Here is a 57,671-nt window from a genome sequence, read left to right as displayed (position 1 = left end):
AACCCCTATATTTCCGCGCAGGTTGACACATTGACGGCGGCGCTCAATGCACATGGGCTCCAATGCATGCTGCTCAATCTGGCCGGTGCTGGCGATGATGTCGATGGCGCGCTGTCCGGCCTGCTGGAATACCGGGTTCGAACCGTCGTGCTGCTGTCCGGCGCGGTTCCCGATGGGCTGATGCGTCTTGCCGCTGTCAATGGCACAAGGCTGGTGCTGATCAACCGCCCGGCGCCTGGCAATATCGGCCTGGTCGACCAGATCGAGGCGGATTCGGCGGCGGGCGGCAGCCTTGCGGCAAAGCGGCTGATTGTAGCCGGATGCCGGCAGGTCGCCGTCGTCCTCTCCGCCTCGCGCACCTCTGCCAAGCTTGCCCGCGCCCGCGCCTTTGTCGAGACCATGAAGACTGCGGATATTCCCGTCACAGCCTGGAGCAGGGGCGGCAACAGCTATGAAACCGGGATTGCCGCCGCGCGCGGCCTGTTGTCAAAACCGGGCATTGACGGGATTTTCGGCGTGACCGATGAGATTGCGCTCGGCGTGATGAATACAGCCCGCCACGAGCTCGGCCTGTCGGTTCCCGGCGATCTGTCCGTAATCGGTTTTGACGATGCGCCGATCTCGGCCTGGTCATCCCACCGACTGACGACCATCAGCCAGTCTCTCACGGCATTGACCGAAGCAACGCTTTCGGCCATTTCCGGACCGGCCAGTGCAGCGGCAACCCACCGCTTCATCCCGGTCGATCTGATTGAGCGCGGCTCGGTGGCGTAAGGGACCGGGCGATCCGGTCATTTCCCGCGCTGGTTAAGAAAATAAGAGCGGTGAAATCCTGGAAGCTGGTTGATCCCGTATCGCTTCGAAAGCGCTCTCAGGCGCTCTTGACTATTTTGTATTGCTCGACGGACTGCTTCTGTCGCCATGGCGTTGCCGTGTAATATCCGGCCCATAGTGCTTGCCTCCATTCCAACGAGAAAATTGCGCCATCAAAGCCTGGGATCAAACATATAGACGGGCCAAATCATCAGAGCCATTTCAGATCCGGCCGCTTATGATCGCCTCAAGTTCAGCGATTTCGGCTTCAAAGCTGCTATCCTCATCCGGCTCGACGATCGCCATTTCGAAGGTGCCGGTAGCGCCGGCAGCCGATGGGGCGGGCCGTTCCTGCCGACGTGAGGGGCTGCTTTTTTTCATGTCACAGACTTCCTGAAGCTCAATATGCAGATCGCTGTTTTCGTCGAATTTGTCGGAAAGCCTGTCGGTGATCCTGCCGTTTGCATCGATAAAGCCGTGCTGCTGCAGCTTGTCCTCGTTGCGCGGATCAAGGAGAATTGCAAGGCAGGTGCCGGGCTCACGCGTCATCTTCAGCATATTCAAATCCTGACTGCGGGTTCCATCGTCATGTTCGAAACCCCGTCGCCGCAAGGATCCGGAAAATTGCTCGCTCAGCACAAGATGCAGAAAGAGACTCGTGCGGGGCTTCCGATAGAACTTCGCCTGCCATGCGTCGATACTGTCCTGCGGTCCGACCATCCTCATCGCGCGCAGACGCTGTTCGTTCTTCGGATCCAGAAGCTGTTTCAGGATGACGCGGCTTCCAGCCTTTCCTGCGATCATAAGTCCTGCCTCGGTCAGCCTGCCGTCCTGCAGGAGGCCGAGGGTTGTGAGGCGCTGAGTGTTGTCTTTGTCCATCAGCATGGTCAGAACCTGATTGGCACCCTCATTGTCGGCGATGCGGAGCAGGTCCGGCGCGGCGCGGCCGTGCTGATCGAGCAGGCCGAGTACGGTGAGACGCTGATCATTCCTTTCAGCCAGAAGCGTGGTCAGAAGCTGATTGCCGCCATGGTTGCCAGCGATGCGGATCAGATCAGGCGCGGCGCGGCCGCGCTGATCGAGCAGGCCGAGTGCGGCGAGGCGCTGGCCATTCTCCGCGGCCAGAAACGTGATCAGAACCTGATTGGCACCATCATTGCTGGCGATGCGGATCAGGTCTGGCACAGCCTTGCCCCCTTCATCCAGCAAGCCAAGATCAATCAGAGGCCGTCCGTTCTTTGGCTCCAGAAGCGTGGTCAGAAGCTGATTGCCGCCATGGTTGTCGGCGATGCGGATCAGATCCGGCGCGGCGCGGCCGCGCTGATCGAGCAGGCCAAGCGCGGCAAGCGGCTGTCCGTTCTTTGGGTCCAGGAGTGTGGTCATAAGCTGGTTGGCGCCACGGTTGCCGGCAATGCGGATCAGGTCCGTCCCGGCGCGGCCTTGCTCATTCAGCAGACCGAGCGCTGTGAGACGCTGATCATTCTTTGGGTTCAAAAGCGTGGTCAGAAGCTGATTGGCGCCAATATTGCCGGCGATGCGGATCAGATCCGGCGCGGCCTTGCCCTTTTCATCCAGCAGGCCAAGTGCTGCGAGACGATGCCTGTTTTCCGGGTCCAGAAGTGTGCTCAGAAGTTGATTGGCGCCGTCATTGCTGGCGATGCGGATCAGCTCCGGCACAGCCTTGCCCCCTTCATCCAGCAGGCCCAGCGTGGCAAGCGGCTGTCCGTTTTTTGGGTCCAGCAGTGTGGTCATAAGCTGGTTGGCGCCATGGCTGCTGGCAATGCGGACCAACGCCGGCGCGGCCTTACCGTCCTCATCCAGCAGGCCAAGATCGGTGAGGCGCCGGTCATTCTTCGGGTCCAGAAGCGTGGCCAGAACCTGCTTGGCGCCACCGCTGGCAATACTGAGCAGATCCGACACGGTTCTGCCGTGCTGATCCAGCAGGCCGAGTGCGGTGAGACGATGATCGTTCTTGGGGTCCAGAAGCGTGGTCAGAAGCTGATTGGCACCACCGGTGCTGGCAATACCGATCAGCACGGGCGTGGCCCTGCCGTGCTGATCCAGCAGGCCAAGCGCTTTGAGGCGCGGCCCATTCTTCTGGTCTAGAAGTGTCTTCAGAACCTGATTGGCACCATCGGTGCTGGCGATACGGATAAGCGCTGGCCCGGTCCAGCCGTGCTGATCGAGCAGGCCGAGCGCTGCGAGGCGCCGATCATTCTTCGGGTCCAGAAGCGTGGTCAGAAGCTGGTTAGCGCCCATATTGCTGGCGATGCGGATCAGATCCGGCGCAGCGCGGCCCGCCTCATCCAGCAGGCCAAGATCCGTGAGACGTTGCCCGTTCTCCGGGTCCAGAAGTGTGGTCAGAAGCTGATTGACGCCACTGGCGCTGGCAATGCGGATCAGCGCCGGCGCAGCCTTGCCGTGCTGATCCAGCAGGCCAAGTGCTGCGAGACGCTGATCGTTCCTGGGGTTCAAAAGCGTGGTCAAAAGCTGATTGGCGCCTTCATTGCTGGCGAGACGGACCAATGCCGGCGCGGCACGGCCCTTTTCATCCAGCAGGCCAAGCGTGGTGAGGCGGGCATCGTTCTTGGGGTCGATGAGTGTGGTCAGAAGCTGATTGGCACCATCGCTGCTGGCGAGACGGACCAATGCCGGCGCGGCACGGCCCTTTTCATCCAGCAGGCCAAGTGCTGCGAGACGTGCATCGTTCTTGGGGTCCAGAAGCGTCGTCAGAAGCTTTCTGGCGCCATGGTTGCAGGCGATGCGGATCAGATCCGGCGTGGCATGGCCGTCCTGTCCGGTGAGGCCCAGACGGACAAGCCGGGCATCCATCGCCGCGATTGCGTTTTTTTCCATTCCCCGGCCTGCAAGCATCTGCAGCGTCAGGCGGGCTCCTGACTTTTTGCAGATGGCGCTCATGGCCATGGTCAGGCCCAGTGAGCCATCCTCCAGCGGCCGCAACAGACCGAGAGAGACGAGACGCGGCGCGCCAGCTCCGGGCTCCAGCGCCCCGGCAAGTCTCTTGAGCTGATTGCGGATGAGATCCCTGCTTTTTGCTGTCTGTCTGTCAAAAAAATCGGCAGGCACGCTAAAGGGCAGGTCCGCAAGGCGCTTCATCGCCATCGCCGGATCATCTGCCATCTGCCAGGCCATCCGTGCCCGCTTGGCCGCCCGCGCGTCTCCGTCGCTTTCGGGCAGGCGGGCGTCCGGCAGCGGCGTCAGGCCAATGGCGCTGAAGCCGGCATCATGATCCACATCGCGTGGCGGCCCCGCTTCAACGGCCACCCAGTCTGGATCGGCGGCAAACCCGTCATCATATCCGCCCGCAGCCGGCCAGTCGCCATTCTCTGTCCCGTCGGGAAGCCCGGTGATGGCCCGGCCCAGCGCCTCGGCGAGATTACCGCTGCGATCCGGCGGGGTCAGCACATGCTTAACATCCATCTTAACATCCATGGCCTCATCGCCGGTTTCGCCGCCGAAGCGCTGCCAACCGGTATCAAAGCCGCCTGCGGGACGCGGTCCGGCAAGGGAGGGAGCCGGGGCGGCAAGCGCATGCGGCCGGGCGCGCTTTTGCGCCCCTGCAGCCGATGGTCCGGGGGCAAAGATCAGTGCGGGCGGCGGCATGATCGCGGCCGTCTCGCGGGTGACAACCGGGGTATTCAGCGAGCGCGACGATGCCCGCGAGGCCATGCTTGCCCGGCCATCGTCATCATGTCCGGCAAACAGTGATGAGACGGAAGCGGCTTTCGACACGACAGAGGCTGTCCGCGACGCTGACCGCGTCACCCGCCGTGGAACATCGTCCCGGCTGAGCGTATCAGAGGCTGGCGAGGCCGCGTGACGGGGCGCGGATGACTGTGGCAGGCGTGGCATGGCAGGATCCCCCAATGGACGAAATGATAGCCACTTGTTTCACTTACATGTCTTATAAGCTTATCACTTTTACAGATACCGGCCGGGGCAGCCGGTGGAGCGATCTCGCCACCTTATCGGATCTTTGCTGCAGACAGGCTCTGACGTTTCGGACGACGCCGTCATTTCGGCAGCATGAAAGATCTTCTCTCAGCGTGGTCTTTATGCTTTCGGGCACTCATCGCATCGCGATGCAGGATTAGAATCCGCCCCCCATGATGAAAAAGCGGTTCAGAATATATATTTCGTAATCAATACTTATCATTGTAAGCATTACATAAAGTAAAATATTGAAAACGCTTATGAAAGTCGTATGCGTCATTCTGACGCTGTCAATTATAATGGCTATATAATCAAAAATGTTTTTACAGATCATAAGTATATTTTACAACCATAAGCATCATGGAGTTGCATGTATGGATGTCATTTTGAATAAAAGAACAAATAATGGAATAGATAAGAGGTATTACGCGATAAAAAACGGTGGACGTCTAAAAGATAGAATAAACAGGCATAAATTCACGGTTTCTGCCGCATCGCTTATTATAGGTCTTGCGGCGCAGACGTCACTGTCGCAGGCCTCTGACGTCTCTGATGCGGGTGCAGCACTTGCTTCAGCCATCAGCACTTACGCCATGGATCCCACAGCTGCAAATGCGGCATCCCGGGACGCGGCATTTGCAGCCTATAATGCTGCTGTCGGCGCCGATGCAACAACCGTCTACAGCGCGCCCACAACGTCAATTACCAGCCCCGAGACGATTTCGGGCGAAGATGTCCGCTATGTCGATGACGGCGCGTCACTGGGAATTTCCGGACCTTCGGTCACAACCCCCACGGCAATGCAGGAAGTCACGGCCGGAAATGCGCTTTACTACGGAAGCGCCGGTGCAAGTCTCGATGATGCAGGATCAACATCCGCTGTCGTCTTCGACAACACGACAGCTGGAGCGATGGGATCGTTCATTCGCGTGGACGGGGGCACCGCAGCCGTCATTGATGCCAGCTTCGACAGCGGAGGATCGGTATCCAGCTACGCCGCTATCGACAATTACAGCGGCTCCGTACTGGTCGCCGACAGCATGTTTACCAACAATAACGGCGGTAGTCTGGGCGGGGCCATTCATTCAGCGGATGGCGCATCGCTGGCGATCACGAACAGCCAGTTTACCGGCAACGCATCGACCTATAGCGCTGGTGCGGTGTATAATGCAGGTGCCACGGCCGCAATTGTTGACAGTGTCTTTACCGGCAACACTGCCAGCCAGTATGGCGGTGCGATTCGAAATGGATACAGTGACTATCTGATCACAGATAGCAGCCAATACAGTGATTTGACGATTACTGACAGCCGCTTCATTGAGAACACAGCCGGAACCGCAGGCGGTGCGATTGCGGCCCCTGCCGGGGTGCTGACCTTGAATACATCATCCGGCGGGCTCTCTCTGTTTTCGGGTAATACAGCAGCGGGAGAGGCCAATTCGATCGCATTTGCGACATCAGCTGCGGATCTGACAAGCACGCTCAACGTCAATGTACTTGATGGCGGATTGCTCGACATGCGAGACCCGATCGCGGTTTATTCCAATACGGGAACCATTGCCGTCTCCAAGGGGGGAGACGGTGTCTGGGCTCTGGGCGGTGAAAATGATTTCACCCGGATTGACGATGGCAAGACGACATTCGATCTCAATGAGGGGACACTTTATCTGTACCGTGACGGTGAGGTTGCCAATGCAACGGCGGCAGACCCGGATGCAACGGTTGCAGCCGGATCGCTCAATCTGGACGGAGCAGGCTCCACCTTCACGCTCGGCAGTTCCGCAACCCTGGTCGCAGCCGGTGACAATATGATCACCACGGATGGGACAATCACGCTGAACGATGGAGCGACCATTCGCGGCGGAACGGCGGCCGATGCGAACGGAAATGCCAACCGCGCGGCCCCTTTGACAACGCTCGGCGGCGCCACTTCGCTGACGCTTTCATCAGCGCTCGGCGCCGTGCGGCTCAACGGCACGTTAAATCTTTCGGCACCTGCAAGCGCCGATACGTTCACGCTTGACGCCACACTTGCCGATGGTGGCGCGAATGGCAGCGTCAATGTTGAAGGGGAAGGACGGACGGTTCTGACCGGAAACAACGTTTTCACCGGTGCAACCACGATCACGGATCATGCCACGCTGGCGCTTTCAGGTGGGGGAAGCATAGAGAAATCGAGCGGCGTCGATGTTGGCAGCAATGCTGCTTTCGACATCGCTGCCACCGATGCCGGTGCCTCAATCACCACCCTGACCGGATCTGGCGAGACGGTTCTGGGCAGCCAGACGCTGACACAAACCGCTGCAAGTGGCACCTATTCCGGCGTAATTTCCGGCGAGGGCGGCATGACGGTGGCGTCGGGCGGCACCTACACGCTTCTGGGTGACAATCGCTATACCGGCGACACGAAAATTCTGTCCGGCACGCTGCAACTTGGCAATGGTGGCGCCAGCGGCGCGATTGCCGGCAATGCGGCCATTGGCGACGGTGCGATACTTGCCATCAACCGCAGTGATGAATGGGCGTTCGGCCACGCCATCACGGGGATCGGCGCGCTGGTTCAGCAAGGCTCGGGCCGCACCATCCTGACCGGTGACAGCGCGGCATTTGCCGGAACCACGACAGTTGCGAACGGCGTGCTTGAGGTCGACGGCGCGCTCGGCGGCAGCCTGGCGGTACAGGACGGTGCCATGCTGACCGGGATCGGTACTGTCGGTACAAGCATGATTTCGTCCGGCGGCATCATGTCGCCCGGCACAGCGACCGGCGGCGGCATTTTGATGGTGAACGGAAATCTCTCCAATAATGGCCTGATCGCCATGCAGAACGGAAGCGTCGGCGATAGCGTGGTTGTGACGGGCAATTACAGCGGTGGCGGTGCCATCGCCATCGATACGAACTTTGCCAGCGACACATCCGATGTGCTGACCGTCAATGGCGACATAACCGGCGGCACGACGCTGATTGCGGTGAACAACGTCACATCCGGGGTTGCAACCGGGAACGACGTGCTGGTCGTTGCTGTCGGCGGCACCAGTTCTGACGGTGATTTTGCGCTTGCCAATGGCCCTGTCGGCAGCGGTGCATATCTCTATGACATCCTCCGCAAGTCTGATGACTTCTATCTGGCGACAGACGGCACCTACCAGCCGGCGGTTCCCGTCTATGAATCCTATTCGCAGCTGCTTATGGCTCTTGGTCGCCTTCCGACCTTGCGCCAGCGTGTTGGTCGGCGTGAAATCTATGATGACAAGACCGGACGTTCTTCCGAAGATGGCAGCCAGGCACAAATTGACGCCCTGTGGACCCGGATTGACGGTACATATGATCACTTCGGGCCAGACACTTCGGCAACCGGCTACAACACTGACTTCAACCACTGGGCTGTGAATACAGGCGTGGACGGGCTGCTTTACGATGGCGGCAACGGTCAGCTGATCGGCGGCGTTTATGCCAAATATGCCAACGGCTTCGGCGAAACCACCTCGAACTATGGCGATGGCAAGACCGGCATTGATGGTTACGGCGTCGGGGCAACCATGACATGGTATGACGAGAACGGGTTTTATGCCGACGGTCAGGCCCAGTTCCTGTGGTATGACAGCGACCTGAGCAGCAAGACACTCGGCACGCTCGTTGACGGCAATAATGGCACAGGTTTTTCGACCTCGATCGAAGTTGGCCGAAGCTTTCCCGTGGATGACAGCATTTCGATCACCCCCCAGGCGCAGCTGAGTTACAGCCTGGCCTCGTTTGATGACTTCAGCGGTTATTACGGCGAGAAGGTTTCGATGGGCAATGATGACAGCCTGCGCCTGCGCCTTGGTCTTTCGACCGAGAACAAGACGATATGGCAGGATGAAGCAGGTCAGGCCCGTTCGGCCGGTGTCTATGCCATCGCCAATGTCCATCGTGAGTTTCTTGATGGAACCGGTGTCAACGTCAGTGGCCTGACACTGACCAGCGACATGCAGGGCTGGTACGGTGAGGTTGGTTTCGGGGGGACCTATTCCTGGGCCGATGGCAAATATGCCGCCTATGGTGAACTTTCCGGTCTCACCGGCTTCAGTGATACGCGCGGCAATTACAGCGTCGCGGGCAAAGCCGGGCTTATGGTGCGCTGGTGATCAGCGGGAGGCCGCCCTTTTGTTAAGGAGGCCTTGTGGCGGGACGCGTTTATCGACAGAGACCGGCGCCCCGCCAATGCCGCTCAGCGCAAGCGCCGCCGCGGCCCTGCGGTCCGCATGCAGCATACCGGCCCCGCCCGGGGCCTGACTGCCGAAAACCCGGGCCAGCACTTGGCCCGGGGCCTGAGGTCCGCCTTTGAGAAGCGTGATCCGGACGGACTGGCCGGTTCCGTCATCGGAATTGATGGACTGGAACATAATGCAACGGACGCGCTGCTGGGCTATGAGCCGAGCCCCGTCCGGACAAGTCTGCCACCTGAGTCCGGAAGTCCGTTGCGATCAGGGCGCGGGCCCTGTGCTATGGCGATCGATCAGCTCGACACCGAGTGTCATTCGCCGCGCCGAGGCAAAACCGCCCGATGCCTGGCCAACCAGAAGCTCGATCGCGACACGTGCCATGTCGCGACGATCCATCTGCATCGTGGTCAGAGGCGGGTTTGCATGTGCGCCGAGCGACAGGCCATCAAATCCGATGATCGACAGGTCTCTCGGCACGTCCAGCCCCAGCATGGCCGCCGCCTTGAGGACGCCCAGCGCCACCATATCATTGGTGCAGAATACCGCCGTGGGGCGTGGTGTGCGGCTCTTGAGCCACCGGGCGACGGTGTCGCTGCAGGAAAGCGTCAACATGTCGGGTGAGCCGACATCAAGCACATGCTGTTCCGGCGAATAGGCAATTCCGGCCTCTTCCAGTGCGTCGCGGAAGCCGAGAAGACGACGCTTCAGCGATTCACGGTAGATGTGGGTGGCATGAACAATTTCGCGATGGCCAAGGTCAAGCAGATGCCGCGTTGCCGCCCAGCCACCGAAGTTATAATCCGGCGAGACGCTGGAAAGCTGCATCTTGCGATCCATGCCGTTGACGAGCACGGCCGGCCGTCCGGCCTGGCGAATGGCTTCGATGACCGGCTCCTCATCCAGCCCGACCAGAATGGTCGCATCGCCTTCCATCTCTCTCAATGCGTCAAAATCAGCGCTGGCCGGGTCATTGGAGGTGACGATGGCCAGACGGATGGCAATACCTTCGTCGCGGGCACTGGCAAAGAGGCCGTCGAGAATCTCGCCATAGAAAACATCCTTGGTGACATATTTGTCGAGCGTCACCAGAACGGCCGATTCGATCCGGCGAATGGCGGGAAGACGGCCGCTGCGGCCCTTGTAACCCAGTTCGCGGGCAATGCGGGTCACCAGTTCACGCTTGCCGTTGCTCACGCCCTCGCGATTGTTCAGGACCTTGGAAACGGCGGCAACCGAAAGCCCGGATGCTTCGGCAATGTCTTTCAACGTGGGTTCTGGCAGCGTGGATTCCGCTTCCTGACTGGCTGACATGTCCACGCCTTCCCGAAACACTGGAAGCGCCGCGGCCCCTGTTCAGTCCGGCAAGGCAGGCGGCGCTCTAGATGACAAATGCGCCGATCTGACTGGTTCGGCGGTGACTGGCCCACGTTATACGAAATTTCGCGAAACTTTCCTACTGCTTTTTCGGCTTACCAGAAAAACGCCGTATGGCCGAGGGCGCGCATCAGCGCTTCCATGAAGTAATAGTCGCCATAAGGCAGCATCGCGTCGCAACGCCCGGCGGGCACATGGGCCGCGCCATGGGCGAGAAAGCCCTGAGCGCCAACCGTGGAGGTCAGATCACATGTCTCCAGCAAGCCATCCAGCAGCCGACCGGCAAAGGCGCGCCAATGCTGCCGATCGGCCGGCGCCGTGCACTGGTCGGCCAGCAGATAGAGGCCTGCGGCCATGACCGCACCGGCAGAGCTATCGATATGGCCGGGCTTTTCCGGATCTTCGGAAAAATCCCAGACGGGCACGGCGGCCGAGCCGATCAGGACTTCTGCCCTGGCGGCAAGCCGGCGCGCAACATCCAGAAAAGCAGGATCACCGGTATAGGCGTGACATTGGGCAAAGCCGTGAACGAGCCAGGCCTGGCCGCGCGCCCAGCAGGAATTATCGGCGTAACCCTGGTGGGTTTCGCCACGGATCGGCGTTCCATCCGCCGGGTCGAACACATAGGTGTGGAAGCTTGTATCATCATCGCGGACCAGCAGGCGTTCTGCCGTTTTAGCATGAAGATCAGCGACTTCACGAAAATCCGCGATGCCGGTTTGCTGATTGGCCCAGTAGAGCAGTGCAAGATTTTGCATCGTGTCGGCGATCATCCGGCCATTGGCAAAGCGAGCCTGGGCGCGATCTTCAGGCCCACGGGGCGTCCAGGCCTGGATATAGCCGCCTTCGGGGCGGAACCGTGCGAGAAGCGCGTCGGCTGCGGCAAGTCCCATGCGCCGCGCCTGCCGGTCACCTGTCATCTGCCATTCTGCGACGGAAGAAAGTGAAAACTGAAAACCCAGATCATGATCGCGATACTTTCGCTCTTCGAGAACCCTGCGGAAGCCGGGGCGCCTTGCGGTCGCGGCGGCAGCGAATTCGTGCCTGCCGGTCAGCTGATAGGCCAGCCAGAGCGATCCTGAAAAAAAGCCCATGACCCAGTCTGGACCATCGCAATAGATCCAGCGGTTTCCCGCCATGCCGATTTTCGGATTGCGCAGGCCGATCACCGGCAATTGCCCGGCAAGCCTGGCGATGCAGCGTTCCAGTGCATCCTGATAGGATGTTGAAAGCGGCGTTGATTGTTCCTGAGCGAAATAGCTGTTTGCGACCCTGTTCATGCTTGCCTCCCGGAGTGATGGCTTCTTTTCAGTTATTTTCGTATTTTCGTCAATAGAGAAACTTTATGTTGACTTTCGTATTCGCCGGGCGCATGACACTGACATCCACCTGTGCCGCATCGCCCGCCTTTGATGCGGCAGCGTCACGGGTCAGGACAGCGGCTGGCGAGGCACTGCTATCAGCGTTGCGTTCAGCACCATGGCGGCCGGTCATGAGACCTGGCCGGAGGAGAGAAATTCCTAGGGAGGAATCGATGAAGTTTTCAGCAAGATTTTTCGGCGTTGCCTGCGTTCTGGCCCTGGCTGCAACGGGCGCCGAGGCCAAAACATACAAGATCGCCACCAATGTTCAGCCGGACAGCACTGCCGGCGAGATGATTGCCGAATTTGCCGATACGGTTGCCGAAAAGACCGACGGCCGTGTCAAGTTCAAGGTCTTTGCCAATGGCGTTCTGGGTGATCAGCTCGACTATTTCCAGCAGATCCAGAAGGGTGTGATCGATGTCGGCCTGGTCAATTCCGCAGCTTTGGAAAATGTCATTCCCGCCTATGGCGTGGTGAACCTGCCCTATATTTTCCGCACCTCCAAGGAATATGGCCAGGTCATGGCTGATCCGGGCGTGCGTGCGGCCCTGTTCAACGCAGCAGCCAAGAACAATTTTGCGCCGCTCGGCTACCTCTCAAGCGGATTTCGCTCGATCTACATGACAAAACCGGTCGAGGATGTCGCCGGTATTCAGGGCCAGAAGCTCAGAACCATGTCGAGCGAGACCTATATCGAGATGCTGAAGCTTTTCGGGGCCGTGCCAACACCAGTCTCCTTCGGAGAGCTCTACTCAGCCTTGCAGCAGGGCGTTGTCGATGGCGCAGAAGGCGGGCTTGCAGGCCTGTGGTCAGCGAAATTCGGTGAAGTTGCCAAATATGCGCTGAAGACCGAGCAGACCCGCCTGACCGATTTCGTGGTGACCAGCCTGAAATTCCAGGAGGACGTCTCTCCTGAAGACATGAAGACGGTGGAAGCGGTTTTTGCCGACATTTCGCTGCGGTCGATCGAAAAAGCTGACAGTGACGACCAGCGCGATCTGCAAAAGGCTGTTGACGAGATGGGCGTTCAGGTGGTCGAGGTCGACAAGGCACCGCTGATGGCAGCAGTCGTTCCCATGTACACGGAAGCGGCGACAGATCCCGACAAGGCATCGCTTCTGACGGCGATCTTCGCGATTGAAGGCCGCGACGACCTCAATCCGTAAGCAGATCAGCGGTCCGGGGGCGCTCTGGCGCCCCTTTTCACTCTTTCGGCGCTTGCGGCCGGGGCCACGGCGCCAGGTAGACGGTCATGGATATGGTTCAAAACACGCAAAGCCGGGCAGCGATGCGTCTCTACGACAGTTTCACCCGCGCGATCGGCATTATTCTCGCCGTTATTCTCGGCGTCATGTCTGTGCTGATCTCCTATCAGGTGATCGCGCGCTATTTCTTCAACGCCCCCTCAAGCCTGACCGAGGAATTGCTGCGCTATTCGCTGATCTGGCTGGGTGTGCTGGGTGCGGCCTACTGTTTTATGCTCAACAGGCATCTCAACCTGCCGATCCTGCCTGATGCGCTGGGGCCGCGGGGAGCGGGACGGCTGAACCTGTTCAATGCCTGCCTGACCCTGCTTTTCGGCGGACTACTTGCCTGGGGCGGCTATCACTCCATGGTCGGCAATGCAGCGATGAAAACTCCCATGCTGCATGTCTCCGTCGGTGCATTGCAAAGCGTCCTGCTTATTTCCGGCCTGTTGATCTGCCTGTCGCAACTCATTCTGATCGGTGCGCTATTGCGCGAGAAAAATGCAGGTCCGGCCGATCTTGCGGGGATCGTGCTTGTCGTCGCCGCGCTGGTGGCGCTCGGGGCGCTGTTTCGCGGAACCGGGACCTATACGGACTGGGTGGATAATCATATCGAGCTGTTTTCGATCCTGATCCTGTTTGGCACCCTGTTTGCGCTGCTGTTTCTGGGAACCTCGATCGCCGTCGGGCTTGCTTTTTCCGGGCTGCTCACGCTCAGCCTGCAGATTGATATGGGCTCACTGTTCTCGACCATGGGCGAAAAGCTGTTCAACGGGCTCGACAGTTTCGGCTTTCTGGCGCTGCCCTTCTTCGTGCTGGCCGGCAATATCATGAACCAGGCCGGCATTGCCCGGCGGCTTATCGATTTCGCCATGCTGCTCGGCAGGCGCATTCCCGGCTCGCTGTGGCAGACAAATACGATTGCCAACATGCTGTTCGGCTCACTGTCCGGTTCAGGCATTGCCGCGGCAACCGCCATTGGCGGCATCGTCACCCCGATCGCGCGGGAAGAAAAATACGATATGCCGATCACCACCGCGGTCAACGCCGCCTCGGCGCCGGCAGGCATGCTGATCCCGCCCTCCGGCGCGCTGATCGTCTATTCTCTGATCACCGGTGGCTCTGCCTCGATTATCGCCCTGTTCCTGGCGGGCTATGTGCCTGGCATCATCATGGGCGTGTCAGTCATGGCAGTGGCCTGGTTCTATGCCAGAAAGCGGCGGATGGCCTCTGACAAGACGCCCTACCGTATGGATGAGGTGATGCATGCCTTCATGCGCGCCTTTCCCAGCCTGCTTCTGGTCATCATCGTCATTGGCGGCATCATCATGGGGGTCTTTACCGCGACGGAAGGATCCGGCATTGCCGTTCTTTACAGCTTCCTTCTCGCGCTCTTCTATCGCAGCCTTTCGCCAAGAGCGCTTTTGCGCGTGCTCATGGAAACGGCGGCGGCAACCGGCGTCATACTGTTTCTGATCGCCTGCTCCAACCTGATGAGCTGGTCGATGACCTTTGCCAGCATTCCCGACACGATCGGTGAAATGCTGACATCGCTGTCCAGCAACAAATATGTGATCCTGCTGCTGATCAATGTCACGCTTCTGATTGTCGGCGTGTTCATGGATATGTCGCCGGCGCAGCTGATCTTCACGCCGATTTTCTTCCCCGTTGTCACTGCGCTCGGCGTTGATCCGGTGCATTTCGGCGTGGTGATGGTCTATAACCTTGCCATGGGTGTCGTCACACCGCCGGTCGGGACTGTGCTTTTCGTCTCCTGCAGCGTGTCCGGCGAAAAGATCACCAAAGTCATCAGGCCGCTTCTGCCGATCTTTGCCGTGCAGATCATCGGTCTCCTGCTGATCACCTTCATTCCGGCGCTGTCGCTTACCCTGCCGCGATGGTTCGGGGTTTGAGAAAATCACCGGCCGTCAGTGCTGGCACAGGAGAGCGACAAACAGGAGAAACAGCGCCTGCGCGGCGCGCGGCGTGAAATGGCAACGCAGCCGTCAGTCCGATCGGCCATTCGGTATTGCTAAGCATGAAGGGCAGATCTTCACCCGGTCTGGAGGCCAGGGCGACGGAGGGGGGGATTTCACCCTGGACAGGCAATCTGAACGACTTTGTCAGCAGTCGGGGCGGCATGGGCGCCCGTGCCGTCTTTTCAGCCTCACGCATCGTCCGCGGTGATGGTCAACATGGCGCCCAATCCCTTGTGCTGGACAAGGCTGGCGTTGATCAGGTCATTTTCATGCGCGCGGCGGCGGGCCTCGTCCAGCGGGAACCCCTGCTCCGTCCAGCGCGCGATCAGGCGCTGCTCAAGCAGGGCAAACGGAACATCAAGCGCGATCGTCAAATCAAAATGGCGCGCCAGCGCCGACCAGGGGCTTTGATCGAGCAGCAGGTAATTGCCTTCGACCAGGATGATTGTCCTGTCTTTGGGAATGATGCGCGCGCCGGCGCGTGAGATTTCGAGGTCCCGATCAAACAGTGGCACTGCGATGGCGTCTTCCTGATTGGCTTTCAATCGCAAGAGCATGGCGTTCAGCCCGCCGAAATCAAAGGTGAAATACGCGCCCTTTCTGGCAAGCGTCCCCGCATCCCGAAGCACGGAATCATCAAGGTGGAAGCCGTCCATCGGCACCACTGCCGCAACATCGCCATCCGCCGAGCGCTCGTTGAGTCTGCGGCACAGAAGATCACTCAGGGTCGATTTTCCACTGCCCGGCGCACCGGCAATTGCCACCAGCACGCGGCTTTTTCCCGTGGCGGCCTGTTCGATCTGACGGCAAAGCGTTTCGCGTTTCTTATCCGTTTGTGCGCTCGGGATCATGTCAATCTGCTGCGCCTCAGCGTCCGTGAGAACGCAGAAAAGACGCCATCTCCTGTTGATCGGATTTTATGGGGTCGATGTAGCATTTTGCACTGCAAAGGCAAGGTTCATCTGCGTGGCGGCAGACCGCCACGCAGGCTCCGGGAACCGGTGATATCCTGATCAGAACTTGAACTCGTCGAGATTGTCCGGCGTCACGATCTTGGCCGGACCAAGCACCACTTCACCGGCATCACCGATCGTGTAGGACCCAAGCCGCCCGGCATCGAAGGTTTCACCTGTCTTGCCGGTGACTTTGCATTGTGCAAGCGCCTGCGCGGCATAATAGGTCAGATAGCCTAGGTCTGAGACGTTCCACCAGATGTCCTGGGCATCGCCATCGGCGACATATTTGCGGATCAGCGATGCGGGTGCGAGACCGGTGAGCTTGATCTTGCCGGTCAGCCCCGCTTCCTCCAGCGCACGCGCTGCGGCAGGAAGTCCAATGCCGGCGGGCACGATGATGCCTTTGAGGTCAGGATAGGCCTGGGCAAGCGCAATGGTCTGCTGCTGATTGATCTGCTCGCTTTCCTCGCCATAGGAAACCTGAACCAGATCCAGCCCCTTATAGTCCGGGTTACTGGCCATTTCGTCCTTCATCTGTGCAATCCAGGCATTCTGATTGGTTGCCGTCGGTGTTGACGACAGGATCGCGAATTCGCCGTCACCGCCGATCATTCCGGACATGGATTGCAGCATCATCGAGGCAAGGCTTGAGCCGAGCGCCTGATTGATGAACAGCGTGCGGGCACTTTCCGCAACATCGGAATCATAGGAAATGACCTTGACACCGTTGGCGGCGGCACGCTTCAGCGCCGGTGCAACAGCATTGGCGTCATTTCCGGAAATCGCGATGACATCGACGCCCTGCGAAACGAGATTGTTGATGAACTCAATCTGGGCTTCGGCCGTTGCCTGGCTTGGCGCGGCCTGAATGACCTTGCCGCCGATCTCGGCCTGGGCTTCCTCCGCGCCCTTGCCGGCAACCTGAAAATAGGGATCGGTGTCCAGCTTGGGCAGAAAGCCGACCGTGACCGGACCGTCGGCGCAGTCCGCAGCGACCGCAGCCCCGGCCCCGGCCCCGGCAACGAGCATTGCAAGTCCGCAAACCGTTGCGAGCAGTGATTTACCTGGCATGTTTTCTCTCCTCCAGTGTTGAAACCAGCCATGCTGGCATTTTCTGCCGCCCGCCTTACTGCGTGGCGGCAAGATCCCGTCGTGTCAGTTTTTTCAGCCGTGCCGAGATCGCCGACGAAAAATTGCCGGACAGAAGCGCAATAATCAGCAGCATGCCGACGACCGTGCTTTGTGCATCGCCGCCAACGCCGCTGATACCCAGCAGATTGCGGATGAGTGCCACCAGGCACAGCGCGCCGAAGACGCCGGCAATGCCTCCCTTGCCGCCAAAGACGCTGACACCGCCAAGCATGGCGATGGTGATGACATCAAGCTCCATGCCAAAGGCATTGTTGGCGCGCGCATTGGCCAGACGCGCCGTATAGACAATGCCGGCAATGGCGCACATGACGCCGGAAAAAACGAACAGCCAGAAGCGGATGCGATCCACCGCAATGCCGGAAAACCTTGCCGTATCCGGATTGCCGCCAATGGCGAAGATGCGGCGGCCAAGCGGCGTTGCATGCAGGATGACGGCAAAGACGGGCAGGATGATTGCAAAGGGCAGGATCGTGCGCGGAAAGGGCAGGCCTGCGATGTTGAGAAAGCCGAAATCCGTCAGCGCATCCGGCAGGATATTGACTGAGCCGGTGCCTAGAAGCACGTAGCCTATGCCGCGAAACAGCGCCATGGTGCCAAGCGTCACCACCAGCGAGGGCAGTCCGAACAGCGTCGTCATCATACCGTTGAAGGCGCCGAGCAGAGCGCCGGAAAAGAGCGCGACGGCAATGGCGCCCGGAAGCGCCAGCCCGGCCTCAAGGCTCAGCCCCAGAAGCACGCTGGTCAGCGCCAGCGTGCTGGCGACCGAAAGGTCGATATCACGGGTGATCAATAGAAGCATGATCGGCAGCACCAGAAGCGCGCGTTCCGAGACACCGGCAATCAGTTGCGAAATATTGAACGGCGTTGCGAAATTATGCACGAAAACAAGACCGAAGAGCCCGACAAGCGCTGCAACGAGGCAGATGAATACATCCCACAGGGATATCCAGAGCGGCAGTTTCATCACATCATCCTCCGCTTAAGCACCCGTTCGCCGCGGGCGGCAATTTTTGCATCAATGGTAATGGCGGCCAGAATGACGAGGCCATAAACGCCCTGCAGCCAGAGCGGATTGACGCGGACAAGGCTCAGACCATTGCGGATGACCAGCAGCGTGATCACCCCGAGAATGATGCCAAGGACAGTGCCGGAACCGCCGCGAATGGCGACACCGCCGACGACGACAGAGGCAATCACTGTCAACTCATAGCCAAAGGCGACACGGGCATCGACCGTGGCATATCGCGAAGCCCAGAGCGCGCCCATGACACCGGCAAGCGCGCCGGCAATGGCAAAGGCTGCCAGAATGCGCCGGGCCGATGGAACGCCGATCGTGTCGGCGGCTTCCGGGTTGGAGCCGACGCCATAGATTTCCCGGCCGAAGCGGGTTCGTTGCAAAAGAAAGCCGGCAATCGCCAGCGTGATCAGAGAGGCGGCGACAATGCCCGAAACGCCGAAAACGCGATGTCCGGCAAGATCAAGCCATTGCTGCGGCACTTCATCGGCGCTGATCTGGTTGCCATTGGCCCAAAGGCTCAAAAGCCCGCGATAGACCGACATGGTGCCGAGCGTTGCAACAATGGACGGCACGCGGCCATAGCCGACGATCAGACCATTAACGGCTCCAAGGCCGAAACCCAGCAGGACGGCAAAGCCAAGACCCGCAAGCGCCGGCAGTTCCGGGTGGCTCGACATCAAGAGTGCGGCAGCATAGGCAGTCAGGCCGATGACGGAAGCAACGGACAGATCGATATTGCGCGTCAGGATCACCAGCATTTCACCGAGAGCGACAAAGCCAAGCAGGCCCGCATCCATCGAAAGCGACTGCAGATTGGTGAAGCTCAGCATCCGCGGATTGATGACAAAAACCGGAATCACCACGGCGAGAATGGCGACCACAAGGCCGATTTCGCGGCGCATGAACACCTGTTCGAAAAGTCGCTTCAGCGCCGTCCCGGCCACTGTCTTGTTGTCTTCGGCCACCGCAGTATCAACAGGCGCGCTGAATGCGGTCGTTTTGTTGTTTTCGGTCGCCGCCCGCAAAACTTCCGTTGGCTCGACATTCTTCTCTGCGAATGTCGCTGTCTGCCGTCCCTCGCGCAGCACCGTGATACGGTCACACATACCGATCAGTTCCGGCAGTTCCGAGGAGATGAGGATGATCGCCATGCCGGACCGTGCCAGATCGGCGATGATGGCGTGAACCTCGGCCTTGCTTTCGACATCAATGCCCTGGGTCGGTTCATCGAGGATCAGAATGCGCGGCCTGGTTGCCAGCCATTTCGACAGGACGACCTTTTGCTGATTGCCGCCGGAAAGGCCGGAAATTTCCTGCTCGTAGGAGGCAAAGCGTAGTTTCAGCCTTTGCAGATATTGGCGCACATAGCTGATTTCACGCTGCGGCCGCAAAAGTCCGTAATGGGTACAATTCTGCAAGACTGTCAGCGAAGCATTGACCCGGATCGGAAAATCCATGATCAGTGATTTCGCGTGACGGTCCTCCGAAACATAGGCGATGCCGTGTTTCATCGCCTGCTGCGGTGAACGGATATCGACGATCTGGCCATCAAGCCTGATCGTACCCCGGTTTGGATGTTTCACACCGAAAATCGTGGTCGCGAATTCCGTCCGGCCGCTGCCGACAAGCCCGCCAATGCCCATGATCTCGCCTGCGCGGACCGTGAGCGAGATATCCTCGAATTCCGCGTCGACGCCGAGCCCCTCGACTTTCAGCACCTCCGGACCGAGCGCATGGGTCCGTTCCGGAAAGGATGACTGAAGCTCCCGGCCCGCCATCAGGTTGATTGCCTGCTGGCGCGAAAGCGCCGACGCATCGGCGGTGCGCACCAGCGCGCCATCACGCAGAACGGAAATGCGGTCGGCGATATGAAAAACCTCGTCCATGCGATGTCCGACAAAGACAATACCCACGCCCCGTTCCTTCAGCTTGCGCACCACGGTAAACAGCTTTTCCACTTCGCGGTGGGAAAGCGATGCTGTGGGTTCATCCAGAATAAGGACATCGGCGTCGGTCGACAGCGCCTTGGCAATCTCGACGAGCTGCTGCTCGGAGATGCTCAACGTTTTCAAAAGCGCGTCAGGGCTGGCGGCAAGGCCAACCATATCAAGCAGTTCCACGACCCGGCGATACATCGCATTGCGGTCGAGCAGGCCCAGTGAATTGGTGGGAAAGCGGCCGAAATAGATGTTCTCGACGATCGACAGATCCGGAAAAAGCCCCGGATGCTGATGGACGACGGCGATGCCGGCATGCTGGGCATCGAGCGGCGAGTGCCAGTTCTGCACGGTTCCCGCCACCGCGATTTCGCCGGTCGTCGGCCTGTGAACGCCGCACATCATCTTGACGCAGGTACTTTTGCCCGCACCGTTTTCGCCAAGCAGCGCCAGCACTTCCGCTGGCCGCACATCCAGCGTCACATCACTGACGGCAACCGTGCCCCCGAAAACCTTGGAGACGCCTCTCAGCTCAATCAATGGCGGCAGGTCGGGCGAACCGGCCCCCTGAGGGTAGGTCAGATCGATCTTGTTCATGATTAAAGTGAAAATTCACGACACCGGCCGCAGCGCACAGGCCACCCAGCACGTGAATGCTCCTCCCCATTTGCACGTTTTCATTGCGTTCCTCCATGTCAGAAAAACGCATTGGATGAGTTGTGTCAAGACTAATTCATTATGAAGTTATTAGTCTAGATCTATCCGGTTCATGCCCCGACAGGCTTGTCAGATCTGAAACGCCACAATAGAAATGATTGTTCGATAAACGGCGAACAACAGTAAAGCATGATGTGATGGACAGGGAAAAACGAGCAGAAGCAACGGGTTCGCCCAAGCAGCGCGGTTCGAACCAGATCGTCGTTCGTCACTATAACGAGCGCCTCGTCCTGCAGCTTATTCGCCGGCATGGACAGCTTACCAAGGCCGAAGCGACCCGGGCCACAAAGCTTTCACCAAACGCGATCTCGAATATTTTCCGCAGTCTGGAGGCCGAGGATCTGTTGTTGAAGGGCGAGGCTGAGCGTGGCAAGATGGGCCAACCTTCGATTCCCGCGCGCATAAATCCGGATGCCAGATTTTATTTCGGGCTGAAAATCGGCCGGCGCAGCTTCGATCTCGTCATCATCGATTTTGCTGGAGAAATTCGCGCCAGCAAAGCCATGTTTCACGATTTTCCAACCCCTGAAAACTGTATAGGTTTCGTGCGCTCAGCCATTGATGGCCTGCTTCAGCAGGCAAGGATCAGGACGCGGGATATCGCCGGTTTCGGCGTTGCCATGCCGTGGGAGCTGTGGAGCTGGACCGACGAAGTCAAGGCGCCGGCGGGCGAGATGAACGCCTGGCGGGACTTCGACATCGCCGAGGCTCTTGCCAGGCTTGGGCCATGGCGCGTCCTGACCGAAAATGACGGGACAGCTGCCTGTCGCGCCGAGCTGATGTTCGGACCGCACGCGGACAAGCATGATTTCGTTTATTTCTTTGTCGGAACGCTGATTGGCGGCGGCATTGTACTCAATGGCAGCGTGTTTTCCGGCCGCACCGGCAATGCCGGTGGGTTTGGCCCGTTGCGTATTCCCGGGGGTATTGCCGGCAAGGACCGCCTTATGGACCAGGCATCCCTGTTCGTGCTCGAACAGGCAATTGCAGAAACAGGAGCGGATCCGCATTGTATCTGGCGCGATCACGAAAGCTGGGACGAGTTTCCAGAGGCGGTGGCGGCCTGGGTCAGCGCCACGGCCAGGGGCCTTGCCGCGGCCACCATCTCCTCTCTATCCATCATTGACTTTGAAGCCGCTATCGTGGATGGCGCCTTGCCGGAAAAGCTGCGGGAAAGGTTGGTCGCTGCAATCAGGGCCGAAATCGACACGATGGATCTGCAGGGCATTTCCAGGCCAATGGTCGAAGCCGGTCGCTGGGGAAGCCTCGCCAAAGCCGTTGGCGCTGCCGCCCTGCCCCTTGCTGCCGAATATTCCATCGCGCAAAGCCCCTTTGCCTCAATGGGCTAGAGCTTGATCCGACCGGAGCGAAGCGAGGACCGGCAGGATCATGGTGTAAAAACAACTGGAAAGCGCGCGTCGAAAGTTTTCCAATGTTGGAAATCCTGTCTTCGCTGGCGCAGACGGTGCGGCCGGCGTGTCTGCGACCACAGGGCACAGGGCACAGGGCGCCATGCATGGTATGCGGACCGGAAAATATCCGGTCCGGGCTCGCGAAGCAGGCTTATTCGGCCTTCATCTTGCCGTGATCCATGCTGCCATGATCCATTCCCGCTTCCCTGGCAGCAACGCCCTTGACGGCGAAGGGCACGATGACCTTGCCGGCCTTTTCAAAGGTTAGTTCGACCTCGACTGTGCTGTTTTCGACCAGCGGGCCGTGAAGGTCCATGAACATCACATGCAGTCCGCCGGGGGCGAGCGTGACAGTTTCATGGGCAGGGACAGGGATACCGTCGGTCATCTGGTACATCTTCATCACGTCGCCATCCATGCGCATGTTGTGAAGCTGCATGACACCGGCGGCGTCAGAGGACACGGCGATGAGGCGGTCGTCGGTATCGCCATTGTTGGTGATCGTCAGGAACCCGCCGCCGACCGGCGCACCGGGAAGGGTCGCGCGGGCGAAGGCATCGGAGAGGTCGAGATCGCCGACCTTGACGTCGCTGCTCATGGCATGGCCATGAGCACCATGCTCGTCATGAGCAGCTGCGGCGGTCACCAGGAGCTTCGGCGCTGGCTCGCCAGCGCCCGCTTCACCCATGCCAGTCCAGTGATTTGCCCTGCCATCGGCGCAAAGCTGCTCGGAGGGAAAGTAGAGCATGGTGTCGGGCGCGATATCGGCCGAAAGCGAACCACGCACAGCGAATTCATCATAGTGGGCATCCGGAAGGTTGCCGCCCTTCCAGATTACTTCGGTTACCCCTTCGGTGACTGGATTACCGTGGCTCATATAGGTACCGGCGTAGGGACCGGTGACCGTTTCGATCTCCCAGCCCGCATGCGGCATCGGCTTGACGCCGTAAAAGCCTTCCGGGATCTTGACCCGGATCTCGGTCGTCGCTGCGCCATCGCAGCCGTGCGGAACGCGGAAGACGGCCTTGTAGCTGCCACCTGCTGCGGCCTCTCCGGTTTCAAGTGTCATATGGGCATTGGCCGTTGTGATGCAGGCAAGGCTGATTGCGCCTGCCCATGCGAGACGGTTCATGAACGTGGTCATGGAATTCTCCCCGTTTGCGATTGTCGTGATTTCACGGGCCTGGACAGGCCCGGGTTGCGGAATCAGACGGCAAAGGGTGGGGCACGCGGATTGTAGTGGATTGACGGGGCGGCCCGTGGCGCATGTACCTTTGTCACCGGGTAGGCAACAGCGATGAAGCGGCCATAGGCGGGAATGGCAATATCCGAAGGCGGCGGTAGAACTGCCGGGTTCTGGCGGCAGGCGTGGCATGGACCGTGGTCGATCTGTCCCTGATTACTGCCGCCGCCGCATATGATGCCACTGGCGACAATCGTGGTGACGCCGCCCTGATGAACAAGCGTGGGCAGGTAGGGCTGATAGACGAAGGTCAGCGCAAAGACGGCTATAACGGCCAGTGCCGCTGCCAACTCCCGCATCGCCGTCCTCAATCCCCGCAAACGCAAAACCTCCCCGTCATTTCGCCGACCGGTGCGGCCTGTGTTCCAATTGTCGCTGCACAGGAACGGATGCCGCAATTTATTGCAACTTGTCAATTTGACGCAAGGGCAACACCCGGCGGAACAACTGGAAAAATCTTCCGCCGGGCTGAGTACCTTACCTGGAGATCGCGTCGACGATCTGCTTGGTGTTGTATTCCATCATTTTGATATAGGTCGGCGTCGGGCCATCGGCCTTGGAGAGCGCTTCGGGATAGAGCTCGCCCCCCGGCTGAGCGCCGGTCGCCTTGGCAATCTGCTCGACGAGGCGCGGATCGTTGGAGTTTTCGATGAAGTAAACCTTCACCCCATCCGCCTTGATCTGGTCGATCAGTTGGGCGACGTCCGATGCCGAGGGTTCGACTTCGGTTGACACGCCGAGCGGTGCAAGGAAGGTCACGCCATATTCTTCGCCATAGTAGCCGAAGGCATCATGGCTGGTCATGACCTTGCGCTTCGCTTCCGGGACCGCGCCGATTTCCGATTTGATGGAAGCATCGAGGGCCTCGATCTGCTTGCGATAGGCATCGGCACTCGCCTTGATGTCGGCTTCATCCTCCGGATCTGCCTTCAGCAGAGCAGCTTCGATATTGTCGATCCAGACGAGCACGTTTGCCGCGCTGTTCCAGACATGCGGGTCGGTGATCTGCTCGCCGTCTTCCTCCATGTCGTGAGTGTTGATGCCGTCGGAGACGATGACCGGATCGACACCGCCGCCGGCAGCCTTGGCCAGACGCTCGAACCAGCCTTCGAGACCTTCGCCGGAAAGGAAGGTGGCAGCAGCTGCATTGATCGCCTTTGCGTCGTCCGGCGACGGCTCGTAGTCATGGGGGTCGCCGTTCGCCGGTACAAGGCTCTTGACGTTGACATGGTCGCCGCCGACGTTCTGGACGACATCCGCCAGCACCGTGAAGCTTGCGACCACGTCGACGGTCTTGGCCGAAGCGGGCGCAAGTGTCGCCATCATCAGTGCCGATGATCCGGCAAGGGTGAACAGAAAATGTTTCATCAGGAACTCTCCTTTGAAATCAGCCCGCAAGATGCGGACGTTTGATGAGGCGCCACACTGCACCGGAGGGTCCGGCAATGAGTGAGACACCGTAAATCAGGCTGGCGGTCAGAATGATCGTCGGCCCGGACGCGAAACCAAGATGATAGGACACCAGAAGTCCGACGAAGCCGGAGACGGCGGCACTTGCCGCAGCGATGGCGAACATGACGGGAAGCGTTCTGGACCAGAGCTGAGCAATGGCGGCCGGCAGCATCATCATGCCGACGGCCATCAACGTGCCGAGCGCCTGGAAACCCGCAACCAGATTGATCACCACCAGAAGCAGGAAAATGAAGTGATAGAGCGGACCATAGCCGCCGACTGAGCGCAGGAAGCCGGGATCGAAGCACTCGGCTATGAGCGGGCGATAGACCAGTGCCAGCACGATCAGCGTGAACGAGGTGATCGCGCCGACAAGACGGATTGCCTGGGCGTCGATGGCGAGGATCGTGCCGAACAGGATGTGTAGGAGGTCGATGTTGGAGCCGCGCAGCGACACAATCAGCACGCCAAGCGCCAGTGAGGTCAGGTAGAAGCTGGCAAAGCTCGCATCTTCCTTCAGCGATGTCGTGCGGCTGACAAGGCCGGAAAGAAGGGCGACGCTGAGGCCGGCAACGAGACCGCCGAGCCCCATGGCAAGCAGCGAAAGGCTGCCCACGATCAGAAAGCCGACGGCCGCGCCGGGCAAAACCGCGTGGCTCATCGCATCGCCGACAAGGCTCATGCGCCTGAGCATCAGCAGCACGCCGACCGGTCCGGAACCGAGCCCGAGCGACAGCGATGCAACCAGGGCACGGCGCATGAAGCCGTATTCGGCGAAGGGGTGAATGATGAGATCGTAGAGCATCAAAGCGCCTCCTTCCCGTCCGCCTGGCACGGCTTTGCGTTCTCGTCCCAGGCTTCAGCCATGGCGCGCGACTTCAGCAGATTGCTCCTCGACATCGCCTCTTGAGTCGGACCCCAGGCGATCATCTCGCGGGCAAGCAGGAGCGTGTTCGGAAAGTGGGTGCGGATATGATCGAAATCGTGCAGAACAGCGATTACCGTTCGGCCTTCGCCATGCCAGCCGAGAATGATTTCAAGGAGATCGCGCGTTGTGCGCGCATCAATGGCGGTGAAGGGCTCGTCAAGCACGATGACACGCGCATCCTGCAAGAGAAGTCGCGCAAACAGAACCCGCTGGAACTGACCGGCCGAAAGGGCGCGGATTGAACGTCCCTCGAAGCCCTTGAGGCCGACGGCTGTCAGCGCATTTCTGGCCCGCTCGGCGATGCGGCGCCTGACGCCGCCAAAGGCGCCGATCTCTGCCCAGGCGCCGAGCATCACCGTATCGGCAACGGAAAGTGGAAAATGCCGGTCGATATCGGCTGCCTGCGGCAGATAGCCGACATCGCGGACAGACAGGCCGCCGCGGTCGATCCGCCCCGTGGCGGGCGACAGCTCCCCCATCAGGGCCTTGACCAGTGTCGACTTGCCCGCGCCGTTCGGTCCGGCAATCGCCGTCAGGCTTCCGGGTTCGAATGCACCTGTCAGGTGATGCAGGGCGGGATGGCGGTCATAGGTGACAGTAACATTGTCAAATCTGATTGAACTCATGGCAGCGACACCGCCCACCAGATCGCGAGCCAGAGAAAGACGAGCAGGACAGCGACCCCGGCAAGCCGGACGAGGGCAGTCTGAGCCATGAGAGAGGTCAGGAACGGGTCTGTCAGTTTCATATGCAAATCCCAACGGTGTATATAGTCGACAATATGTTATATCGTAACGCCCCATAGGGACGTATCCAGGCGCCAGCACAGCCAACAAGAAACGGATGCGCGGGCGGAAAAGCGCGCACAGGCATGTTGAGTGTCGACCTAGGGCCCCTCTTGCGTCGCCGCCGCATGGACATCGTCATGCGTGACCTCGGCCATCGCCTTGTGGATGGAAAACTGACGGGTATCATTTGGACCCGTCATCACCAAAATGACTGTTTCCCTCGGCGGGCAGCCGGGGAGATGGCAGGCGAGTTCATTGACAGAAACCACGGTGGTCTCATCGATTGCCAGCATTGTGCGCGTCCAGCCCTTGATCCGGCGTGCCGCGTCGATGACCCCCGGCCCTTTCGGAGCAAGCGGGTTCACAAATCCTTGGCTCACGCGTATTGCCTCCTACCCTTTTGCGACCTTGCGGTCAGGGCTGCGAAGAGTGAGCGGATCTGTTTCTCCGGCAGATCCATGCCGATCAGGACGATTCGGGTTCCGCGGGGCTTGCTCGGCCATTGCGGCAGGCGCACGGTCGGGTCCATCCTGTGCTGCACTGCATGAACGACCATCGGCCTGTCGGGATCATCACTGATGGCGACAAGCCCCTTCATGCGAAGGAGGCCCCTGTTTCGCGGACTGACGATCACCCCCAGCAAAATTGCCAGCGCATCGGCGTCAAGCGGGACATCGCTCATCAGCGAGAATGCTTCTATCTCGTCGCCGTGGCGATTGGGGTTGTGTTCGTGTTCGGCATGAGGGACTAGCCGCTCCATTGCCAGCCAGCCATTGACGTCTTCTGCCTTACCGGCAACCGAATAGGGCGTCTTGCCGAAAAGCGAGACAAGGTCGAAACCGGGCCCATGCCGGTCGTGAAAACGCGCTGCCGGATTGAGCACGGCGAGCTCTTGCTGCCAGTCGCGCTTTTCTTCAGAAACATCGGTTTTGGTGAGGATCACGTCGTCGGCAAAGGCAAGTTGCTTCCATCCTTCGATGAAGCTCGTGAGGGCCGAGCGCCCGTCAATCGTGTCGAATACCGTGACGACGCCTTGAAGATAGAAGTGGCGGGCGACCATGTGGTCCCGCAGCCCGGTGGCCGGTGCGCCACCGGGAATGATGCTGTTGATGATCGGGGCGGGGTCGGCAAGGCCGGTCGTCTCGATCACAACCCGGCTGACCGGGGCGATCTCGCCCTTCATCCGGGCCTCGTGCAATTCAAAGAGCGAGGTACGAATATCGCTGGAGGCCGAGCAGCAAAGACAGCCGGTGGAGGTGCGCATATAACGCTCCGAGCCGGTGCGGACCAGGTCGTGATCGATGGCGATGGTGCCGAACTCGTTGATGATCACGGCGGTATCATCCATGCGAGGATCGCTGACCAGTTCGTTGATCAGAGTCGTCTTGCCGGAGCCGAGAAAGCCCGTCAGAAGCGTTACCGCCACAGGTTCATAGAATTGCTTCAACCGGTTCCCTCTCTGCATTCCGCGAGGTGTTTTCGGAAGGCCGCTGCCCTGAGCTTGCGCCTTTTGGTGTTGCGAGTGCTGTTGACAGACTGTGGATATGTAATGTTATTACATTAGTCAACCAATTGTGATGTTATTACATATCAATAATGTCGAATGAGGCCCCAACAAGGCCTGCCGAGAGCAGGGAGGCAACGGGCAGAAGGCGGCATGACGTGTTGTGGCTTGGGGATGTATTCCGGATGGATGGTCAGGATATCAATGAATGCCATGAACCGTTGAGGAAAATGCCGGGTCGGAATGAACAGCTTGTTCTCGGCGTTTTGAAGGGCAGCGACGCTCCGCTCAGTGCATATCAGATATTGTCGAAACTTAAGGGCAAAGGAATCAAGGCGCCCCTGCAGGTCTATCGGGCGCTTAGGCGTTTGCAGGCCAATGGCCAGGTTCACCGCCTTGAGAGCCTGAATGCCTTTGTACTCTGCCATCAGTCCTGTTCGCAGACGCGCCGTCCGGGTGACGTTGTCTTTGTCATTTGCGATCGTTGCAGCGCGGTCGAGGAATTGCGTGACGACGCATTGTTCGCTGCGCTGCGCAGAACGACCGGTGCCCGGAAGTTTACCGTTGGAACTTCGATGATCGAGGTGCACGGAATCTGCTGCAACTGCATTTGAAAATACCCGTGCTTCAGCAAGGATCGATTGCATGGCCGCAGCGAGCACCGGCGACAGGATTCCGAAGGCTGCAAGGGAAAGTCCGGCCAGATTATAGGCCACCGGGAAGGCACTATTCATACCGGCGATCCTGTCCGTCGTCAGGACGCTGAGAACGAAGAGCGTTCCCAATACCAGGCGACATATGTTTTCTTGCGGTCATGCTGCCGGTCTTTCAACAGCTGGCGAAGACCCTTGATATCAGTTCGCTCGCAAGCAAACCTGCCTCACCAAAAGCCCGTCTTATCCCGAGTGGCAAAGTCAAAGCCGGTACAAGACATGGAATTGACTTTCGGCCATCCTCTGGATTTGATGGCAAGCATAAACAGAGCGAGAGCAAGAGTTCCATGGATCAGAAGACTATGAGACGGCATGCGACTGTTCTTCGTTCGGCGGTGCTTGTCATGTCGCTGGCCGTCACGTCCCTTTGGCCTGTTCTTGCCGCAGCGCAAACAGACACGATCCCCGGATGGCTCAGCCCCCATGTCGGCATGAATGAAGGCCAGATCGCGCGTCCGGTTTTGCTGCGTGCCCGCGCCCTCTACATGGAGAAAATAAACGCAGGGATTGTCAAAAATCCCTGCTATTTTGCCATGGATGCAACGCGGCCCAACAACCTTCCCAACGGCAAGCCGGGAAAGCGCTTCTACGTGATCTGCGAAGCAAGCCGCTCCTTCACGGCGATACCGGCGGGGCATGGCGGTGGCCGGAGGCTGCAGGGCATCGCAGATTTCAAAAACGAACGGCGCTGCGCTGAGAATTTCAGCAATGCGCTGGAGTCAAGTCTGACCACCGGAGGCGGGTATATTACGAGCGAAATCATCACGTCGTTCAAGGGTTATTACCGCTCGTCAGCCCAAAACTATACGCCGTTTACGCGATCATTTGTCCAGTTTGATGGCGAGGGAGAGACGGCGAACGCAAGAAAACGCGAGATTGGCGGACATGCCGGCATGCTGCTCAGGGCCACGTGCCGCCGCAAGGATCCTGCGAGCCCTTATGCCGACAAGGATGGCTATGTTCCGGTGGGAAACCTCGTCGATTACACCGGGGGGCGCAGCAATGGCTGCACGACCTGGCCCCTTGCTGATGCCCGCCGGCTCATGCCGATGATCTCTGGTAATCGCACGACCGTCTACATCTATCCTGAATCGCGCGACATCGATGCCGTTGCCAGGACGGTCGCGGCAGGAGGGTCGCTTTCGGATAACGGCCTTTACTGGAACAATATGTGTCTGAAGGAAATCGGAACGCCGAAATTCTGGGCGAAGGAAAGCCTCGAGCCGGTTATCGCCCGCTACGATGCGGCTCACCCGCCTGCCGTCCCACAACCGCTTCCGATCTGCAAGGCCCCCTGAAATTGCCAAAGCTGGAGGGATGTAGCGATCTAACCCGCCCGGCGGAGCAAGGACGGGCCCCGTTTCTGTTCGCCTTTGGCATGCGGAGTGTGGGATACGGCCTGATAGGCCTTTTCGCGCATGCCGAACAATAGGGCTGCCCCAGTTCGATCGGCGCGCCACAGAGCCGGAAATCGGGCGACATGGGGTCTCTGACCGGCCATCGGCGCGGCGGCTTCCTTCGCCTCCGGGTTGTGGACCGGCTCAATATCGGGGGCTTTGCAGCCGCCTCCTGAACGGGCGCGGACCAAACGCGGGCGGTGCGGGTCTTTGTCGTCGCCGAAAGGTGTTTTTTCGCTCTCGCAGAACCAACAGATGCGGTCTGTTTCGGATCCTGGCTACCACGTTCAGACAAGCCAAGCCGGTGGATTTTCCAGCGTGGACCCATATATGCAATTGGCGTCGCCCACATGGCAGCCTAAAATCAAAAACACCAATCAGTCGTCTCGCTCTTAACCGGGACAACCTGTTGAGGCTCCACACCGCGAAGCTTCACGATCGGCGGCACCAGTGGTTCGGCCGGTCAAGCAGGATCAGCTATACGCTTGACAGACCGAGCATTTGAACCAGCTCCCGGAGCTGCCCGCCATTGGCAAGGATCCCGTCAACCTCCGCCTGCTGATCGATAACGTCCTGGCTATCAAGCCTGACTTTGCCACCCAGCATCATCGCAGCGTAGAGACATGCGCTGTCGCCCGGCCCACTGGCTGAAAGTGCCCAGTCCGCATCCGGCAGATCCGCCTTCAGCCTGGCGATGAAGGGGGCAACATGCGAAACATCGTCCCGCTGCCAGCTGTCCACATGAAGCAGCAGCTTCAGTTCTTCCTCCGGAATGACGCCGTCGTCTATCATCCAGGCCAGCTTGGCGATTTCATCATGATCGGCAAGTACATGCTGCACGGCAATACCGGCTTCGAGGCAGGCATGATAAAAATAGCCAAGATCGTCGGCATGGGCCGTGCTTGCCAGATCACGAAGCGACAACGAAACGGCAGAGGGTCGCAAGGTGTTGATCAGAAGACGGATCTGATCAGGTGAAGATCGGCTCATATTCTCAAGCGACAGCTGAACATAAAGCCCAGGCGCCCTGTAGCCGATCTCCATCATGATGGCCTGCCAAAGACCGGAATCGAGCGACAGCTGCGCCATGCCGTCGCGCAGGCGAAAGCTTATGCCGCTGGCGCCGGCGCGTTGACAGTCAACTGCGCGCATCCCGATCTCCTCGATCAAGCCGCCAGCTGCGTCACAACGATCGCAATCTCCTGCCCCCGGGATGGGTTGCATAACCATGATCCGCGGCAGCATGGATAGCGCTGTCATTGTCTGCGCAGTTTGGACGCTCACCGCGACGTTTTTGTAATGCTCAAGTTCCGCTGTCATATTCTTTGCCCCCGACTTTCAGGTCAGATCAGTATCTCTGCACGTAATGCGCGACTAATCAATGCCGCCCTGATGGCCAAAACAGAGCACACAGCGTTCAGTTTCCAGGCATCGCGAAGCGACAACAATATTGATAATTTTGATTTCAAACCGCAAAAGTCGATACAAATCGCGCCTATCACATGTCCGGCCAACTGTGGCGAAAGGATCACAAAGATAATTTTTCTAAAATACTGGATGTGCGTTATGCGGGTGAATTCCACAATCCGGTAAGCAGACATTCTGTCTGCGGCTAAAAATCGCCGATAAAGCTCGGGACCATCACCCGAAAATGCGAGACAGAACGTCTCCTCTCAATCGGGGGAAGTCCAGTCAAGCGGCAGGGGCGTGAGGGATGTCGGTGGACCACCTACAGGCATGACGCCAGAGAATGGGACTGGCCACTGTATTTCTCTGGCGACTTGACCGGCTCGCGGTTAAGGCGTTGATCTCGCCCGGGCGGTTTTCGGAAGGTTGTCGGGGCCTTAACGAGATGGCCGCGGCATATCCGCGTCAAAGATCCGGCCTGTCAGCCAGTCCGGCCAGTCCCGTTCGAATACGGACGGCGTCTTGCCGCCGCTCCGGCGGTTCGGCCGGGTGGTGGCGGTGAAGCGTCCAGCGTCCTGGCGAATGATGATCTGCGCCGCCCGGTCTTCCAAGCGTTCTTCGATAAAACGGAAAGCATTGAGATTTTCTCGGGCAGCTTCGGGTATGACGCTGCCCTGCTGCGCGCAGATGGCGCGGGCGCCGCGGCTGCCGCCGCCATGGGTGATATAGACATGAAGGGCGGTTAGTACCGCTTCCGAGGCAAGTGCCATCTGTTGCCATTGCAGCGCGCGCGCCGCCTCGCCGGGCCGGTTATAGGCGATGCCGTGAAGCGCGATTTTCGCATTCAGGGCTCTGGCAGCGACAAGGGCTGAGGCAACCTCTTCGCCGGTGACGATCATGCCGGCATGATCGCTCATGCGCGCCTGCACCTCCGCACGCACGGTCTTGATCGAAAGCGGGCTTTCCGGCCTCAAGATTGCCAGAACCGCCCGGATCGCCCCGGAAATTTCCGCAGTGATGTCGCCGGATGCAGGTGCTGCGGCGTGGCCGGATGCGCCAATATGTTCGCCCGCGCGGGTGCCGAAGACCTGCCCGGCATTAAGGGCCGCACCACCCGGACGCGTCACGCCATGGGTGCCTGCAGCCTCGCCGACGGCATAGCAGCCTGGAAGGCTGGTGCGCCCCCAGATATCAACGGCAATGCCGCCATTCATGTGCTGATTATTGACGGCAAAGGCGAGCGGTTCGGCCGCTACATCGATCTTGTAGCGTCGGTATAATTCGATCGCCAGCGGGTTCATGTGCGAAAGCCGGTCGATCGGCAGGGCCTGATCGGCGCCTGCATCGGCGAGATAGGCGGCAACATCGGCATCAAGGCGGGACAGCGAAAACGGCAAATCGCCATCAACCGTTTCGGGATTGCGGTTGAAATCCATGAAGACCTGCCGGCCGGCGCGGGCCTCTCGCCATATCGCCAGATCGACGAGGCTGGAGCCATATTGCAGCATGCGCGTGGCATGAAACGGCCACTGATAGCCCTTGCGGAACACATTGGACGCCAGTTCCTGCGTCGTGCGATAATAGCCGGAGAGGAAGGCATGTTCACGGCCATGCTCATCCACCGAATAGATATGCGGCATGGCCTGCATATAGGTGCCGGAAAGGTTCCAGGGAAAGTGGTCGCGCGCCGTACCGATGCCGAACTGGCTCTCCGTCAGATTGGTCAGCGTCAGCCCGGCCTCAAGCGCCAGGCCGAGCGCGCCGAAACAGCCATTGGGATAGACACTGTCGCGGTATAATTCGCCAGGACCGCCGGCCGCCAGCACCACGGCTGTCGCCTGATAGAACGCGAGCCCCAGCGGGTTATCATCCTGGCGGTCGCGGTTGCGCATGCCAAGGGCGCCTGAGATCCGCTGCGCGCTGCCTTTACCCGCACGCAGCAATCGGACAATGGCGGTCTGATTGTAGAAAGGAACGCCAAGGCGTGCAGCCTCTTCAGCCAGCACCTTGACCATCAGCCGTGAGGTGCGCGGCCCGCAGCTGGTCGCCCGCCCGGTCTCGTCATGATCGGTCTGGTAGCGCAGATTGCCACCAAACCGGTCCTGCGGCAGCGGCAGGCCGAGATATTGCAGCGAAGCCATCATCCGCGTCGAGCCAACGGCTTCGACATAGGCGGTATCCTCATCCATGGCGCCGCCACCGGCAATAGCCTTTGCCATGTCGAAGTAATCATCGCCGTGATCTGAGCCATTGGCGGCATGCAGCGTTTGCTTGTCGGAGCCGGAACAGGCGGATGTGCCGCCCCAGGCGCTCTGGCTGGCAATCACCACATCGCAGTTTCGCCGCTTCATCTCCACTGCCGCGCGAAGACCGGCCGCCCCGCTGCCGATCACCAGCGCGCCTGAGCGATAGACCGGAATGCGCCAGCCATTTTCCGCAGTCATATGCATGTCGGGCCCACGCTCCGGCGCGGTTTCCGGCATGCCGACATCAGTCAGGGCGTCGAGAATCTCTTGCGGGACGGGGCTTGTCATCCGGTCGGTCTCCATCGGAAAATCATGGGTGCGGTGCGATCAGGCAAGATCGATTTCGACCCAGCGCTTCAGTTCAGACGAGCGCATACAGGCATCGACAATCTGGGTGATGTGATAGCCATCGTCGAAGGTCGGCCACATGGGCATGCCGGTTGCAACCGAACGGATCACCTCGGCTGCCTCGATGATTTTCATTTCGTTGTAGCCAAGCGCGAAATTGGCGAGCGGCAGAAAGGCGCGATAGGCGGGATGGTCCGGCCCGACATCGATTTCGCGGTAACCACGCCGTCCGGCCGGGTCGGCGCTGGAATAAAAGCGCAGCCGGTTGGTCTCGTCATAATCGTAGGCAATGCTGCCCTTTGTGCCGTAGATCTCGTAGGTCTGGCGGAATTTGCGACCCGTTGCCACGCGACTGAAATCAACGATCCCCGAAGCACCGTTTTCAAACCGGCACAGCATGTTGGTCGCGTCGGGATTGGTCACATCGGCATAGGTCGTCACGGTGCCATTACCCTGGCCGAGATTCGCGCCTTCGACAACAGGGCGGCGCTTCGTGACAATGATATTATCCGCCATCACGGCGCTGACCCGGCCAACCAGAAATTCCATGAAGGAGAACACATGCGAGCCGGTATCGCCGACAATGCCGGTCGGCGCCAGCGCGCCATCGGCCCGCCACATGAAGGGGGCGGCCGGATCGCCGAACATGTCGACATGCTGGCAGCCCTTGAACTGGGTGATCTCGCCGATCTCGCCGGAACGGATGATGTCGCGGGCAAGATCGTGAACCGGATTGCGCGGAAAGGCATGGCCAACGCGGGTGATGAGCCCCTTGTCGCGGGCAAGATCGGCGAGTTCGCGCGCTTCTGCCGCCGTCTCTGCCAGCGGCTTTTCGCAAAAGACATGCTTGCCGGACAGAAGGGCGGCTTTTGCGATGTCATAATGCATATTGTCGGGCAGGCAGATGTCAATCAGATCGATGGACGGATCGGCAACAGCCTCGCGCCAGTCCTGATAAATCCGGGCTTCTGGCGACAGGGTCTGCAAGGCTTTCGCCGCATCCGGATTGCGCTCAACCAGCGCCACCACCTTTGCCACGCCGCCATCTGTGCCGAAGAAATGCGGGAAGCTCTGATAGGCCATGGTGTGAACCCTGCCCATCCAGCCCGACGCGCCAAGAACGGCAACCTTGATCTCCCTCATGACGTTTCCTCCCCGAAACGTGGCCTAAAGGCCGGTATGTCCTGAACTCTTCATGACAGGTTGCGCTTGGCGCTGCTGTCGCGCAGTGCCAGCGTCACCGGTGTTATGGTCTCCGGTGCTGGCTGGCGGCTTTCCTCAAGCCATGCCAGCATTGTCTCGGCCATGGCTTTGCCGAAACCGGCAATATCGCAGCGCACGGAGGTCAGCGAGGGCCATGCAAGGGCTGCCTCCTCGATATCGTCGAAACCGACAATTTTCAGTGCTTCGGCCACCGGCCGGCCGCGTTCCGCGCAGCCGGAAAGCATTCCGAGTGCGACGAGATCATTGAAGCAGAGCGCCGCATCGACATCCGCATGCTCCCGTTCAAGCCGTTTGACGGCTTCACGGCCGAAAGCCTGTGTCGGACGGCCCTCGATGAAAACCGGTTCAAGCCCTGCTCTTGACAGGGCGGTGAGGTAGCCCGTCATCCGCTCATGGGTGACGGTGCGGCCTTCAATTCCGCCGACAAAGGCAATCTTGCGGGCGCCGGAGGCTATCAGATGCGCCGTCGCAATTTCGCCGCCCTTTCGATAGTCGGGTGCTGCGAAAGGAAAACGGGCCGTATCGGGATCGACCTTGCGCAGCACCTGCATGGCGGGAATACCGGCGCGGGCGATGGCCTCAAACGCCATTTCAACCTCGCCATAGGCTGGCGAAATAATGAAGGCGGAAACACCGTGCTCGATCATCGCCGCAATCATCTGCGCCTGCAGCGCCGGATCTTCATCGGTATTGGCAACCACGGCGGCATAGCCGCGTGCTGATAATGCCATCTGCAGCGAAATGGCGAATTCGGTGAAGAAGGGATTGCGCAGATCATTGATCACAAGACCGATCAGCCCGGCATTGGCACTTCTGAGATTGGCCGCCGCGCGATTATAGACATAGCCAAGTTCGGCCATGGCTTCGCGCACCAGGGCGCGGGTCTCATCGCGCACCACCGGGCTGTTTTGCAGCACCAGGCTGACCGTGGATTTGGACACACCGGCCTTGCGCGCCACATCAATGATCGTCGGTCTTGAGGTCATGCGGAACGTTTGAACTCCCTTTGCCGGTGTGGAGGAGAAATGCGCGCGCTCATGTCAGGCACCGTGAGCGGTGCGGATCATATCCGCCGCCTTTTCGCCAATCATGATCGCCGCCGCATTCGTATTGGAGGAAATCACCCTTGGCATGATCGAATTGTCGACAATCCGCAATCCCTCAATGCCGTTGAAGCGCAATTGCGTGTCAACAACCGCATCCGCATCGACGCCCATGCGGCAGGTTCCGGCGCAATGATGCGAGGTCTTGGAATGCACCGAGATGAAATCGAGATAATCCGCATCCGTTTTGACATCCGGCCCCGGTAGCCGTTCGGCGAGAATATATTTCGCAAGCGGCGACTGGGCGAGGATCTCCTGCGCCAGTTTCAGCCCGCGGATCGAATTTTCCCGGTCCGAGGGATCGGCGAGATAGTTGGGGTCGATCAGCGGCGCTGCCTTCGGATCGGCGCTCTGCAACCTGACGGAGCCGCGCGAGCGCGGCCTGAGATAGCAGGCATTGAGCGTGATGCCACCATTGGGCATGGCTTCAACGCCATGTTCGATGCCGGTACCAAGGCCGAGATGCAGCTGGATATCGGGGGAGCGGGCTTCAGGATCGGCATACCAGAAGCCGCCGGTTTCAAACAGTGAGGAGGCAACCGGTCCGCGCCGGGTCACAAGATAGTTGAGCCCGGCAAGGGCTGCCCAAAACGGCTTGGCATAGCGGTCATAGCTGTGCGGACCGGATAATTCGCAGATCGCATAGAGATCGAGATGATCCTGCAGGTTCTCGCCGATTGCCTTTTGATCATGCACCGGGGTGATGCCGATCGCTTTGAGTTGATCGGCCGGGCCAATGCCGGAAAGCTGGAGCAGGCGCGGCGAGCCGATGGCGCCGGAAGACAGCAGCACTTCGTTTCCCGCCTCAAGCCGCGTGCCGTCGGCAAGTTCGACGCCGCGCGCCCTGCCGCCCTTAACGATGATGCGGCGGACTTCGGCGCCAAGCATGACATGGAGATTGCGGCGATGCCGGTTCGGCGTCACATAGGCCATGGCGGCGGAAGAGCGGCGGACATTGCGCTGGGTCAGCTGGTAATAGCAGACGCCATCCTGGGTCTCGCCATTGATATCGCGGTTGCGCGGAATACCCAGTTCCGCCGCCGCCGCAAAATAGGCCTCGCAGATTTCCAGTGGTGCACGCGGTTCGCTGACGCCGAGCGGACCGCCTCTGCCGTGATATTTGTTGTTGTAAGTCTCGTTATCCTCGGCCTTGCGGAAATAGGGCAGCACATCATCATAGGCCCAACCCTCGCAGCCCATCTGCCGCCATTCGTCATAGTCGGCCGCATTGCCGCGGGTATAGATCTGCGCATTGATGGCGGAACCGCCGCCGATGACCTTGGCCTGGGTATAGCGGAACACCTTGTTGTGCAGATGCTTCTGCGGCACGGTCTCCCAGCCCCAGCTGCCGATCCCCTTGGTCATTTTGGCAAAGCCGGCCGGCAGGTGATAATAGGGATGGCGGTCGCTGCCGCCGGCTTCCAGCAACAGCACTTCGACCTTGGGGTTTTCCGAAAGCCGGCCAGCCAGAACCGAGCCTGCCGAACCGCCGCCGACGATGATGAAATCATATCCCCTGGACATTGATGGCTCCTGAAGGTTTACGCGCGTATACGCGCGGCAATATGGTCAGCACTGCGCATCGCAAGGGCCGCAATGGTGAGCGCTGGATTGACGGCGGCGGAGGTCGGCAAAATCGCAGCACCGGCGAGATAGAGATTGCCGTGATCATGGCTCCGGCCAAAACTGTCGACCACGCTTGTCAGCGGATCATCGCCCATCCGCGCCGTGCCGCATTGATGGGATGGCGTGCGGCGGTCGAACGGTTTCGACAGCACGATTGGATAGCCCGCCTTGCGCAGCACCTGTTTCAGCCGTTTCACCAGCGCCTCATGGGCGGCAAAGTTGGAGCGCTTCCAGTCCAGCATGATCTGGCCATCTTTCACCGTCACCCGGCTTTCCGGGTTGGGCAGATCCTCCGACATGGCGTAAAGATCAACGGCGCGCGCGGCGACCAGCTTTGCAACCACACCAGGCAGTCCGGAGGAGGCTTTGAGGATTGTGCCGGAGATCTTGCCAAGCAGCTGGATATTGCCGAGCGGTTCGCCCTTCGGACCGCCCGTCAGGTAGAAATCATTGATCATCAGGGTTTTCTGATAGACCGACGGATTGCGCCTGAAAGGGTGAAGCGCCAGCACAGCCGAGCAATTATGGTTCATGAAATTGCGCCCGACCTGATCGGAACTATTGGCAAGGCCTGCCGGATTGGCGGTATTGGCCGCGCCGAGAAGCAGGGCCGCCGACTGCACCGCTCCGGCCGCCAGTACCACGGTTTCAGCCTTCAGCACCATGCCGGATTGCAGCCGGACGCCGCTGATGCGGTTGGCGGTATCCGTTTCAAAACCGGTGACCTGCGCCCCGGTCATCAACTTTACATTGTTATGAGTCAATGCGCTTTTCAGCCCGGCGCTCTCGGCATCCATCTTGCCGTCAGCGGTATTGGGAAAGGCATCCCAGGGCGTTTTCGCCCGGGAAAGCCAGCGCTCGATATCAACGCCGAGCGGCAGTGAGGCGGGGTGAAGACCGGCAGCCTCCATCCGGCGGCGGAAATCGGCAATCGCCGGTTCGTCCGGCACGGGGGCAAAGGGATAGGGCGTCGAATGATCTGGCTCGCTCGGATCTTCGCCAAGTGTTCCGCGCACGCGGTAAAGCTGTTCGGCCCGGCCATAATAGGGTTCTAGATCCTCGTAAGCGATCGGCCAGCCGGGCGTCGTGCCGCCCATATGCGCAAGCGGTGAAAAATCCTCACGGCGATAGCGGATCAGCACCGCGCCATAGAATTTCGAATTGCCGCCGACATAATAGTAATTGCCCGGATTGAAGGGCTGACCCGCACCATCCAGCCATGTTTCATCCGGCCGGTAATGGCCGTCAGCGAAGATCGCGGTTTCGTCGCGTTCTTCGGCAGAGGGGCGCAGATGTTCGCCGCGCTCCAGAATCAGGATGCGCCGCCCGGTTGGAGCCAGGCTTGCGGCAAGCGTGGCCCCGCCCATCCCCGAACCGATGATGATGACATCGGCATCGTTTATGGCGGCATCGTTCATGGCTGGATCCGTTCTTCGGTTTCGGGGTCGAAGGCGACGGCCTTTTCCATGTTGATGGCAAAGGTGAAATCCCGGCCGGAGGCGACATTGGCGTCGCCGCGCATCCGCGCGATCACATCAACGCCGCCGATCTCCATGGTGACAAAAGTATCGGCGCCCGCCGGTTCCGTCACGCCGATGCGGTTTTCCAGCGTGACGATGTTTTGCGAATTGCGGTCGGCCCCTTCGGGATCGGTGATCGCTTCCGGGCGGATGCCGAGCAGGATCTCGCGGTCCGCCCAGCCAGCCATATTGTCCTGCGAGAAACGCAAATGCTGCTTTCGGCCATCCGCCGTGGTGACGATGGCGTGCGGCGCGCCGTCTTTCATGACGACGCGGGCCGGCATGACATTCATTGCCGGAGAGCCCATGAAGGTCGCGACATAGACATTGGCGGGTGTGTCGTAGATTTCCTTTGGCGTGCCGAGCTGCTGGACATAGCCCTTGTACATCACCGCGATCCGGGTCGACAGCGTCATCGCCTCGATCTGGTCATGGGTGACATAGACGATGGTGGTCTTCAGCTTCTCATGCAGCTTCTTGATCTCGGTGCGCATGTCGACGCGGAGTTTGGCATCGAGGTTCGACAGCGGTTCATCGAACAGGAAAACATCCGGATTGCGCACCAGGGCGCGCCCCATGGCAACGCGCTGGCGCTGGCCGCCGGAAAGCTGGCCGGGCTTGCGGGCGAGAAGATTTTCGATCTGCAAAAGCTTTGCCACATGGGCGAGCGCCTTCTCCCGCTCGGGCTTCGGCACACCATGCATTTCAAGCCCGAAGGTCATGTTCTGCGCCACGGTCATGTTCGGGTAGAGCGCATAGCTCTGGAACACCATGGCAATGTTGCGGTTGGAGGGGTGAACGCCGTTCATCACCCGGTCCCTGATCGAGATATCGCCGGATGTGATGCTTTCCAGCCCGGCAATCATGTTGAGAAGCGTGGACTTGCCGCAGCCCGACGGGCCGACCAGCACCAGAAACTCGCCTTCCTCGACGGAAATATCAACGCGGTGCAGCACCTCGATGGCGCCATAGGCCTTGGTGACGTTTTGAATATTCAGAAAACCCATCGGATTATCCTTTGACCGAACCCGCCATCAGACCGCGCACGAAGAAGCGGCCAGCGACGATATAGACAAGAAGCGTGGGAAGGGCGGCGAGGATCGCGCCGGCGAAGTGAACATTATACTCCTTCACCCCCGTTGATGACTGAACGAGATTGTTGAGCGCCACAGTCATCGGCTGGCTGGTGCCGCCAAACGAGGTGCCGAACAGGAAGTCGTTCCAGATATTGGTGAACTGCCAGATGACCGAAACCACGGTGATCGGCGCCGAGACCGGCAGCATGATGCGGAAGAAGATGCGGAAGAAACCGGCGCCGTCGATCATCGCCGCACGCACCAGTTCGGTTGGAAAGGCGGCATAGTAATTGCGGTAATAGAGCGTGGTAAAGCCGATGCCGTAGACCACATGAACCAGGATCAGGCCGGGGATCGAGCCTGCAAGGCCGAGCTTGCCCAGCACTGTTGCCATCGGAATCAGCACGATCTGGAACGGAATGAAGCAGGAGAAAAGCAGCATTCCGAACACGACCTTATGGCCGCGAAAGGTCCATTTGGTCAGCACATAGCCGTTCAGCGCGCCGAAAATGGTCGAGATTGCGACCGCCGGGACCACGATCAGGATTGAATTGATGAAATAGGGTTTCAGTCCCGTCGGCTCGACGCCGATCTGCGCTCTTGACCAGGCCTGCAACCAGGGCTGAACCGTATAATGCTGCGGCAGCGCCATCATATTGCCGCCGGTGATCTCGGCAAGCGGCTTCAGCGAATTCGACACCATCACGTAAAGCGGCATCAGGTAGAAACCGGCAAAACCCAGCAGGATCCCATAGATGAAGATCCGGGTGAAACGGCCGGTTCTGACGGCCGTGTTCTGTTCGGCAGCGGCCATTATTTCTTCTCCTTCAGCTCGGCATAGAGATAGGGCACCATGATTGCGGCAATCGTCATCAGCATGATCACCGCCGAGGCTGCACCAATGCCCATGGAATTGCGGGTAAAGGTGTAGGAATACATGAAGGTTGCCGGCAGTTCGGTTGCCCGTCCCGGTCCGCCGCCGGTCAGCGCGATGATCAGGTCATAGGACTTGACCGCCAGATGCGCGAGAATGACGAAGGAGGACAGGAAGGCGGGACGCAGCAGCGGAATGACGATGCGGCGGTAAAGGGCGAAATTGGATGCGCCATCGATCTGGGCGGCCTTGAGGATCTCATTGTCGATCCCGCGCAGGCCCGCCAGGAACATCGCCATGACAAAGCCGGATGTCTGCCAGACGGCGGCGATCACCACCGTATAGATTGCCATGTCACGGTTCTTGATCCAGTCGAAGCGGAAATTCACGAAGCCCCATAGATGCATGGTGTGCTCGATGCCAATGCCGGGATCGAGGATCCATTTCCACGCCGTGCCGGTAACGATGAAGCTGAGCGCCATCGGATAGAGATAGATCGGTCGCAACACCCCCTCGCCGCGGATGCGCTGATCGAGAAGAATGGCGAGCACAAGGCCGATCACCGTGCAGATGATGATGTAGAGGCTGGCGAAAATGGCGAGATTGGTCACCGCCGTCCACCAGGCGCTGAGCCGGAACAGCTTGGTATAATTGGTCAGCCCGATCAGATCATAGCTCGGCAGCATTTTCGAGTTGGAAAAGCTCAAGTAAACCGTGAGCGCAATGAAGCCGTAGACGAATACCAGCATCGCCGCGATCGAGGGCGACAGCACGATCTTCGGTATCCATTCCTGCAGGCGGGTGCGCAGATCCACCGTGGACGCTTGGCTCGCCATGGTTCCTCCTCGGCCGCAGGGGCTGCGGTCATGTCATGTTGATATCGTGCGACGTCTTTTTGGGGATTGGAGCCGGCGGCGGTTCAGGCCCGCCGCCGGCCCCGGTTCACATCACTGGGCGTCCTGAACGGCGGTCACCAGTTCCTCAACGGCGGTGGCGGAATCATATTCACCGTTGAACTGGGCGGTGATGACGTCATACATGGCGTTCTTCACTGCTGCGCGGTTGGCATGGCCATGGGCCATGGAGCCGACCAGCGTGCCATTGGCAGAGGCTTCGGCCAGATCTGCCATCCCCTTCTTACCGCAGGCATCAAAGGCATCATTCGGAACATCGGTGCGGGCCGGGACCGACCCCTTGACCACGTTGAAGGCTGACTGGAATTTCGGCGACATGATCGCGCTGGCCATGGCCTTCTGCGCGTCCTGGGCCGCCGGATCCTTCACCTTGAACATGGCGAACTGGTCGGAATTGAAGCTGACCATGCCGGCGGTTCCGGGAACGCGAAAGCACAGGAAATCCTGGTCCGGCACGTCGCCGGCTTTCAGGAATTCGCCCTTGGCCCAGTCGCCCATGATCTGGAAGGCGGCATCGCCATTGATCACCATGGCCGAGGCCAGGTTCCAGTCACGGCCGGAGAAATTGTCATCGACAAAACCGCGCAGCACGGTCATACGGTCGAAGACTTCCTTCATCTGGTCGGAACCAAGCGCTTCGGGGTCGAGATCGATCAGCGCCTTCTTGTAGAAATCGACGCCGCCGACGGAAAGCACGACGCCGTCAAACAGGGTCGCGTCCTGCCAGGCCTGTCCGCCATGCGCCAGCGCGGTCTTGCCGCTGTCCTTGACCTTCTGCATGGCGGCAACAAACTCGTCCCAGGTCTGCGGCTGGGCGATGCCGAGTTCATCCAGCACCTTCTTGTTGGCCCAGACCCAGTTGGTCGAATGGACGTTGACCGGGGCGGCGATCCAGTGGCCGTCATATTTGGAAAACCGCTGCAGCGCCTCCGGCACAACGCCATCCCAGCCCTCGGCATTGGCTACGTCATCGAGGTTGGCAAGCGCGCCAAGCTCGGCCCAGTCCTGAATGTCGAAACCGAGCATCTGCACGGCCGTCGGCGGATCACCGGCGGTTACACGGGCGCGGAGCGTCGTCATTGCCGCCTCGCCGCCGCCGCCGGCAACCGGCATATCGACCCAGCCGATGCCCTGGGCGGCCAGATCATCCTTCAGCACGTTGAGCGCTGCGGCTTCACCGCCAGACGTCCACCAGTGCAGGACCTCGACATCCTCGGCATGCGCCATGGAAGCGCCCGCAAGAAGCGCCACCGTCAAAGCCGATGTCTTCACAAAATTGAACCTACGCATAAATTCCTCCTCCTTGAATGTGCGTGGTCTCTCTCCCGGCCCCTCCGGCAACGACATGTCATCGCCGGAGGGGCCGGACCTCCTCCTGAACGCATCATATGCCGGATTAAGGGCCTCCACCCGTTCCGCCCGATGCGCCGCAAGGCCTGTCAGTCGTCACGCACCCAGGGCGTACGTGTCCGCCCGATCCGCATGACAAGTGATTTCACCTCCAGGAATTCCTCGAAGCCGTAGCTTCCGATTTCCCTCCCCTGCCCGGATTCTTTCATGCCACCGAAGGTTACTTCGGGGAAGCCGTCCATCCAGCTATTGGTCCAGACGGTTCCCGCCTGAACGCGGCGGCTGAATTCGAGGCAGGTGTGGATATTTTCGCTCCAGACACCCGCCGAAAGACCGAAACTGGCATCATTGGCAAGGGCAATCGCCTCGTCAAGCGTGCGAAAGGTCAGGACGGAAAGCACCGGCCCGAACACCTCTTCGCGGGCGATCGCCATATCGGGCGTCACACCACGCACAACTGTCGGTAGATAGAACTGGTCACCGAGGCCTGGGACGGCAAGACCTTCGCCGCCAATACAGATCTCGGCGCCGGCCTCAACCGCACCGGCGACATAGCCGGCGATCTTCTGCTGATGGGCGCGTGAGACGATAGCACCAACCTGGGTATCGGGATGCATCGGATTGCCGAAGGCAACCTTGCGCGACAGTTCGACCACGCGAGCGACAAAGGCATCGGCAATATCTTCATGAACGATCAGGCGGCTTGATGAATTGCAGCACTGACCGACGTTGAAATAGATGCCGAAGGTCACCGCATCGGCAGCGCTCTCAAGATCGGCATCGGGAAACACGGCCTGCGGGTTCTTGCCACCAAGTTCCAATGCCACCTTTTTCAGCGTGTCGCCTGCGGTCCTGGTGATCTGCTTGCCGACCGCTGTCGAGCCGGTAAAACTCACCATATCGACGTCCCTGTGGTTCGACAGCATGGCGCCGACCGGATCACCGAAACCGAGCACGATATTGCACACGCCTGCCGGAAGCCCGGCTTCTGCCAGCATTGCGCCCAGCATCGCCGTTGTCGTCGGGGTGATTTCCGATGGTTTGACCACGCAGGTGCAGCCCGCCGCGAGCGCGAAAGGCAGTTTCTGGCTCAGGATCCAGAAGGGGAAATTCCACGGCGTGATGATGGAGACAACGCCGATCGGCTCCTTCAGCACCACATTCAGCATGTCGGCGCCCAGCCCGTTATGGCTGTCGCCATGGGTCGTGCGGGCCAGCGCCGCCGCATAGCGCCATAGATCGGCTGCGCCGCCGCATTCATTGTGCGACTGGGTGATCGGCTTGCCGCTTTCCAGCGTCTCGAACACGGCAAGCTTTTCGGCATTTTTCTCAATCAGATCGGCAACCCGGAGCAGCACGGCGGCGCGCTCCTTGCCGGAAAGCCGGCTCCAGCGGCCGTCGTCAAAAGCGGTGCGCGCGGCGGCGATGGCCCGCTCAGCCTCTGTGCCGGAACCCTTTGCCGCGCGGCTCACCAGCATGCCATGGGAGGGGGACAGGCGTTCGGAGGTCGCACCATCGGCGCTGTCTTCATGGGTACCGTTGATAAAGTGCCGCGCGGCATAGGGAAGCTGCGGCATGGCGACGGTTTGGCCGGAAATGATGTTGAAGTCTTTCATCGCAGTCACTCACCTGAAAATTGCGGTTTGCGTTTCTCGCGGAAGGCTGCAACGCCTTCAGCCCGGTCATCGGAAGCGGCAATGGCGGCGCTGCCCAGAGCCTCGACCATGGCGCCGCGATCCTCACCGGCTGCGGCATGGATCATCGATTTGGCGATCTCCTGGGCTCGCGGCGAAAGTGTCACAGCCCGCTCCAGCAGCTTCGCCGCCACCACGCGCGGATCATCGGCGACGGCTGCAACATAGCCTGCGGCAAAAGCGCGATCGGCCTTGATGCGGTTGCCGAACAGCGCCATTTCCTTGACCATCGGTTCCGGCATCAGCCGCAAAAGCCGCTGGGTGCCGCCCCAGCCGGGCACGATGCCGACACCGGCTTCCGGCAGCGCCAGCGACGCGCCCGTCGCCATGACGCGGATATCGCAGGCCGAGGCCAGTTCCAGCCCGCCACCAAAGGCATAGCCGTTGATCACCGCCACGCTCGGCTTGGAAAGCCGTGCCAGCCGGTCGAAAATGCGGTGGCCGTCACGGACCCAGAAACGGGCGAATTCCGCCGGTGCGAGGCCGCCCCAGCCTTCGATATCGGCGCCGGTGCAAAAAGCCCGCTCCCCTGCCCCGGTCAGCATCACAGCACTGAGCGTGGCGTCATGCTCGATCACCTCCAGATGGCTGGCGAGTTCGCCGAGCATCTCCACCGTGAAGGCGTTCATCTTGGATTGATTGTCGAGCCTGAGTTCGGCGATCTGGCCGTCGCGAATGAGATGAACCCGGCTCATGCACCCCACCCGATTTTCTCATCAGCCAGCAGCGAGAGCGGCATGGTCACGGCATCGGCTGCGATCTTCACCCGGCCATGGGAGGCGGCGGTGATATCGCGTTCGGGATCAATGCCGGGCATGATCTCGGTTGCGACAAGGCCATCATCGCCAAGCCGCATGACGCAGCGCTCGGTGATATAGAGGACCTCCTGGCCGGTCTCGCGGGCTCTGGCGCCGGAGAAGGTCACATGCTCCACCGCCTCGACCATCTTGGTGAATTTGCCGGGTGCTGCGACATGAATGCCGTCATCGGTGAGTTCGATTGTCGCGCCCGCCTCGAACCAGCCGGAGAAAACCAGTTTCCGCGCGCCGCTGACAATGTCGACAAAGCCGCCGCAACCGGCCGTCAGATAGGGCTTCTTGCCGAGTTTCGAGACATTGACATTGCCCTCGACATCGACCTCGAGAAAGGAGAGGAAGGAGACATCGAAGCCGCCGCCCTGGAAGAAGATGAACTGCTGCGGCGAAGGCACGAAAGCATCGGCATTGGCCGCGCAGCCAAAGGCAAAACCGGTAAGCGGCATGCCGCCGACGGCGCCCTGCTCGATCGCCCAGGTCACCGCTTCGGCATGGCCTTCCTCAAGCAGGATGCGCGGTACAAGGGCGGAAATGCCGAAACCGAGATTGGCGGTCATGCCGGGTTTCAACTCCATTGCCGCCCGGCGGGCAATGATCTTTTCGACGCCCTGTTCGGGCAGGTCGAAATGCGACCATGGCTGCATCACCTGACCGGAAATCGCCGGATCATAAGGCGTTTCACAGGTCTGTTTCTGGTCCGGATCGACAACGATGAGATCGACGAGATGACCGGGAACCCGCACATCATGCGGGCGCAGCGAGCCGCGTTTCGTCACCCGCTCCACCTGGGCGATCACCAGCCCGCCGTGATTGCGCACGCAGATCGCCTGTTCCAGTCCGCCAAGATAGGCCCCCTCGTGCTCATAGGTCAGATTGCCATGCTCATCGGCGGTTGTTGCCCTGAGGATTGCGACATCGGGTGTCACATTGGGGAAGTGCAGCCAGGTCTCGCCTTCAAATGTGACGCGTTTGACGACCGGAGTTTCAGCCGCCAATCCATTCATGGCGCAGCCTTCGCGCAGCGGGTCGACAAAGGTGCCGAGCCCGACTTTCGTCAGCACGCCCGGGCGGTTGGCGGCCGCCTCGCGGTTCATGTCAAAGAGGACGCCGGAGGGCAGATTATAGGCTGCAACACGGTTCTCAACGATCATCTTCCAGATTTCCGGCATCGGCTTTGACGATGGGCCGGAGGGATAGGAACCGCCAAGAATGCGGCGAAGCAACCCGTCCTTGGCGATGTGATCAACGCCCTTCACGCCATACATGTCACCGGCGGCGATCGGGTGGATCGTAGTGAGGTCACACGGGTGGTTTTCAGCATCAAAACGCGCGCCGATGGCGGCAAGGACGGCATCGGGGCAGCCAAGCGCCGATGACGATGATACCGTCAGAATGGCGCCATCATTAATCTGCGCGGCCGCTTTGGCAGCCGTGACGATCTTGCCCATTTTGCTCCTCCCAGTCGTGCCGTGCGAGGCGGCACCCGTCTTTTTCAGCTTCCGCACAACCTGATCACACGCTTTGTTTCGCGCCTGGCATCAGGTCAATTTGGAACGTTCCAAACTACTAATGGAACGTTCCATTTATTGTCAATAGCCAATTTGACTGTCATGATCATGCAGTGCAACCAAAGCTTAGGCAAAAGTCGTCAAAAGCCATGAATTCGCACTCATCGCAGTCGCGAAGATGACGCCGAAAAAAACGCTGCAGCATGTCTGCGCTGTGCCGGCGGCCGGGCAGGCTACCAGCGACCGGAGAAGGTGACCGTGATGGTGACGTCATCCAGAGCAGGTGTCAGAATTTCCATATGGCGGGTGGCCGCATCCTGCCATGCCCTGGTGTGGCTTTGCGGATGTCGCCCGCTTCTCAGGGCCTGGAGCGCCGGCAGGACGAGGTGCCAGCGGGATTCGACACCGGTGTTCTGAAAGCGTCTGAGCATTCCCTCCGGATAGTCGAAGCGGGCGGTATCGACCCTGGCTTCGGCAAGCATGATGCTTTGCAGCGCATGCCGGTTGCGGCGGATTCTGCCACCCCGTTCTGTCTGGCGTTCGCGGGTGAGATAGCGGGTATTGGCAATCTGGGTCAGGCGGCCATGCGGGCTGAGCCCGGCTTTTTCCAGACCGGGAAAATGGACGGCAATGCTCTGGATCCGGCGGTCATACTGGCCGGGATAGAGGACTTCAAACATGTCCTCGCCGAGTTCGAAATAGGCCTCGCCGCTGGCGACAAGTGCTTCATGCGCTGAAACTTGGCCATTGAGGGCGGGCAAGGCGCTCAGGGAAAATGTCAGGCTGGCGGCGGCGCTTTGCGGGTCCATCAGGGCGGTGACATAGGCAAGCTCCAGCCGCTCGACATCAAGCGCCAGCCGGTAGGGCGCGTTGAAGCGTTCATTGCTGTCACCGGGATTGGTGGTATTGATGAAACTCGTGCCATTGGTCTGGCCGGTCTCGTCCTCATAGGCGTGGGCCAGAAGCTTGCACAGTTCCAGCGTCACGGCAAATTCGTCGTCAAACAGGTTCTCAAGATCCCCGGCAAGCCAGTTATAGAACCGGTCCGTGCCAAAAGCCGTATCGCCAAGTGCGACAAGCGCATCGGCGGCATCACGGTCGCGGCGAAGGTTGTCGCGCTGCGCTTCTTCTTTCTTCAGCGCCTGCCTGGCCTTCTCCTGCTCCAGACTGGCGGCGGCCAACTCACTTGTTAACTTGGCGATGTCGGAGATGATCTGGTCCTTCTTCGCCTTGCGCTCCTCATTATACTGAGCTCTGGCTGATGTGATCTGCATGGAGAGCAGATGTCCGACTGCGTGAAGCGGACGCTGTGCATTAACGATGGCATATGGTGCGCCACCAGCCGACGTTCCCATGATGGTCGGCAAGCGACCTTCGATCCGCGCGCGCATGTCGGCGACCTTGTTCTCAAAACCCACGCGGGTCTGCTCCCATGCGGCCTTCCCCTCCCGTATGCGGGCCTCGAGAGCCGTGACATAATATTGCAGCATATTGATTTGCACTTCATTGCGCAGCGCGCTCACCTTTGCCGCAACATTGGCTGTCTTCACGTCCTTTTCCGTTCTGGCCACATCGATCGCAAGCCCTTGAAGCGCGATGGCGCGGGTCAGGCTGTCTCTGGCATTCGTTCTCGCCGTCTGCGCCATGGTGAAGCCGTCGGCCTTTTCCTTCGCGGCCTGAAGGCGGCTGCTCGTGGTCTTCAGATTGGCGATATAGTGGCGCGTCGCGCGGGCAATCGTGGTGAAGTCGATCAAAGGCTCCAGCTCTTCCGCCCGTGTTTCGGCCGGGGTCTTCCGCAGGGCGGTCTTGGCCGCCATCTGCAGCTGTCGCGGGTCGATCACGGCGGAAAGAAGCGGGATGTTCAGTGGTTTTCCGTCGATATCCAGCCATTGCCTGAGATTGTTCAGCCGGGCGCCGATCAGATCGTAAAGGTCGCGCAATTCCCGGTTATAGGGCGGCAGGAAAACCGGCGTTCTGGCTTCAGCGACGGCGCCGAGGGTGGGATTGCGCCATGGCTGGGCGGTCACCACCTCCAGAATTTCCTCAAGATTGTCGGCGAAAAGCTGGCGTGCTTCGACATAGAGCGATTTTGCCTGCTGCAGGCTTTCCTGTGTCTCCTCGTGATAAAGGGCGTCGCCTGCGGCCAGCATGGTCTCGATATAGTGGCGGATGGTGGCCTGCTGGTAATAGAAGGGATAATCTGCCGCGAGCCGGTCCGGATCGACGATGACATCGCCCGTATCGAAGGCACTTTCGCCTTCCGGCATCTCTGCGCCCGCCAGTGGAAGGACCTGCCAGGGCGCGCTCAGTTTCGGATTATAGATGCGTTCCAGCCAGTTCAGCGCCGCGTCAAACTGGCCGTTATCGGCATAGCTTGCCGCAAGTGCGGTGGGGATATGGTAGAAGATCTCCCAGCCATAGCCGCCATGGGATGCATCGAAGTCGAATCTGGCTTCGGGCAGGCTCGTCTCGGGCAGGCGCGTCGTGTCATCACTGCCGTAAAGTTCTGCAAGAGTCTGGGTGAAATCGGTGGGAAAAGAGCCCAGCTTTTCCGAAAGTGCCTGGTTTTCAAGGGTAAAGAGTCCCGGGAAATCCCCCGGCCGCGGCATTTTCCGGGCAAGTTCGGCAAGCGCGCTCGAACTGTTCAAAATGAGGTATGTATCCTCGATTTTCGTGCTGTCATTTTCAACCAGATGGACGAAATTGCGGCTGCTATGGGTGTCGTTCTGCGTCCAGACCGTATTCACCTTGCCGAAGCTCAGCCTCAGCGTGAAGGTTCCGATCTCGACTTCCGTATCCAGCTTGTAGGAATCATAGGGCAGAAACAGCCGGCCGTTCTGATGCGTCTTGACCGTATACCAGTCGAAAAAATACTGGCCCATCGGTCGGTTGACCTTCAGTTTTACCTTGATCTTGCGGCTTTCACCCAGCTTCACCATCCAGCTTTCCGGCACGGCGACGCTGCTTTTCCGGCGTTCATTGGCGGATTCGTAGATCTCGTGATTGGTCTCGGCAAAGGGCAGGTTCGGCGCGCTTTTGGAATACCAGAGCGTATCTTTCCCGCCGACCCGTTCGCCGGTGACGGTTTTCGGGCTGATCTCCTCATCTTCGATTGTCAGCACCGTCTGGAGATAGGTTTCTGCCGCCCGCTCGGTGAAAATATCGGTGAAGAAGCCGCTTTTATCGGTATTCGCATGGGGCTGGGCAATCAGGTAGTGGCTGCGGAAATCCTCGCCGAAACCGGTTTCGATCGTGCCGATATTCGCACTGTTGACCGCCGGAAGCCTGTAGGTGGCGCGCGGGCTGTTGCCACTCCAGATCTCGACGAGCATTCCGGTGGCATAGACGCCGCTGGTGGTGCTGCGGATCCACATATGCTGCAGGAATATGTCGTTGTCGGTTTCGATCATGTGATCGCCCTCGATCATCGACATGGCGATCTGCGGATGCACGCAGGTGAACTGCGCCGGCGCCGCCTCCTGCATGCGCAGGTCGACGGGCTGTTCGGGATAGAAAATGCCATCGACCCAGTCATCGGTCAGCCTTATCTGCATTGAGGACTGGTGCAGGGCGCCGGAAGAACCGGTCTCCTGAAGATCGATTCCGATTGTGACATAGATCGCCGTTTTGAGCGCGCCCTGCGGTGTCGCTCTTGATGCAGGCACACCATATTGGCAAAGCCCGGTTGCCGTCATCGGGTGATAGAGCGTACTGACTGCCGGTCGCGCGCCGGTCCATTCGAAAGCGCCGTCAATGCTGAGAACGCCACCTGCTCCCTGCAGTTCGCCCTCGGTGAAAAGGCCGGGCGTATATTTGGGCCCGGTCAGCGCATTGGCGTCACAGCGCATGTAGCGCGGGTGGATACGCCAGACCGCCTCCTTATTCTCGGGACCCTGCGCCTTGCGTTCCTCGATCTCCAGCCAGAAAAAGAAATAGCGGTTTTCAAAAACGCAGACGGCAATGTCGGAGAGCAGCTCATGGGTCGCTGGCACTTCGACCTCCTCCCAGAAAGTCCAGTCAAGCGCCTTGAGATAGCCTGCGCCGCCCGAAAGTGCCGCAATGGCGGCGAAATCGGCCTCCATCTTGCGGTAGAAAAAGCGCCCGGGCTCCCAGTCGGCGGCAGCAAGGAAGTGATAGGTCGGACCGCCCCCGGCCTCGTCCTTCGGTTCGACATAAAAGCTGCAAACGCTGAGCGCACAGACATTTGCAAGCCCGGCCATATAGGTGTTGACGGCGGTCTCCGCCCCGGTCTCATCGAGATCGCTGCCGGAAATGGATTGCAGCAACGCGTCGAATTCCGGTGAGGTTTCATAGCGCAGTTCGGGTTCGATATAGTTTTGCGGATAGCGCGCAAGCTTGGCGTTGGCTTCCCAATGGCGATAGGTGCGATCGAGTTGCCACCGCGCCGCCAGCGCTTCGCGGTTGACGAAGCCGACGCCCTTTTCAAGGCCGTTCAGGGCCCGGGTGATATAGAGCTGCAACGAGCTCATCGCTTCCACCAGCCGGCTGGTTGGCACGGCGCTCGTCACCTGCACGTCAAGCAGAAGGTGACGGTAAAGCGCCTCGCGGTCGATCACCCGGTCGCAAAGGACAGGGTCGCGGGCGATATTGGTCTGCATGAAAGCCGCGACCAGCGCATCACGCCTGTCTTCGGCGAGCGCGTTCTCGAATGCAGCCACATGATCGCCATCCTCAAATTGCGCAAGGCCCGCCCGCGCCGCCGTTTCGGCCGTGCTCCAGTCCCCCCTCTGGCCGGAATGGCTAACGGCTTTCAGCGCCAGCAGGTCCCGCGCGCTGATATGAAGCCTTTCGGCAAGCCGGACATGGCGGCTCAGCGCGTCGAGCCGGGCGATATCGTCAGCCAGTGCATCATCGCCGAACATATCAGCGCAATAGGCCTTGATGTCGTCCGGCGGGCATTCGAGCAGAATGGCCAGCGTCTGCATGCAAGCCTGTCGAAGCGCAGCGGCCTGATCGCCCGGCATGTCGGGGCCGGGCTGGGCATCCTTCGCCATGGCCAGATAGCCCCGCCAGGCGGCATCGCCTGCCGCACCGGCCTGCAGCCGGCCAAAGCAGCTCAGATAAAAGAGCTGTTCAAGGTCGAGCGGTCCGGCAAGCATGATGCCATCATCACCATGGCCCAGACCCGGTGCAATCCATTGCGGCATGAAGCCGATCAGTTCGAGAGCGATATCGCCGAGCCTCAAGGCATCGTCAGCTGCAGCATAGCGGCGCAATTCCGCAAGCCAGAACAATGCGGCGTCGTTATCAGCACCGGCAAGCAGCGTCTCCAGAACACTGAACGGGTCGGTCTGCGCCCAGACGATCAGTGCGCCGGCGCCTGCCGGTTTCAGTGCGTTGCCAAGGGTTGCCACCTGACGCTCGATGGCATCGATCTGCGCATCGCGCAGCCGTTCCAGCCGCGACACGAGCCGCGCGATCTGGCGATGATTGCGCCCGGAATCAAGATCGATCTCCGGATATGCGGCAATGAAGCCGCGGATTTCCTCATCAAAGACGGCGCCGTCATAGGCCGCCGTGAGAACGCCTGAACCATGATAAAGGCCGGCCCTGTCGCGCAGATCCGCGTGCCAGCCGGAGGCAGGCAGAAGGGTTGTCCGCCCGTCCACAGTGTCCCAGATTTCGAATTCCGTGAAGGTCCTTTCCGCAATCAGGCTGGTCGCTGCTGCCTTCGCCAGTGCTGCCAGCCATTCCAGATCCTTTTCGCTGGCACGCCTGCCCGTCTGCGCGCCCGGTATGATCAACGCCAGGAGGTTTTCGGGGGAAAGCTCTACCGATGCCATCCACTGCGCCAGCGTCGTCAGCTGATCAAGCGCCGTCAAAAGCTGATCTGTCTGATCGCCATTCATGTTGCAGGCCGTGAGCGCCTGAAAGAGCGGGTCGCCCTGCATGAACTGGCTGCTCACCCTGGCGGCGAGTTCAAGTCCGCTTGTCAGCGGCCAGCCGAGCATGCGGAAGAATGCGCTCAGACGGTATAGGGCACCGAGGCCCCGGGCATCGACGGCTTCTTGCAGCGCAAAGCTGCCGGACAGGGCCTGAACCAGCACATCCAGCTCAATGGCGGAAATGCGAAGCCCGTTCTGCACCGCCGCTGACAGGCGCGGATCGCTGATCGGTGTCGCCTTCTTTGTGATTGTCGCAAGAACATAGGGCGCATCCTGGCCGAACAGGGCGCGCATGAAGGAGGTTTCCGTCTGTTCCAGCCCGGCGGTCACCTGTTCCTGCCCCTCAAGAATGGCATCGGCACGCCAGAAGGGGCAAATGGTATCAAACAGTGCCTGAAAGGCTTCCGGGCTGAGGCCGAAGGCGTCGTGATAGACCCGGTAGCTGGCGAGCAGCCGCAGCCCGGTCTTGCTAATGCAGCATCGGGCGACCCTGTCAGGATCGGCTACCGGATCCATCGGAATGCGCGCACCGGGTATCGAAAGCAGCAGGTTCAGCTGATGAAAGGGAAGGTCCGTGGCATGGTGAAGCCGGGCAAGATAATGCATCGAACGCAGATAGGGCGCTGTCAGCGGTCCGCCGTCGCAATAGACGGTCTGATCATCGCCGGCGGCTAGCAGGACGAAATCGGTGGGATTGTCGAAAAATGACGTGGCATAGTCGACCTGCGCGACCGGCTCGCCGTCCTCCTGGCTGACCGCATAAAGACCGAGCATCTGCATCAGCGCGTCGAAATCGAGGTCCAGGCTTTTGCGCAGAAAGGCGATATGCCCCGTCAATTCAATGCCGGAGACGCCAAAGAGATCTTGTGCTGTCGATGGCGGTACCCCGCCCCCGGCCGCGCTGTCTTCGCTCAGAAGCGAAAGCACGCTGCCTGCCTCTGCCGGCATGTCAGAGGAGCCGGAAAGGCCCAGGAGCCCGGCGGTATCGGCGCTCAGGCTGAAACCGGGTCGCAGCGGAAAGCGGCTGGCAAGCGTCTCGCCATGGATCATGTTGAGTGTCGTACCGCCGATCTTTGAAAGTGCTGCGCGCGCGGCGGCCATGGCGGCGTTGAACGGAAGGGCGATCGGGAAAAAGGACCGCTCGAAATCAATGTCCCCAAGCCCGCTATCAAGCACTTCATTGATGATGCCAATGGCCGGGATTTCCCGTTTGAGATTGGCCTCGCTGAGTGTCAGGCGGGCAAGATCCGGCCGCCGATGCGACAGCCTGTCGGATTGTGTTTCCGGCTCGATGAGGCCGATTTCGTCATCAAGGCCGTGGGCGATGCGGTAGAGATAGCTCAGATAGGCCGCCACCGACTGGTCTGACTGCAGGCTTGAGGGGTTGGCAAAGGCCTGGTTGCCCGCCTGGCTATAGGCCTGTTCCAGAGGTTCGGGAAGTCGCGAGGGCGTATGACGCAGCCCGATATTCATCGGATCCTTCACCGACAACAGGTGCTGCATGCTGCGCCATGTACGAATGGCCTCGCGCCTGGCACGTGCAAGAAATGGCCGCGGCAGCTTTGGCAGTGCCGCTTCAGCCGCTCCGCCGCTGAACTGCTGAAGATTGATGGCGCGGTTCCGCCGTCCCGCCCCGGCGGCAAAGGCGACGGCTTCAGCGGCATTGTTGAAATTGAACCGCTTGAGATCGGCCTTGAAGCCATCGTCGCGCTGCCGGTCCGCAATGGCCTGAAAAAGCGGATGATGGGCAATTTCCGCAAAGGGGATGGTCTGTTTTCCACTGTGCGCAAGCTCGCATATACGCTTTTTCTCGAAAAGCTGGCGCGATTTTCCGGCCGGCATGGGGCCGCTTCTGCCGGTTCCGGCGCTGCGATCGATGGAACTGTTCATGGGAATGCTCCTCAATACAGGATCGTTCAGGGGCGGTACGGTCTGGCTGAATGCAGGTCTCAGTCTTGCTGATCCATCGCCAGGCTGGGCAAGGCGGCAAAAAACAACTGAAATATATGATGATTGCCCCGGCCCTTGTTCGGGCAGCTGGCGGAATTACTGTGCGTTATTCTCTCTGCTACAGTTAAGTGTAGCAGAAAAGTTGACCATGGCACTCTTTTATTTGGTGCGCTGCCGGATCACGGCATTTGTCGCGCTCGGCGAAAGCGTTATCCATGGCCGCAGGCCCACCGGCACGCGATCATGATCGCGGTACCGACGAGAACAGGCTGTGTTTCGGGTGTGTCCCTGTGGCCGGTGCTGAGGGCGGACGCTTTGCCGCTTACATTGCCCGGCCGATTGCCGTTCTTCTACCAGCCATTGGTTCTGGCCCATGTCTCGGCCTGGTCAGTGCCGGCGAGATGGTAGCGGTCATAGGCAGCGCAGGTCATGCAGGCATGATTGGGCAGCACCCGGAGCCTGGTTCCGATGGGCAGTGTGGCAAACAGCGCCGGGTCTGCAACTGTGATCGTGCCGTGCTCCTGATGCACCGTCTGAAGACTAAGACCATTGATCGGCTGACGTGTTTCGGCATCGCAGACGATACCATAGCCGATCTCGGGCATGAGGCTGTTGGCGCCGATATCCTTGGAAAGCGCCAGCGCGCCGGCATCAATCACCATGGATCCGGCAGCCTGATTATGGCCGATCACGGTGGCCAGCACCGAAACGGCAATGTCATCCAGCCTGCACATGCCGCGCGAATACTGTGCCAGGTCCCAGAACATGTAGATGCCGCAGCGCGCTTCGGTGACGCCATCCAGCCTGCGGGCATGCAGGATGGTCGGCGTTGAGCCAATGCTGACGATATCGCAGGCATGACCCGCGGCGCGGATCATCTCGGCACTGTCCACCGCCGCCCGGCGTTCAATCTCGGCAATAGCGGCGATCGCATCAACATCGTCAGTGCTGTAGGAATGGCCGGCATGGGTCATGACGCCGCGAAGAAGCCCCGCCCGGGCATCGAGAAGGCGTGCGATTTCGGCAAGGTCGGCACTGGCAGGCTGAACCCCGCTTCGGTGTTCGCCGCAATCGATCTCGATCAGGCATTGCAGGGCATTTGCGCCCTCCCCCGAGGCCGCAGACAGGGCGCGCGCTGCCGTCACGCTGTCGAGGGTCAAGAGCAGCCGGGCGCCGGTCTCGCGCTGGATCCGTTTCACATGATCAAGCTTTGCGGGCACGATGGCGACGGCGTAGAGAATATCGTCAAATCCGGCGCGGGCGAAATATTCGGCCTCTTTCAGGGTCGAGACGGTGATTGGCCCCTTCTCGGCGCCAATCACCGCGCGGGCGACCTCGACCGATTTCGCGGTTTTCAGATGCGGGCGGAGCTGAACGTCAAGCGCTGCAATTCGCGCATTCATGCGGGCGGCGTTTGCCGCCAGGCGCTTTCTGTCCAGAACCAGTGCCGGTGTTTCCGTTCTCTCAAACATATGCCGCTCCCGCTCCGGTGGCTGTTAAATCCATCAGGCGGCTGGTTAGCAGAAGCAGGCGGAAATTGCGCCTGAAAACCGCCTCAATAGAGTATCGAGGGCAGCCAAAGCACTATCTGGGGAAGCAGGAACAGCAGAACACCCCTGTAAAGCTGCTGGATCCCGACATCGGGCAATCGCGCCTGAATGACGAACAGCTTTATCGAGAGTACCGCAAAGTGTGGGGCAATTGCGGTTTGGGATTTGTGATGCCAAGGGTTTGGGATGTCGCCCGCGCTGCAAATCTACCAGATAAAAGTTCGTCTTCTCGGTATCAGCCCGATGGTCTGGCGGCGCGTTTTTGGTTCCGGCTTCGACAACCCTACCAAAATTGCAACGTCGGATCAGTGACTTACCCGCCGGAGGATTGTGGCGGGCCGCATGCCTACCTTGAACGGCGGGATGAGGCTGGTGGTTACGATGCCTGGAGGGACATGAATGTCATG

At 59.9% G+C, this 57,671-nt stretch carries 39 protein-coding genes and 4 pseudogenes (1 of these 43 running past the window's edge); 8 read left to right on the top strand and 35 right to left on the bottom strand.

What is annotated here, in order from left to right:
* A protein-coding gene (locus FJU08_RS19625) for a LacI family DNA-binding transcriptional regulator (protein WP_141150750.1) crosses the window boundary here: on the top strand, positions 1-774 show its 3' portion. It extends 222 nt beyond the left edge of the window; 774 of the gene's 996 nt are visible here — the last part of the coding sequence; its start codon lies off the left edge, out of view; its stop codon occupies positions 772-774.
* Between the two features lie 65 nt (positions 775-839).
* Here FJU08_RS19625 and FJU08_RS19620 read toward each other — a convergent pair.
* A pseudogene (locus FJU08_RS19620) lies at positions 840-950 on the bottom strand (IS481 family transposase); the annotation flags it as partial.
* A gap of 85 nt (positions 951-1,035) precedes the next feature.
* Positions 1,036-4,566: a hypothetical protein gene (locus tag FJU08_RS19615; protein WP_141150749.1), complete on the bottom strand. Its 3,531-nt coding sequence runs from the start codon at positions 4,564-4,566 to the stop codon at positions 1,036-1,038.
* 794 nt (positions 4,567-5,360) lie between these two features.
* Between FJU08_RS19615 and FJU08_RS19610 the strand changes: the two genes are divergently transcribed.
* Entirely contained in the window at positions 5,361-8,894 is a 3,534-nt protein-coding gene (locus tag FJU08_RS19610; RefSeq protein WP_181409941.1) for an autotransporter outer membrane beta-barrel domain-containing protein, read from the top strand.
* A 339-nt stretch (positions 8,895-9,233) separates the two neighbouring features.
* Here FJU08_RS19610 and FJU08_RS19605 read toward each other — a convergent pair whose 3' ends face one another.
* From FJU08_RS19605 to FJU08_RS22860, 3 genes are all read right to left on the bottom strand, one after another.
* The gene (locus FJU08_RS19605) at positions 9,234-10,283 is read right to left on the bottom strand and encodes a LacI family DNA-binding transcriptional regulator (RefSeq protein WP_141150747.1); all 1,050 of its coding nucleotides are present in this window, start codon (positions 10,281-10,283) and stop codon (positions 9,234-9,236) included.
* A gap of 158 nt (positions 10,284-10,441) precedes the next feature.
* Positions 10,442-11,626: a glycoside hydrolase family 88 protein gene (locus tag FJU08_RS19600; protein WP_141150746.1), complete on the bottom strand. Its 1,185-nt coding sequence runs from the start codon at positions 11,624-11,626 to the stop codon at positions 10,442-10,444.
* 49 nt (positions 11,627-11,675) lie between these two features.
* A complete protein-coding gene (locus FJU08_RS22860) occupies positions 11,676-11,840 on the bottom strand; it encodes a hypothetical protein (protein WP_181409940.1) in 165 nt (54 codons plus the stop codon).
* 40 nt (positions 11,841-11,880) lie between these two features.
* Between FJU08_RS22860 and dctP the strand changes: the two genes are divergently transcribed.
* Positions 11,881-12,876: a TRAP transporter substrate-binding protein DctP gene (gene dctP, locus FJU08_RS19595; protein ID WP_181409939.1), complete on the top strand. Its 996-nt coding sequence runs from the start codon at positions 11,881-11,883 to the stop codon at positions 12,874-12,876.
* 86 nt (positions 12,877-12,962) lie between these two features.
* Positions 12,963-14,870 carry a TRAP transporter large permease gene (locus FJU08_RS19590; protein WP_210245278.1) on the top strand — a complete coding sequence of 636 codons (1,908 nt, stop codon included), beginning with the start codon at positions 12,963-12,965 and terminating at the stop codon, positions 14,868-14,870.
* Positions 14,871-15,124: 254 nt separating this feature from the next.
* Here FJU08_RS19590 and FJU08_RS19585 read toward each other — a convergent pair whose 3' ends face one another.
* The 4 genes from FJU08_RS19585 to FJU08_RS19570 form a co-directional block, all read right to left on the bottom strand.
* Positions 15,125-15,787: a nucleoside/nucleotide kinase family protein gene (locus tag FJU08_RS19585; RefSeq protein WP_141150744.1), complete on the bottom strand. Its 663-nt coding sequence runs from the start codon at positions 15,785-15,787 to the stop codon at positions 15,125-15,127.
* A gap of 162 nt (positions 15,788-15,949) precedes the next feature.
* Complete coding sequence (locus tag FJU08_RS19580) at positions 15,950-16,963, bottom strand: rhamnose ABC transporter substrate-binding protein (protein WP_235890851.1); 1,014 nt, start codon at positions 16,961-16,963, stop codon at positions 15,950-15,952.
* Positions 16,964-17,018: 55 nt separating this feature from the next.
* On the bottom strand, positions 17,019-18,008 hold the full coding sequence (locus FJU08_RS19575; protein WP_141150743.1) for an ABC transporter permease: 990 nt from the start codon (positions 18,006-18,008) through the stop codon (positions 17,019-17,021).
* Positions 18,008-20,596, bottom strand: a complete 2,589-nt coding sequence (locus FJU08_RS19570; RefSeq protein ID WP_141150742.1) for an ATP-binding cassette domain-containing protein — start codon at positions 20,594-20,596, stop codon at positions 18,008-18,010. The genes FJU08_RS19575 and FJU08_RS19570 overlap by 1 nt, the downstream gene beginning before the upstream one ends.
* A gap of 257 nt (positions 20,597-20,853) precedes the next feature.
* On the opposite strand from FJU08_RS19570, the gene FJU08_RS19565 reads away from it, so the two are divergent.
* Positions 20,854-22,065 (top strand): ROK family transcriptional regulator, encoded by a 1,212-nt coding sequence (locus tag FJU08_RS19565; protein WP_141150741.1) that lies wholly within the window; start codon positions 20,854-20,856, stop codon positions 22,063-22,065.
* Between the two features lie 214 nt (positions 22,066-22,279).
* Here the strand turns inward: FJU08_RS19565 and FJU08_RS19560 are convergent, their stop codons facing one another.
* The 10 genes and pseudogenes from FJU08_RS19560 to FJU08_RS23260 form a co-directional block, all read right to left on the bottom strand.
* Positions 22,280-23,272 carry a DUF1775 domain-containing protein gene (locus FJU08_RS19560; protein ID WP_141150740.1) on the bottom strand — a complete coding sequence of 331 codons (993 nt, stop codon included), beginning with the start codon at positions 23,270-23,272 and terminating at the stop codon, positions 22,280-22,282.
* A 62-nt stretch (positions 23,273-23,334) separates the two neighbouring features.
* The gene (locus tag FJU08_RS19555) at positions 23,335-23,670 is read right to left on the bottom strand and encodes a hypothetical protein (protein ID WP_141150739.1); all 336 of its coding nucleotides are present in this window, start codon (positions 23,668-23,670) and stop codon (positions 23,335-23,337) included.
* Positions 23,671-23,848: 178 nt separating this feature from the next.
* Positions 23,849-24,742, bottom strand: a complete 894-nt coding sequence (locus FJU08_RS19550) for a metal ABC transporter solute-binding protein, Zn/Mn family (RefSeq protein WP_407943728.1) — start codon at positions 24,740-24,742, stop codon at positions 23,849-23,851.
* Between the two features lie 16 nt (positions 24,743-24,758).
* Positions 24,759-25,631, bottom strand: a complete 873-nt coding sequence (locus FJU08_RS19545) for a metal ABC transporter permease (protein WP_141150737.1) — start codon at positions 25,629-25,631, stop codon at positions 24,759-24,761.
* A complete protein-coding gene (locus FJU08_RS19540; protein WP_141150736.1) occupies positions 25,628-26,377 on the bottom strand; it encodes a metal ABC transporter ATP-binding protein in 750 nt (249 codons plus the stop codon). Before FJU08_RS19540 ends, FJU08_RS19545 begins: the two co-directional genes overlap by 4 nt.
* Entirely contained in the window at positions 26,374-26,499 is a 126-nt protein-coding gene (locus FJU08_RS23235) for a hypothetical protein (protein WP_268932145.1), read from the bottom strand. Before FJU08_RS23235 ends, FJU08_RS19540 begins: the two co-directional genes overlap by 4 nt.
* A 138-nt stretch (positions 26,500-26,637) precedes the next feature.
* Positions 26,638-26,919 carry a hypothetical protein gene (locus tag FJU08_RS19535; RefSeq protein WP_235890849.1) on the bottom strand — a complete coding sequence of 94 codons (282 nt, stop codon included), beginning with the start codon at positions 26,917-26,919 and terminating at the stop codon, positions 26,638-26,640.
* A complete protein-coding gene (locus FJU08_RS19530) occupies positions 26,916-27,986 on the bottom strand; it encodes a CobW family GTP-binding protein (RefSeq protein WP_141150735.1) in 1,071 nt (356 codons plus the stop codon). The genes FJU08_RS19535 and FJU08_RS19530 overlap by 4 nt, the downstream gene beginning before the upstream one ends.
* A gap of 143 nt (positions 27,987-28,129) precedes the next feature.
* Positions 28,130-28,777 (bottom strand): hypothetical protein, encoded by a 648-nt coding sequence (locus FJU08_RS19525; RefSeq protein ID WP_141150734.1) that lies wholly within the window; start codon positions 28,775-28,777, stop codon positions 28,130-28,132.
* A gap of 20 nt (positions 28,778-28,797) precedes the next feature.
* A pseudogene (locus FJU08_RS23260) lies at positions 28,798-28,914 on the bottom strand (phage tail protein); the annotation flags it as partial.
* A gap of 144 nt (positions 28,915-29,058) precedes the next feature.
* Here FJU08_RS23260 and FJU08_RS19515 point away from each other — a divergent pair.
* Entirely contained in the window at positions 29,059-30,054 is a 996-nt protein-coding gene (locus FJU08_RS19515; RefSeq protein WP_141150777.1) for a hypothetical protein, read from the top strand.
* Here the strand turns inward: FJU08_RS19515 and FJU08_RS23325 are convergent.
* Complete coding sequence (locus FJU08_RS23325) at positions 29,984-30,481, bottom strand: GcrA family cell cycle regulator (protein ID WP_181409937.1); 498 nt, start codon at positions 30,479-30,481, stop codon at positions 29,984-29,986. The two genes, FJU08_RS19515 and FJU08_RS23325, sit on opposite strands and share 71 nt — an antisense overlap.
* Here FJU08_RS23325 and FJU08_RS23320 point away from each other — a divergent pair.
* A pseudogene (locus FJU08_RS23320) lies at positions 30,467-30,574 on the top strand (IS481 family transposase); the annotation flags it as partial. The gene FJU08_RS23325 and the pseudogene FJU08_RS23320 overlap by 15 nt on opposite strands.
* 56 nt (positions 30,575-30,630) lie before the next feature.
* Here the strand turns inward: FJU08_RS23320 and FJU08_RS19500 are convergent.
* The 15 genes from FJU08_RS19500 to FJU08_RS19430 all read right to left on the bottom strand — a co-directional run bounded on the left by FJU08_RS19500 (position 30,631) and on the right by FJU08_RS19430 (position 57,186).
* A complete protein-coding gene (locus FJU08_RS19500; RefSeq protein WP_181409936.1) occupies positions 30,631-31,305 on the bottom strand; it encodes a 3-keto-5-aminohexanoate cleavage protein in 675 nt (224 codons plus the stop codon).
* A gap of 692 nt (positions 31,306-31,997) precedes the next feature.
* Positions 31,998-34,094 carry an FAD-dependent oxidoreductase gene (locus FJU08_RS19495; protein WP_141150730.1) on the bottom strand — a complete coding sequence of 699 codons (2,097 nt, stop codon included), beginning with the start codon at positions 34,092-34,094 and terminating at the stop codon, positions 31,998-32,000.
* A 39-nt stretch (positions 34,095-34,133) separates the two neighbouring features.
* Complete coding sequence (locus FJU08_RS19490) at positions 34,134-35,297, bottom strand: Gfo/Idh/MocA family protein (RefSeq protein ID WP_141150729.1); 1,164 nt, start codon at positions 35,295-35,297, stop codon at positions 34,134-34,136.
* A gap of 50 nt (positions 35,298-35,347) precedes the next feature.
* Entirely contained in the window at positions 35,348-36,364 is a 1,017-nt protein-coding gene (locus FJU08_RS19485; RefSeq protein WP_141150728.1) for a LacI family DNA-binding transcriptional regulator, read from the bottom strand.
* Between the two features lie 54 nt (positions 36,365-36,418).
* On the bottom strand, positions 36,419-38,005 hold the full coding sequence (locus tag FJU08_RS19480; RefSeq protein ID WP_141150727.1) for a GMC family oxidoreductase: 1,587 nt from the start codon (positions 38,003-38,005) through the stop codon (positions 36,419-36,421).
* A 17-nt stretch (positions 38,006-38,022) separates the two neighbouring features.
* Positions 38,023-39,525, bottom strand: coding sequence for an FAD-dependent oxidoreductase (locus FJU08_RS19475; protein ID WP_141150726.1), 1,503 nt, complete (start codon positions 39,523-39,525; stop codon positions 38,023-38,025).
* On the bottom strand, positions 39,522-40,634 hold the full coding sequence (locus tag FJU08_RS19470; RefSeq protein WP_141150725.1) for an ABC transporter ATP-binding protein: 1,113 nt from the start codon (positions 40,632-40,634) through the stop codon (positions 39,522-39,524). Before FJU08_RS19470 ends, FJU08_RS19475 begins: the two co-directional genes overlap by 4 nt.
* 4 nt (positions 40,635-40,638) lie before the next feature.
* Positions 40,639-41,517: a carbohydrate ABC transporter permease gene (locus tag FJU08_RS19465; RefSeq protein ID WP_141150724.1), complete on the bottom strand. Its 879-nt coding sequence runs from the start codon at positions 41,515-41,517 to the stop codon at positions 40,639-40,641.
* The gene (locus tag FJU08_RS19460; RefSeq protein WP_141150723.1) at positions 41,517-42,413 is read right to left on the bottom strand and encodes a carbohydrate ABC transporter permease; all 897 of its coding nucleotides are present in this window, start codon (positions 42,411-42,413) and stop codon (positions 41,517-41,519) included. Before FJU08_RS19460 ends, FJU08_RS19465 begins: the two co-directional genes overlap by 1 nt.
* A gap of 111 nt (positions 42,414-42,524) precedes the next feature.
* On the bottom strand, positions 42,525-43,718 hold the full coding sequence (locus FJU08_RS19455) for an ABC transporter substrate-binding protein (RefSeq protein ID WP_407943727.1): 1,194 nt from the start codon (positions 43,716-43,718) through the stop codon (positions 42,525-42,527).
* A 212-nt stretch (positions 43,719-43,930) separates the two neighbouring features.
* Positions 43,931-45,457: an aldehyde dehydrogenase family protein gene (locus tag FJU08_RS19450; protein ID WP_141150721.1), complete on the bottom strand. Its 1,527-nt coding sequence runs from the start codon at positions 45,455-45,457 to the stop codon at positions 43,931-43,933.
* Positions 45,458-45,462: 5 nt separating this feature from the next.
* Positions 45,463-46,230, bottom strand: a complete 768-nt coding sequence (locus FJU08_RS19445; RefSeq protein ID WP_141150720.1) for an enoyl-CoA hydratase/isomerase family protein — start codon at positions 46,228-46,230, stop codon at positions 45,463-45,465.
* A complete protein-coding gene (locus FJU08_RS19440) occupies positions 46,227-47,798 on the bottom strand; it encodes an acyl CoA:acetate/3-ketoacid CoA transferase (RefSeq protein ID WP_141150719.1) in 1,572 nt (523 codons plus the stop codon). The genes FJU08_RS19445 and FJU08_RS19440 overlap by 4 nt, the downstream gene beginning before the upstream one ends.
* 293 nt (positions 47,799-48,091) lie before the next feature.
* Complete coding sequence (locus FJU08_RS19435; RefSeq protein WP_141150718.1) at positions 48,092-55,654, bottom strand: neuraminidase-like domain-containing protein; 7,563 nt, start codon at positions 55,652-55,654, stop codon at positions 48,092-48,094.
* A gap of 410 nt (positions 55,655-56,064) precedes the next feature.
* Positions 56,065-57,186: an alanine racemase gene (locus FJU08_RS19430; protein ID WP_141150717.1), complete on the bottom strand. Its 1,122-nt coding sequence runs from the start codon at positions 57,184-57,186 to the stop codon at positions 56,065-56,067.
* Between the two features lie 65 nt (positions 57,187-57,251).
* On the opposite strand from FJU08_RS19430, the pseudogene FJU08_RS19425 reads away from it, so the two are divergent.
* Positions 57,252-57,671: pseudogene (locus tag FJU08_RS19425) on the top strand (hypothetical protein); the annotation flags it as partial.

Origin of the sequence: Martelella alba (genome assembly GCF_006516955.1) — a bacterium.
GTDB lineage: Bacteria > Pseudomonadota > Alphaproteobacteria > Rhizobiales > Rhizobiaceae > Martelella > Martelella alba.
Note: the sequence above shows the minus strand (reverse complement) of the source record. Positions and strands in the feature narration are given on the sequence as shown.

Coding starts and splice junctions, on each gene's coding strand:
- FJU08_RS19610 (WP_181409941.1), top strand. CDS start 5,361: ATGGATCCCACAGCTGCAAATGCGGCATCCCGGGACGCGGCATTTGCA.
- FJU08_RS19605 (WP_141150747.1), bottom strand. CDS start 10,283: ATGTCAGCCAGTCAGGAAGCGGAATCCACGCTGCCAGAACCCACGTTG.
- FJU08_RS19600 (WP_141150746.1), bottom strand. CDS start 11,626: ATGAACAGGGTCGCAAACAGCTATTTCGCTCAGGAACAATCAACGCCG.
- FJU08_RS22860 (WP_181409940.1), bottom strand. CDS start 11,840: ATGACCGGCCGCCATGGTGCTGAACGCAACGCTGATAGCAGTGCCTCG.
- dctP (WP_181409939.1), top strand. CDS start 11,881: ATGAAGTTTTCAGCAAGATTTTTCGGCGTTGCCTGCGTTCTGGCCCTG.
- FJU08_RS19590 (WP_210245278.1), top strand. CDS start 12,963: ATGGATATGGTTCAAAACACGCAAAGCCGGGCAGCGATGCGTCTCTAC.
- FJU08_RS19585 (WP_141150744.1), bottom strand. CDS start 15,787: ATGATCCCGAGCGCACAAACGGATAAGAAACGCGAAACGCTTTGCCGT.
- FJU08_RS19580 (WP_235890851.1), bottom strand. CDS start 16,963: ATGCCAGGTAAATCACTGCTCGCAACGGTTTGCGGACTTGCAATGCTC.
- FJU08_RS19575 (WP_141150743.1), bottom strand. CDS start 18,008: ATGAAACTGCCGCTCTGGATATCCCTGTGGGATGTATTCATCTGCCTC.
- FJU08_RS19570 (WP_141150742.1), bottom strand. CDS start 20,596: ATGAACAAGATCGATCTGACCTACCCTCAGGGGGCCGGTTCGCCCGAC.
- FJU08_RS19565 (WP_141150741.1), top strand. CDS start 20,854: ATGGACAGGGAAAAACGAGCAGAAGCAACGGGTTCGCCCAAGCAGCGC.
- FJU08_RS19560 (WP_141150740.1), bottom strand. CDS start 23,272: ATGACCACGTTCATGAACCGTCTCGCATGGGCAGGCGCAATCAGCCTT.
- FJU08_RS19555 (WP_141150739.1), bottom strand. CDS start 23,670: ATGCGGGAGTTGGCAGCGGCACTGGCCGTTATAGCCGTCTTTGCGCTG.
- FJU08_RS19540 (WP_141150736.1), bottom strand. CDS start 26,377: ATGAGTTCAATCAGATTTGACAATGTTACTGTCACCTATGACCGCCAT.
- FJU08_RS23235 (WP_268932145.1), bottom strand. CDS start 26,499: ATGAAACTGACAGACCCGTTCCTGACCTCTCTCATGGCTCAGACTGCC.
- FJU08_RS19525 (WP_141150734.1), bottom strand. CDS start 28,777: ATGAATAGTGCCTTCCCGGTGGCCTATAATCTGGCCGGACTTTCCCTT.
- FJU08_RS19515 (WP_141150777.1), top strand. CDS start 29,059: ATGAGACGGCATGCGACTGTTCTTCGTTCGGCGGTGCTTGTCATGTCG.
- FJU08_RS23325 (WP_181409937.1), bottom strand. CDS start 30,481: ATGGGTCCACGCTGGAAAATCCACCGGCTTGGCTTGTCTGAACGTGGT.
- FJU08_RS19500 (WP_181409936.1), bottom strand. CDS start 31,305: ATGCGCGCAGTTGACTGTCAACGCGCCGGCGCCAGCGGCATAAGCTTT.
- FJU08_RS19495 (WP_141150730.1), bottom strand. CDS start 34,094: ATGACAAGCCCCGTCCCGCAAGAGATTCTCGACGCCCTGACTGATGTC.
- FJU08_RS19490 (WP_141150729.1), bottom strand. CDS start 35,297: ATGAGGGAGATCAAGGTTGCCGTTCTTGGCGCGTCGGGCTGGATGGGC.
- FJU08_RS19485 (WP_141150728.1), bottom strand. CDS start 36,364: ATGACCTCAAGACCGACGATCATTGATGTGGCGCGCAAGGCCGGTGTG.
- FJU08_RS19480 (WP_141150727.1), bottom strand. CDS start 38,005: ATGTCCAGGGGATATGATTTCATCATCGTCGGCGGCGGTTCGGCAGGC.
- FJU08_RS19475 (WP_141150726.1), bottom strand. CDS start 39,525: ATGAACGATGCCGCCATAAACGATGCCGATGTCATCATCATCGGTTCG.
- FJU08_RS19470 (WP_141150725.1), bottom strand. CDS start 40,634: ATGGGTTTTCTGAATATTCAAAACGTCACCAAGGCCTATGGCGCCATC.
- FJU08_RS19465 (WP_141150724.1), bottom strand. CDS start 41,517: ATGGCCGCTGCCGAACAGAACACGGCCGTCAGAACCGGCCGTTTCACC.
- FJU08_RS19460 (WP_141150723.1), bottom strand. CDS start 42,413: ATGGCGAGCCAAGCGTCCACGGTGGATCTGCGCACCCGCCTGCAGGAA.
- FJU08_RS19455 (WP_407943727.1), bottom strand. CDS start 43,718: ATGGCGCATGCCGAGGATGTCGAGGTCCTGCACTGGTGGACGTCTGGC.
- FJU08_RS19450 (WP_141150721.1), bottom strand. CDS start 45,457: ATGAAAGACTTCAACATCATTTCCGGCCAAACCGTCGCCATGCCGCAG.
- FJU08_RS19445 (WP_141150720.1), bottom strand. CDS start 46,230: ATGAGCCGGGTTCATCTCATTCGCGACGGCCAGATCGCCGAACTCAGG.
- FJU08_RS19440 (WP_141150719.1), bottom strand. CDS start 47,798: ATGGGCAAGATCGTCACGGCTGCCAAAGCGGCCGCGCAGATTAATGAT.
- FJU08_RS19435 (WP_141150718.1), bottom strand. CDS start 55,654: ATGAACAGTTCCATCGATCGCAGCGCCGGAACCGGCAGAAGCGGCCCC.
- FJU08_RS19430 (WP_141150717.1), bottom strand. CDS start 57,186: ATGTTTGAGAGAACGGAAACACCGGCACTGGTTCTGGACAGAAAGCGC.